The 57,671-nt window shown below is 40.6% G+C and carries 46 protein-coding genes (2 of these 46 only partly in view); 32 read left to right on the top strand and 14 right to left on the bottom strand.

The genetic code is table 11. The annotated features are described in order from the left end of the window. The 5 genes from PV783_RS24940 to PV783_RS24920 all read left to right on the top strand — a co-directional run. On the top strand, positions 1-309 hold the 3' portion of the coding sequence (locus PV783_RS24940; protein WP_420990003.1) for an RNA polymerase sigma factor. Its footprint begins 267 nt before the window's first position; the window shows 309 of its 576 coding nt (coding positions 268-576); the start codon falls outside the window, past its left edge; the stop codon is at positions 307-309. A gap of 202 nt (positions 310-511) precedes the next feature. Beyond that, positions 512-1,747 carry a FecR family protein gene (locus tag PV783_RS24935; protein WP_420990002.1) on the top strand — a complete coding sequence of 412 codons (1,236 nt, stop codon included), beginning with the start codon at positions 512-514 and terminating at the stop codon, positions 1,745-1,747. Positions 1,748-2,050: 303 nt separating this feature from the next. Next, positions 2,051-5,533 carry a SusC/RagA family TonB-linked outer membrane protein gene (locus PV783_RS24930; protein ID WP_420990001.1) on the top strand — a complete coding sequence of 1,161 codons (3,483 nt, stop codon included), beginning with the start codon at positions 2,051-2,053 and terminating at the stop codon, positions 5,531-5,533. Positions 5,534-5,547: 14 nt separating this feature from the next. Continuing rightward, on the top strand, positions 5,548-6,957 hold the full coding sequence (locus PV783_RS24925) for a RagB/SusD family nutrient uptake outer membrane protein (RefSeq protein WP_420990000.1): 1,410 nt from the start codon (positions 5,548-5,550) through the stop codon (positions 6,955-6,957). 23 nt (positions 6,958-6,980) lie between these two features. Then, positions 6,981-8,453, top strand: coding sequence for a peroxiredoxin family protein (locus PV783_RS24920; protein ID WP_420989999.1), 1,473 nt, complete (start codon positions 6,981-6,983; stop codon positions 8,451-8,453). A gap of 47 nt (positions 8,454-8,500) precedes the next feature. On the opposite strand, the gene PV783_RS24915 is transcribed toward PV783_RS24920, so the two are convergent. The 4 genes from PV783_RS24915 to PV783_RS24900 all read right to left on the bottom strand — a co-directional run bounded on the left by PV783_RS24915 (position 8,501) and on the right by PV783_RS24900 (position 11,491). Further along, positions 8,501-8,785 carry a hypothetical protein gene (locus PV783_RS24915; protein WP_420989998.1) on the bottom strand — a complete coding sequence of 95 codons (285 nt, stop codon included), beginning with the start codon at positions 8,783-8,785 and terminating at the stop codon, positions 8,501-8,503. A gap of 116 nt (positions 8,786-8,901) precedes the next feature. Beyond that, positions 8,902-9,183 carry a hypothetical protein gene (locus PV783_RS24910; protein WP_420989997.1) on the bottom strand — a complete coding sequence of 94 codons (282 nt, stop codon included), beginning with the start codon at positions 9,181-9,183 and terminating at the stop codon, positions 8,902-8,904. A gap of 432 nt (positions 9,184-9,615) precedes the next feature. Further along, on the bottom strand, positions 9,616-10,089 hold the full coding sequence (locus PV783_RS24905; RefSeq protein ID WP_420989996.1) for a MauE/DoxX family redox-associated membrane protein: 474 nt from the start codon (positions 10,087-10,089) through the stop codon (positions 9,616-9,618). Next, positions 10,079-11,491, bottom strand: a complete 1,413-nt coding sequence (locus PV783_RS24900; RefSeq protein ID WP_420989995.1) for a protein kinase domain-containing protein — start codon at positions 11,489-11,491, stop codon at positions 10,079-10,081. The genes PV783_RS24905 and PV783_RS24900 overlap by 11 nt, the downstream gene beginning before the upstream one ends. A gap of 1,207 nt (positions 11,492-12,698) precedes the next feature. Here PV783_RS24900 and PV783_RS24895 point away from each other — a divergent pair. Next, the gene (locus PV783_RS24895) at positions 12,699-13,637 is read left to right on the top strand and encodes a hypothetical protein (RefSeq protein WP_420989994.1); all 939 of its coding nucleotides are present in this window, start codon (positions 12,699-12,701) and stop codon (positions 13,635-13,637) included. A 125-nt stretch (positions 13,638-13,762) separates the two neighbouring features. Next, the gene (locus tag PV783_RS24890) at positions 13,763-14,623 is read left to right on the top strand and encodes a hypothetical protein (RefSeq protein ID WP_420989993.1); all 861 of its coding nucleotides are present in this window, start codon (positions 13,763-13,765) and stop codon (positions 14,621-14,623) included. Positions 14,624-14,726: 103 nt separating this feature from the next. Here PV783_RS24890 and PV783_RS24885 read toward each other — a convergent pair whose 3' ends face one another. The 4 genes from PV783_RS24885 to PV783_RS24870 form a co-directional block, all read right to left on the bottom strand. Continuing rightward, complete coding sequence (locus PV783_RS24885) at positions 14,727-16,637, bottom strand: SIR2 family protein (protein ID WP_420989992.1); 1,911 nt, start codon at positions 16,635-16,637, stop codon at positions 14,727-14,729. A 155-nt stretch (positions 16,638-16,792) separates the two neighbouring features. Beyond that, positions 16,793-17,908 carry a metallophosphoesterase gene (locus tag PV783_RS24880; RefSeq protein WP_420989991.1) on the bottom strand — a complete coding sequence of 372 codons (1,116 nt, stop codon included), beginning with the start codon at positions 17,906-17,908 and terminating at the stop codon, positions 16,793-16,795. Continuing rightward, the gene (locus PV783_RS24875; protein WP_420989990.1) at positions 17,905-18,954 is read right to left on the bottom strand and encodes a cellulase family glycosylhydrolase; all 1,050 of its coding nucleotides are present in this window, start codon (positions 18,952-18,954) and stop codon (positions 17,905-17,907) included. Before PV783_RS24875 ends, PV783_RS24880 begins: the two co-directional genes overlap by 4 nt. A 110-nt stretch (positions 18,955-19,064) precedes the next feature. Next, on the bottom strand, positions 19,065-20,525 hold the full coding sequence (locus PV783_RS24870) for a hypothetical protein (RefSeq protein ID WP_420989989.1): 1,461 nt from the start codon (positions 20,523-20,525) through the stop codon (positions 19,065-19,067). 314 nt (positions 20,526-20,839) lie between these two features. Here PV783_RS24870 and PV783_RS24865 point away from each other — a divergent pair, with 314 nt between their 5' ends. The 15 genes from PV783_RS24865 to PV783_RS24795 all read left to right on the top strand — a co-directional run bounded on the left by PV783_RS24865 (position 20,840) and on the right by PV783_RS24795 (position 44,892). Then, on the top strand, positions 20,840-21,478 hold the full coding sequence (locus PV783_RS24865; RefSeq protein WP_420989988.1) for a hypothetical protein: 639 nt from the start codon (positions 20,840-20,842) through the stop codon (positions 21,476-21,478). Between the two features lie 169 nt (positions 21,479-21,647). Then, entirely contained in the window at positions 21,648-23,630 is a 1,983-nt protein-coding gene (locus tag PV783_RS24860) for an AAA family ATPase (RefSeq protein ID WP_420989987.1), read from the top strand. Positions 23,631-23,922: 292 nt separating this feature from the next. After that, entirely contained in the window at positions 23,923-24,189 is a 267-nt protein-coding gene (locus PV783_RS24855; RefSeq protein ID WP_420989986.1) for a hypothetical protein, read from the top strand. A gap of 774 nt (positions 24,190-24,963) precedes the next feature. Continuing rightward, positions 24,964-25,836 carry a hypothetical protein gene (locus PV783_RS24850; RefSeq protein ID WP_420989985.1) on the top strand — a complete coding sequence of 291 codons (873 nt, stop codon included), beginning with the start codon at positions 24,964-24,966 and terminating at the stop codon, positions 25,834-25,836. Positions 25,837-26,179: 343 nt separating this feature from the next. Then, positions 26,180-26,521, top strand: coding sequence for a hypothetical protein (locus tag PV783_RS24845; protein WP_420989984.1), 342 nt, complete (start codon positions 26,180-26,182; stop codon positions 26,519-26,521). Between the two features lie 987 nt (positions 26,522-27,508). After that, complete coding sequence (locus PV783_RS24840) at positions 27,509-28,729, top strand: hypothetical protein (protein WP_420989983.1); 1,221 nt, start codon at positions 27,509-27,511, stop codon at positions 28,727-28,729. Positions 28,730-28,774: 45 nt separating this feature from the next. Next, positions 28,775-32,857, top strand: coding sequence for a DUF5977 domain-containing protein (locus PV783_RS24835; RefSeq protein ID WP_420989982.1), 4,083 nt, complete (start codon positions 28,775-28,777; stop codon positions 32,855-32,857). A 52-nt stretch (positions 32,858-32,909) separates the two neighbouring features. Then, positions 32,910-37,274, top strand: a complete 4,365-nt coding sequence (locus PV783_RS24830; protein ID WP_420989981.1) for a DUF6443 domain-containing protein — start codon at positions 32,910-32,912, stop codon at positions 37,272-37,274. Further along, a complete protein-coding gene (locus PV783_RS24825) occupies positions 37,213-37,542 on the top strand; it encodes a hypothetical protein (RefSeq protein ID WP_420989980.1) in 330 nt (109 codons plus the stop codon). The genes PV783_RS24830 and PV783_RS24825 overlap by 62 nt, the downstream gene beginning before the upstream one ends. Before the next feature lie 1,207 nt (positions 37,543-38,749). Continuing rightward, entirely contained in the window at positions 38,750-39,352 is a 603-nt protein-coding gene (locus PV783_RS24820) for a DUF4304 domain-containing protein (RefSeq protein ID WP_420989979.1), read from the top strand. 1 nt (position 39,353) lies between these two features. Then, positions 39,354-40,172 (top strand): competence protein CoiA, encoded by an 819-nt coding sequence (locus tag PV783_RS24815; protein WP_420989978.1) that lies wholly within the window; start codon positions 39,354-39,356, stop codon positions 40,170-40,172. 270 nt (positions 40,173-40,442) lie between these two features. Then, positions 40,443-40,769 carry a hypothetical protein gene (locus tag PV783_RS24810; protein WP_420989977.1) on the top strand — a complete coding sequence of 109 codons (327 nt, stop codon included), beginning with the start codon at positions 40,443-40,445 and terminating at the stop codon, positions 40,767-40,769. A 148-nt stretch (positions 40,770-40,917) separates the two neighbouring features. Beyond that, complete coding sequence (locus PV783_RS24805) at positions 40,918-41,121, top strand: DUF2683 family protein (protein WP_420989976.1); 204 nt, start codon at positions 40,918-40,920, stop codon at positions 41,119-41,121. A 724-nt stretch (positions 41,122-41,845) separates the two neighbouring features. After that, a complete protein-coding gene (locus tag PV783_RS24800) occupies positions 41,846-44,485 on the top strand; it encodes an outer membrane beta-barrel protein (RefSeq protein ID WP_420989975.1) in 2,640 nt (879 codons plus the stop codon). Between the two features lie 164 nt (positions 44,486-44,649). Next, positions 44,650-44,892, top strand: a complete 243-nt coding sequence (locus PV783_RS24795; protein WP_420989974.1) for a hypothetical protein — start codon at positions 44,650-44,652, stop codon at positions 44,890-44,892. Between the two features lie 48 nt (positions 44,893-44,940). On the opposite strand, the gene PV783_RS24790 is transcribed toward PV783_RS24795, so the two are convergent. Beyond that, complete coding sequence (locus PV783_RS24790) at positions 44,941-45,291, bottom strand: hypothetical protein (RefSeq protein ID WP_420989973.1); 351 nt, start codon at positions 45,289-45,291, stop codon at positions 44,941-44,943. 263 nt (positions 45,292-45,554) lie between these two features. Between PV783_RS24790 and PV783_RS24785 the strand changes: the two genes are divergently transcribed. Then, the gene (locus tag PV783_RS24785) at positions 45,555-45,782 is read left to right on the top strand and encodes a helix-turn-helix domain-containing protein (RefSeq protein WP_420989972.1); all 228 of its coding nucleotides are present in this window, start codon (positions 45,555-45,557) and stop codon (positions 45,780-45,782) included. 110 nt (positions 45,783-45,892) lie between these two features. Beyond that, a complete protein-coding gene (locus PV783_RS24780; RefSeq protein WP_420989971.1) occupies positions 45,893-46,567 on the top strand; it encodes a hypothetical protein in 675 nt (224 codons plus the stop codon). Between the two features lie 102 nt (positions 46,568-46,669). Here the strand turns inward: PV783_RS24780 and PV783_RS24775 are convergent, their stop codons facing one another. From PV783_RS24775 to PV783_RS24760, 4 genes are all read right to left on the bottom strand, one after another. Beyond that, a complete protein-coding gene (locus PV783_RS24775; protein ID WP_420989970.1) occupies positions 46,670-47,545 on the bottom strand; it encodes a hypothetical protein in 876 nt (291 codons plus the stop codon). A gap of 172 nt (positions 47,546-47,717) precedes the next feature. Continuing rightward, positions 47,718-48,866 (bottom strand): hypothetical protein, encoded by a 1,149-nt coding sequence (locus tag PV783_RS24770; RefSeq protein ID WP_420989969.1) that lies wholly within the window; start codon positions 48,864-48,866, stop codon positions 47,718-47,720. Positions 48,867-49,381: 515 nt separating this feature from the next. Then, on the bottom strand, positions 49,382-49,660 hold the full coding sequence (locus PV783_RS24765; RefSeq protein ID WP_420989968.1) for a hypothetical protein: 279 nt from the start codon (positions 49,658-49,660) through the stop codon (positions 49,382-49,384). Positions 49,661-49,725: 65 nt separating this feature from the next. Then, on the bottom strand, positions 49,726-50,157 hold the full coding sequence (locus PV783_RS24760) for a hypothetical protein (RefSeq protein ID WP_420989967.1): 432 nt from the start codon (positions 50,155-50,157) through the stop codon (positions 49,726-49,728). A 647-nt stretch (positions 50,158-50,804) separates the two neighbouring features. On the opposite strand from PV783_RS24760, the gene PV783_RS24755 reads away from it, so the two are divergent. The 5 genes from PV783_RS24755 to PV783_RS24735 all read left to right on the top strand — a co-directional run bounded on the left by PV783_RS24755 (position 50,805) and on the right by PV783_RS24735 (position 54,335). Beyond that, complete coding sequence (locus PV783_RS24755) at positions 50,805-51,257, top strand: hypothetical protein (protein ID WP_420989966.1); 453 nt, start codon at positions 50,805-50,807, stop codon at positions 51,255-51,257. 70 nt (positions 51,258-51,327) lie between these two features. Beyond that, positions 51,328-51,861, top strand: coding sequence for an antirestriction protein ArdA (locus PV783_RS24750; RefSeq protein ID WP_420989965.1), 534 nt, complete (start codon positions 51,328-51,330; stop codon positions 51,859-51,861). A gap of 105 nt (positions 51,862-51,966) precedes the next feature. After that, the gene (locus tag PV783_RS24745; RefSeq protein WP_420989964.1) at positions 51,967-53,814 is read left to right on the top strand and encodes a ParB/RepB/Spo0J family partition protein; all 1,848 of its coding nucleotides are present in this window, start codon (positions 51,967-51,969) and stop codon (positions 53,812-53,814) included. A gap of 75 nt (positions 53,815-53,889) precedes the next feature. Beyond that, the gene (locus PV783_RS24740) at positions 53,890-54,087 is read left to right on the top strand and encodes a hypothetical protein (RefSeq protein WP_420989963.1); all 198 of its coding nucleotides are present in this window, start codon (positions 53,890-53,892) and stop codon (positions 54,085-54,087) included. Continuing rightward, complete coding sequence (locus PV783_RS24735; RefSeq protein WP_420989962.1) at positions 54,084-54,335, top strand: hypothetical protein; 252 nt, start codon at positions 54,084-54,086, stop codon at positions 54,333-54,335. Before PV783_RS24740 ends, PV783_RS24735 begins: the two co-directional genes overlap by 4 nt. 266 nt (positions 54,336-54,601) lie before the next feature. Here PV783_RS24735 and PV783_RS24730 read toward each other — a convergent pair whose 3' ends face one another. Further along, positions 54,602-55,027, bottom strand: coding sequence for a hypothetical protein (locus tag PV783_RS24730; RefSeq protein ID WP_420989961.1), 426 nt, complete (start codon positions 55,025-55,027; stop codon positions 54,602-54,604). 116 nt (positions 55,028-55,143) lie between these two features. Between PV783_RS24730 and PV783_RS24725 the strand changes: the two genes are divergently transcribed. From PV783_RS24725 to PV783_RS24715, 3 genes are all read left to right on the top strand, one after another. Continuing rightward, positions 55,144-55,707, top strand: a complete 564-nt coding sequence (locus PV783_RS24725) for a hypothetical protein (RefSeq protein WP_420989960.1) — start codon at positions 55,144-55,146, stop codon at positions 55,705-55,707. 22 nt (positions 55,708-55,729) lie between these two features. Beyond that, entirely contained in the window at positions 55,730-56,341 is a 612-nt protein-coding gene (locus PV783_RS24720; protein WP_420989959.1) for an Imm25 family immunity protein, read from the top strand. Between the two features lie 888 nt (positions 56,342-57,229). Next, positions 57,230-57,671 carry the 5' portion of a PIN domain-containing protein gene (locus PV783_RS24715; RefSeq protein ID WP_420989958.1) on the top strand. It continues 428 nt past the right edge of the window, so 442 of the gene's 870 nt are visible here — the first part of the coding sequence; it begins with the start codon at positions 57,230-57,232; its stop codon lies beyond the right edge, outside the window.

The following is a 57,671-nucleotide window of genomic DNA, read 5'->3' as shown; positions in this document are numbered from 1 at the left end:
CACACGAAGATTAAACAGGAACACATAGACTCACTGCAAACCGCGATGAATAGTCCCGGTTTTTCCGGTACCGATTACAGAATCCGGGAAAAAGATATGGAAAGAATAATCACCTTGGAAATCGAGGCACTGCCCCAGCGGATGAGAGAGGTGTTGACCCTTCGGAGAGATCAAAATCTATCTAACAAAGAAATCGGGATACAACTAGGGATAACAGAACAGACCGTGGAAACCCATGCAAAAAGAGCCTTAAGGGTATTGAGGCGCCGTTTGGTAATCAGGGTACTGCTACTGCTGGTCCACGTTTAATGACCGTGACAATCAGGTCTTGTGATGTTAGCGAAGGCCGATAACTCCGAAACAGATAGGATAGGTGTCATGTCACCCTGGTAACTCGGTTCGGAATTTTGATGAATTTTTATTTTCCCTTTCGTTACCCACACGGGAATTTACAAACGTCTTGTATATAATGATGAGGTAAAATAATACCAATGTCTTATACTATGCGATGATGAATGCAAAAGAATTACTTGAAAAATATCGGAACGATCTGTGTTCTGAGCAGGAGAAACGACGCATTGAAAAATGGTTTTTATTCCACAATGCGGCTGCCCCTTCGGGCTTGTCTGATGATGATTTATCAGACTTACAGCGTAAGGATTTTACCAAACTGGAAAGTAAGATTGTGCAAAAAAAGAAATCACCGTATTTAGCACCGGTGAAATGGAGCATAGCCGCCATTCTTTTTTTCTGTCTGGTATCAGGAGCGTTATACATTTCCCGTCATCCTGGTCATATTTCAGATTCCAGGGATGTTCTCCCAGGAACAAACATGGCATTCTTGACCTTATCCAATGGTCAGCGCATTAATCTCTCGCAGATAGCAAACGGAACAATTGCAGAACAGGCCAATATACAGATCAGCAAAACCGGGCAGGGGCAAGTGAGCTACCTGGAAATTGCCGGGAATGGTGTTCAGAAAAGCAATGCTACCAACACTATAGAAACACCCAAAGCAGGCCAGTATCAAATTAACCTACCTGACGGTACAAAAGTCTGGCTGAACGCCGATTCTAAACTTACCTATCCTGTAGCCTTAACCGAAAATGGGACACGTGAGGTGACTTTAAGTGGTGAAGCCTACTTCCAGGTGGCTAAAGCCTACACGTCATTGCGAGGAAGCAAGACGAAGCAATCTATACCATTCATAGTACACACCAGAAGTCAGGAAGTAAGAGTGTTGGGAACTCATTTTAACATCAATAGCTACAATGAAGAGCCCGAAACAATAACGACCCTGGAAGAAGGAAGCGTGGAGGTCGTAATGAAATCATCATTAGCTCAAAGCATAGAGTACCCGCCATTGCGAGGAAGCTCCCCTCAGTCATTGCGAGGAAGTATGACGAAGCAACCTAAAACAGTGATTCTGAAACCCGGAGAACAGGCGGCTACTGGGAGGGGCCAGGAAATACAAGTAAGCCCTGCAGACCTGCAAACAGCAATGGCTTGGAAAGAAGGGCGAATGTATTTTAAGCAGGCAGATATTAAAGCCATTATGAGGCAGGTGTCGCGCTGGTACGACGTTGATATTCTTTATGCCGGTGAAGTTCCGGAACGACAGATCACCGGTGGATTTGACAGGAACGCTAAACTTTCTGCAGTGGTGAAAACACTGGAGCAGAATGGGATTGTAATTAAAACCGACTATCGGCGGAACGGCACAATTGCATTGATCGTTCAGCCTTAAACATATAATGAATGGAATATTTGATTTAAACAACTTGCCTATCGAAAAAAACAAAATTAGATTAATACAAAGAATTCCGTAAAAAGCCGATAAGCGTTCGCCAACGCCACCGGCCAAATTGGGAGTCTTTCAACGTAAAGTACCAACTCAACATTGTTTTAACTAACCCCCCGTAAAAGTATGATTTTTTTTAAATGCTGTTCTCATATCCAGAAAATCAGATGGAGACAGCGAAGTAAACGGTTAGCCATGTGCCCTGGAGGGTATGACGATAACCATTACGTTAATCAGTTTAGAAAACGTATGCTCCTGCTAGTCCTGCTGATATGCTTTATTTGCCTTAAATTAAGTGCAGTTGCCTTAGCTCAGGGAATTACCATTGCAGTAAGGAATGCCCCGATTGCAACCGTTTTCTCACTTATTGAAAAGCAAACTGACTACATTTTTTGGTATGACAAGGACCAGGTCAGATTTGCCAGGCCGGTAACGCTTAACCTGAAGAACAGTGCATTGCCCAGGGTACTGGAAGCCTGCTTTAAAGGCCAGCCTTTTACCTACCTTATAGGAGAGAAGTCCATAACTGTAAAAGCAAAGCAGCAGGGAATTCTGAAGCAAAGCCCGAAAATGTCAAAGGATACATTAATTAGAGGTAAGGTACAAGATGAACAGGGGAATCCATTGTCGGGCGTAAGCGTAAAAGTAAAAGGAACAGCTACATCAGCGATGACCAACACGAAAGGGAATTTTTCTATTTTGTTAAGAACAGATCATTTCTCCGATTGGGTTTTGGTTTTTTCTTTTATTGGTTATAAAACTGAGGAAGTAAAACTGACAGGGAAAAATGAGATTTTAGTTGCTTTAAAAGAGGGTAAAAGAGAGCTTCAGGAGGTAAATGTAACTGTCAATACGGGCTATCAGACACTTCCAAAAGAACGGGCCACAGGCTCCTTCTCCTATGTAGATAATAAGCTTTTTAACCGCAGTGTTGGTACAAATATTATAAACCGACTGGATGGGGTTACGAGCGGATTAACTTTTAATAAACTAAGTAATAAGACGGGTGGCCTTTCCTCGAACGGTGGGGATCCGGGAATTAGCATAAGAGGAAGAAGTACCTTGTTTGCAAATACGGAGCCCCTGATAGTTTTGGATAACTTCCCTTATGAAGGAGATCTGGCAAACATCAATCCAAATGATATTGAATCGGTTACCGTATTAAAAGATGCAGCAGCAGCATCGATCTGGGGTGTTCGGGCTGGTAATGGGGTTATTGTTTTGACATCAAAAAAAGGGAAAGCTAATCAGGTTCCAAAAGTATCATTTAACACGAATATAACTGTTACTGGTAAACCAGATTTGTACAGTGTACCACAAATGACATCCAAAGAGTATATTGAACTCGAGAAATATTGGTTTTATAAAGGAAAGTACAATCCTTATTTAAATATACCCATTCCGGTATTTACGTCGTACCCAATTTCTCCTGTAATTGAGATATTGGGAAAAGAAAGAAAAGGATCATTATCCCATACAGAAGCAGAAGCTCAGCTGGATTATTATCGTAGTATTGATTCTCGGGATGATTATACGAAATACTTCCTAAGAAATGCTGTCAATCAACAATATGCTTTGAATATAACGGGGGGATTGGGCCACCATCAGTATTATCTTTCAGGCGGCTATGATAGAAATCTGGATAACATCGTATCAAACAGTTATAATAGAATCAACCTTACCGCAAATAACTCATTTATTTTTCTGAAGGATAGATTAAAGTTGGATGCAAATATCTTCTTTACTAAAAGTAAAACAAGAAGTAATCCTGATACTTATAATATTGACGCTCCTTATTTACAGGTTGTAGGTAGCGAAGGGAACGCGATTTCAGTTACTAGAGATTATAGACCAGCTGCGAAAGATAATTTGGTTAACCAGGGCTTATTAGACTGGAATTATTATCCCTACAATGAGCGGCTAAATAATAACAACGAATCAGATTTAACAGATTACAGGTTAAGCTTGCAATTGAATTATAAAATATTGCCAAAATACGTGAATGTAAATGTTAGTTATCTTTATCAACAGGGGAATAGCGCACAAAATGTGATAAGACGGTTGGATTCTTATTCTACGAGAAATCTCATTAATCAGGTAACTCAAATTTCTTCTACCGGGGAACTAATTCATCCAATTCCGCTCGGAGCAATTGCAGATTTCTCTGATAGTAATTATCAAAGCAATTCAGGAAGGGCATCTATCAATTACAACCAGATTTTTGGAACAAAACATGAGATTAACGCGATAGCAGGCGCTGAAATAAAGGATTATACTTCATTTAATAAATTTTCCAGGTTGTATGGTTACTATGAAGCAACGGCAACCGCTGTTACTGTTGATTATTTTAGGGATTTTCCAATTATAATTAGTAACGGGAATTTTAGAATTCCTAACCCTGATAGCCAGGGTGGAATTTCGGATCGTTTCTTATCTTATTTTACTAATGCAAGTTATACTTATGATAAAAAATATACCTTATCCGCAAGCGCCAGAAAAGATGAATCAAACTTATTCGGCGTTGATGCAAATAAAAAAGGTGTGCCTTTGTATTCACTGGGTTTAAGCTGGGTGATAAGTCAGGAAGATTTTTTCAAAACTAGTTTATTGGCTTATTTACGATTCAGATTTACTGACGGATATAACGGAAATTTAAGTAAGGCTTTATCATCCTATACGACTTCAAAGGTTCTCGCCAATGTTAATCCTGATTTTTATGTGCCGCAACAAGTCATTGTGAATCCTCCAAATCCTGCACTTAGATGGGAGAGAGTTCACGTAATGAATGCAGGAATAGACTTTTCATCAAAAAACGATATAATCTCCGGAAGTATTGATTTCTATATGAAGAAAGGCGAAGACCTGATAGGAGATAGCCCCATAGCACCTCAGTCAGGGTTAATTTCATTTAGAGGAAATACAGCCAGTATTCTAACAAAAGGCCTTGATTTCACTTTGAACAGTACAAATCTTAAGGAAAATTTTGGCTGGACAAGTAATTTTTTATTCAATTATGTTAAAGACAAGGTTACAGAGTATAAAATGCAGGCAGGGGCTAACAGTAACTATGTAGGGCAAAATTATAGCAACCCTTTTGTTGGAAAGCCATATTCTTCTTTATTTGCTTATCAATGGGCAGGATTAGATGGAAATGGCAATCCTCAGGGTTATCTGAATGGCAATCTTAGCAAAGATTATAGTGCCATGTTGAATTCCACTGATCCAGGAAATCTGAAATATATAGGCACAGGTTTGCCAACTTTTTTTGGGAGTTTAAGAAATAACTTTCAGTACAAAGGATTCGAGTTGTCTTTTAATCTGACCTTTAAGTTTGGGTATTCTTTCAGAAGAGGTTCATTTACGTCTTCATCAGGTTTCAGGTCTGCGGATTACGCCAACAGATGGCAAAAATCTGGAGATGAAAAGAAAACTGATGTTCCATCATTAAGTTATCCAGCCGATGCTCAAAGGGATGCTTTTTATCTAGGTTCAGAAACTTTAATCGAAAGAGGTGATCATTTACGGTTGCAAGATATTCGACTAAGTTATACCATTTCAAACAATCATCATACTCTGCCATTTCAAACACTTCGTTTGTACGGCTATGCAAGTGGTCTCGGCTTAATTTGGAAAGCGAATAGTAAAGATTTAGATCCGGACTATACAGGAAACGGCTTTTACAGACCAGTCGATCCTAGAGCCTTTGCGATCGGATTAACAGCTAATTTTTAAAAAAGGAGGGGAAAATGAACTTTCATAAATTGCATTTTTTTGCTATAGTTATTATATTCTTTTTTACTTCTGCATGTAAGAAAGAATTCTTAGATAAAAAGCCCAATACTAATATTGTAGTTCCTCAATCCCTTGAGGACATGGTAAATCTGTTAGATAATAGAGAAGTCATGACGCTTGTCACTCCCGCTCTAGGAATACTTTCAGGTGACGAATACTACTATCCCTCTATTGAAGAGTATAACAATTCAGGGATAAAAACAGAACGAAATAGTTATATATGGGCTAAAGATATTTACCAGGGTGACAATCAGGTTCCAGATTGGAATCTGCCTTATAAGGCTATTTTCACGAGTAATGTAGTACTGGATCAATGGGATAGGCTCAATGATTCCGATAAGCAGAGTGCAAAAGGGAAATTTGTAAAAGCTTGGGCCTTATTTTCAAGAAGCTATTCGTTATATAATCTGGTCCAGATTTTTGCTCCGGTGTATAATAAAACTTCAGCTGTAAGCGATTTGGGAATTCCATTGAAGCTATCTCCAAACGTAAATAACATTGAACCCCGTGCTACGGTAAAAGAAACATATGATCAAATCCTTTCAGATTTAGAATCGTCAATTGATCTATACTCGGATTCATTCCCTACAAATAACCGTAATAGGCCATCAAGAGCCGCTTTATATGCGCTCCTAAGTAGGATATACTTAAGCATGCAAGAATATGACAAGGCACTTACATCAGCTAATAATTCCCTAAATACATATGACATGTTGATTGACTATAATTCACTAGACACTTCATCAGTGTACCCATTTTTGGTTTCTAATGATGAGGTAATCTTTCAAAGTACAATTCATTTTTATTATTCTGTACCAATAGTAGGGCCTGGCGCTACGACCGTTATTAATCCTGACTTGATTAAATTGTATGATGAGAATGATTTAAGGAAAGATACTTTTTTTACTTCTGAAAATGGTGTTTTTTACTCTGGAAAAGGAGGTTATGCGGGTCAATCAGGCGCACCTTTTTCAGGGCTTGCTGTTGATGAAATATATTTGATAAAGGCAGAGTGTTTGGCACGGAATGGAGATTACAACTCTGCAATGGATGTGCTAAATAAATTATTGATTAAAAGGTGGAAGGTTGGTACCAACACTGGTATGACGACTTATGTTAATCAATCGGCTTCATCTTCTTCTGAAGCGTTAAGTATAATTCTCCTGGAAAGGCGAAAAGAGTTGTTTTTTAGAGGATTACGCTGGACTGATTTAAAGCGTATGAATATAGAGGGCGCGAATATTACCCTAACCAGGGTATTAAATGAAAAGACATTTTCCTTACCTCCTAATGATTCTAAATATGTTATGCCTATTCCAGATGATGAAATAGCATTAAGCAATATTCAACAAAATATTCGATAATCAAATAACTAAAATAAAATAATATGCAAGCTCGAATGCTTTTAGTTCTAATTTTTTCTGCTCTTTTGTGTAAGGCTAGTTTAGGTTTACCAGGCGAGATTAATTTGACCATACACAATTATGATTCAATAGCTGTAGGACAAATTTTAAAGGTGGAATATTTTAAGGAGTATTCTTTATATGGAAATTGGCCAGTCTCGAAATATTATGAGTGTGAAATGACTTTTAATACCTCTGTTTGTCACTTTAAATATCTAGGAGAGAGTGGATATTATAGAATTAGCTTCACCGATTCTTATGGGGGGGTGATTAATGGCAGACCATTTTTTGTGGAGGCTGGTGATAATGTTACAATGGTATTAAAAGGGAAAAAAGTTACTTTCACCGGCCCGGGATCTGAAAAGTATACCTGCCAGTTAGCAATATTTAATGTTGGTATCAATACACGTAATTATGGTTATAAAGGTAGAATTGACTCAACTTATCTGGCGAAGTATATGGTAGACCTTGATCAATTTACCACTGATAGGATGAAGATTCTTAATCAATATAAGTCAAAAATTAATAACAAGGTTTATAAGGTAATTCGAAATAACATTGAGTATGGTACGGAATTAGCTAGGATTTCAAATCTCAGGACTTTCTTTCTAAATGATTTGAGCCAGCAGGAAAAGGAAGCAATATTTCTTTTTTTATCCAAGTACGCCGGAGATAAATTTATCACCTCTTCTGATGATGCGAAGTATAATTCTAATTCCTATTTTGATTACCTTTTAATGAAAGAAGCTGTAAATGTAGATTTGGCAATTTATCGCAAGAAAATTGGAAGTAAGTTTGCATTTCTCTTTCATAATATTATGAATAGTTATTACGGTGCTACTCGGGATCGACTCCTGATGAGTTCTATTTTAGGTGATATTTCTTATCGCGATAGTACAGACTATTATAGAAGCGTAGCGTTAAAATTGGTGAAGGATAATTTTAGCAAATCTACTTTGAAAAATAGTATGAAATTATTCGGTGTCGGTACGCCTGCGTTTAATTTTAAATTGCAAGATTCAACTGGTAAGTATGTTCGACTTACCGATTTTCGTGGAAAAATCGTTATTTTAGACTTCTACTTTAATGGATGTCATGGATGTGCTAATTTAGCCAAAGGGATGGAAGAGGTTATACCTTATTTTAAAAACAATCCCAATGTTGTTTTCGTTTCCATAAGCATAGACAAGAAAATTGATATATTTAAAAATGCCATTAAAAGTGGAAAATATACAAATGAATCAAGTGTTAATTTATATACTAATGGGCTTGGTGAAAACCATGAAATCATTAGGCATTACCAAATTCAAGGCTATCCATTTTTAATGATTATTGATTCCGTAGGTAATATTTTAGAGAGCAATCCACCTTATCCTAATTTTGGTGAAGGGTTTACAACTAAATTCATCGCAATTATTAATGCTGAATTAAAGAAGATTTATAACAAACCAAGTTAAATAGGAAATAGACCTAGTGAGCGAATTGCCCACTAGGTCTGATCAAATTAAAGACCAGTATAAATTCTGTTGAGAGCAGAAATTTGATGTGCTCCAGCAGCTGTCAGGGTGGCAATAGTTGTAGTAGCACCCAGGTCGACGCCAACTGTGTAAGCGCACTTGTTGGTCAAAGGTCCGATACATTTAGTCGCGTCAAAAGGCTGAGTTAATTTAAAATACTCACCGTTTGGTTTTTGACCATAGGTAAACACTACACGGCTAGTTGAAGCAATAGCAGAGGACAAACCAACAAAGGCTGCAGCAGCCACGAGAACTAATTTTACACTTTTCATTTTTGTGTTTTTAAGTGGTTAAGAATAATTGGATTTATGTACTTGCAAGTATTATTGAATAGAGAAAGTTTTCACCATTTTTCTCTTATTTATTAAATATGATGAGTAAGTAAACGTTATAAACCAACATAGTACCTATTAAGTCCATAAGGAACAGCTCCAGCAGCTGTAAGTGTGGCCTTAGTTGTTGTAGACCCTAGATCAACTCCAACGGTATATATGCAACGGTTTGGTGCTGCACCAATACATTTGGAGGGGTCATATGGCTGAGTAAGTTTGATGTAATTGCCATTAGCCATTTGACCATAAGTAAATACAACACGTCTAGTAGATGCAATTGCACTGGATAGACCAATAAAGGCTGCTGTAGCCACAAAAACGAATTTTATAGTTTTCATTATTTTGTGTTTAAGTATTTAAGAATAATTGTTATTATGGCATTGGTAAGAATCATCTAACAAGATTAATTCCTTAGTTGTATCATTTCAAAGTCGTGATATGTTTATTTATATAGCATCTAGGAGTTTAATTTAGATACCTTCTGTTATAATCATGACCTGTAAACAAACCTGCTGACAATAATTCTTGAAATAAGCTATCGGACATGGTATGAACTCCGAAATCTGTTGTCGTCCAATAACTGCAATAAGAATTAGGGAGTGGGACGCAATTGGAAATATCGTAGAAATTGACCTCTTTAGCACTATCCAAGGTACGTACCCAAATATGATTGGTCCGTTCACTGATCTGGTTTTCTCTGGATGACGCAATCCCTATTAAAGCAGCCGCGACAAGGAAAATAAACCGTTGCATGTGTAATGTTTTTATTTTTAATGCAAAGATATTCGACCCTCTGAGTAACTCGTATTAGTTCTGCCACTTTGGTGTTTTGATGTCCGATTTTCAAGCCAGATTGCTGCAATAGCTATAATAATGAAAAAGGAATTGAATGCTAGATGTTGTTGCCAGGTAAATGATCTGATTACCCCTCCGCAGCTACATGGTATTCTTCCGTAGTAGTTTAGATTTACCAGAACTACATATCCAGTAAAACAAAATAAAAGTCCCGCGGTAAAAAATAATCCGATTCTCCTGAATCTTGGGATTGCCAGGAGTATAATTGCGACTATCTCCGAAATTGGCACACCATATATTAAAAACCTTTGGAGCCAGGGTACTAGCGGTTGGGCTTTCATTGCCATTACATTCTCTTCAAATTTCAGGAGTTTTATTGATGCTGTGTACGCGAAAAGAATGACAAGAATTGCGATAAAGATTTCCAGTAAGATTTTTTTAATTTTCATATGGATGCACTTTAATATGTTCTGATTTTATTTTCCCTATTTGAAGGTCCTCAATGTATTTGTTTATTTCATGCTCCAGTGCTAACATATTTGGACGTACTGTTGGGTCTGGATTTAGAAGATTGTTGATTAATCCAGTTAACTGATTGGAATCTGAATATTTGTTTATTTTTTCATAAACTTCTTCGTACTCCTTTGAGATCATGGTGGAAGGGTGCTCACCTACTATGAGAAAGGCAAGCAAAGCCCCTAAACTATACATGTCAACCTGCTCTGTTGGTCGCTCCAGATTGATTTGCTCTGGTGCTACATAGCCCAGCGTTCCCAGTAGAAAGGGTTCTTCCGGTTCACCGGATTTTGTATTGTAGCTCAACTCGAAATCTATAATGCTGAGATTATCATTTTTATCCACAATGAAATTATGGTCTTGGATATCCCGGTGCACATAACCTAATTCATGAAGCTTTGCCACAATGCCCAATATCTGCTTATAGAAGTTTAGTATTTTTTTCTTAATTGCGGGTGATAAATTTACCCATGATTCTCCGCTTTTCAATTCTTCAACCTTTTTCGGTAAGAGCTGACCTTTTAGATTTTCAATTACTAGATAATAATTCCCGTTTTCTTCGAAATAGTCTACGTACTTTGCTGTAGGTATATAGTTTCCTACTTCAACAAGTACTTTTTTTTGCCAAGAAAACCGATCCTTTATATCCCGTCCATTGAAATCTTCAAATACACAGTGCCTGCCTTCTTTTATCACAACCTCCTTGAACTGTAAGCTTTTTAAACTGTAAGCGAGGAAGACTTCTCCCTTAGGTCCAGGTCTTAATATTTTATCTTTCAAATAGAACCATCCATACCATTTTTTGGAGCCTTTATGTCTATATTTTCTACTTATTGAAAAAGGAATTTTTGACGCGTTTGGAACCTCGAGGGATAATACTTCCTTTACTTCGGCATCCTGTACTCCTCTTAAGGTAGCCCAATGTGCATAGATATTCTTTCCAACTCGTAAGGAATACGGAACCTCCGCGCCCAGATAATCCTGGGTTAAGGATTCAATTGTCTTCACAACTTCTTTGGCAACGTCCTCTGTGCTGCAATAGACTGTTAGAAACTTGCCGACATCATGAAAATCAAATTGACCTGTGTTCAATTCGTATGCCTGTTCATCATCCTTGATTAGGCGGAATGAAACGTTAAGATTTTTGATTTCAGGCATGATCCGCTTTAGAATTTCTGCTACTTGAGCGATTTTTACCGAGATGTACAAAACCCAATTATTGTTAAGCATTGGTGTTCCGTGAATCAACCAGGGACCTTCTTCCACATAGTCGAGGCCCAGTCGGTCAAGCAAAGTTGAGTATACGCGATAAACGATTTCTTTATTCGCCTCCATGAGGTTTTATTGTTGACTATTTTTTAAATTCTTTATTTACAGGTAATACGAGCGACCTTTTTGTGAACTGGCTTTCCCCTCTGCTTCCAATAGCATTTCTTCACTTACAATTAGACCAACATTCTTAGGGCATTCATAGTAAAGGGGCTGATTACCACCTAAGACTGATTTTCCACTGTAGTGCTCATTAATCAGGAGATAGGCGTTAATTGTGCTGTCATAAGTATATTGAAAACACAGACTAGATTTGGATTGCTCCTTTGTTTCTGGTTCTGAAAAACAGAATAGCAAGATCAGTAGATAATTCATACTGGTATTATTTCTAGGTTGTTTAAATAACTAGACCGGCGAAGTCATTGAGGAACATAGCAGCCCTTTCTTGAGCTTGGTATTGCTCCTGCTGCGGTTAAACTGGCCTCATAGGTGTATGTTCCCAGATCAACCGGGCTTTCGTAAAAGCATGGTCTAATAAAGGCAATCGCACAGTTTGCCGGGTTATAATTTGAAACCCTGGTATATTGATGGAACACGTCATCACAGATGTTGACATAATAGATAACGACTCTGTTGGATTCAGCATATGCTGATAGCATTCCAATAACAGCGGAAATTAGTATTGCTAGAGTTTTTAGGAATTTCATGATGCGTTTTTGTTAATGGATGACATTACTTAATATAGCACCTTAATAATAGACTCGGTATTCCGCCTGCTGCATCTATATAACCTTTGTTGCTGCCAGTCCCTGATCTCTGGATACTTCATGCCAACTTGGATGAGGACTGGGAGGTATGCTTTTAGATGGATCAAGCAGCCCAGTGATTTTAATATACGGGCTACATTTTTTTTAATATATGAAAGGGACTCTGTGCCTCTGAATAGACCTTGAAGAATCCCAATAAGATGCTGCAAGTAAGCAGGACACTTTTACACCATTTCATAAATGGAATATTTTAGGGTGTGATGTTTTCTTTGTGCCTATTTCACGGGTTTTCTGAATTTTTTCCTTCCGGTTATTTTGAGTTTTCTGTTGGCATTTCCAATGATGTAAAACTAGCGCGGACCACTGCAATTTCTTTTCAGTTGAAAAGAAATTATGAAATATTTTTTCTGCTGTCCTGTTGCAGTTGAATTTTGTAGTTTGAATTTATGCAGTGTTTCAACAGTGCATGTTAATTAACGATTTGGTTATATTTTCAACTTTAATTGATGGAAATAGTTTCTGAAAAAGATGTTTTACCCATCTTCAATTTCTCGTTGGATGATTTGCCTGGCGAGCGCTGGTTACCTGTCTATGGTTGTGAGAAGTTCGCTTTGATCTCACAGTTTGGCCGTGTGAAAAGGATTGCGCGTGAATTTCAGACAAACACCGGGGCAATTCGTTATTATAAGGAACGAATTTATAAATCGAACGTCAAGACGACCATAGTATTCAAAGATGGTGGGTATCATTATCAGTTGATTTGCATTGTATGTGCGGAGAGAGTACACTATATCTTCAACGTCATGAGGCTGGTGTATTATTTATTCAATAAGGAGTTTCCCTTTCATAATGCTGATTTTTCCGTTGTAGCTAAGAACAGAAATGATTTGGATATCCGTCCGGAGAACTTAGAACTCATATACCGACCTGATTCAAAAGCCGTCTTCCTGAGTACTCGTCAGAAATTTACTCCGGAAAGGAAAATGCGCCTTTTTAAGAACGCTACTTATGCTAAAGAGGTTATATATCGTAGGGCGCAAATTTCCTGCTATGCCCAGAATGGTTCCAGGATCTGCACCTTTGAAAACATCTATAGGGCTCACCTGCAGACCAAGCTCTCCGTTACCGACATTGAACACGCAATAGCGAACCCCTTTACTTTATTGAGAGATTTTTATTGGAGAAGCGGTAAGAGTGAGTCTATCGATACCTCCTTAATGCAGATGCAGCAGCAACAGATTCAAAACGAGCAGCGAGGTGTCCAAATCACACAATTTGACTTGAACGGAAATCCGATTAACTATTATTACTCGGTTGCTGAAGCAGCCAGGGATAATGAACTAAATGAAACGGATCTGTTGGATTGTATACACGGGAAAGAGCAGGTGGCCGGATACTTCTTATGGAGAAAGGGTTACTGGGATACGCCCATACCTGGGTTATGAGAATTCCATCATTGCGAGGAAGGAACGACGAAGCAATCTATAAGCCAGGCAGAGGCAATCTTTTCAACTGCTGTTTAGAGTCGGTAGCTTATTGGAATTTTATTGCTGAATGATCCCCCTTTGTTATGGACAATAACCCGATAATAGACGACTTATTTTCTTATACCTTTATGGTTCTCCATCGCAGCAGGAATTTTAAGTACTTGCTTTCTCCTGAATTAAAACAGAGGTGGAGGGAAGAACTACTCCATGTCCCTGATTGCTACAATTATCATCTTACTCATGATGCAGACTATAATCTGTTTAAAATTATTTTGCTGGCCGGTCATTTCAGAGCCGGACTAAGGCAGCCAAGAATCGTTATGGGTTACAATATGTTCAAGCGACTGGAAGGCTATATGACCGCCTTTCCCCATCTAATGGAGGGTAATATTTTTTGGGATCAACTGACCTCCTTAGATGGGGGTAAGTTTAACCTGCTGTTTTCCAAGTTAACGATGGCTGCTTACTTCAAACATTACCGATTGGACGTACAATTTCGATGTGACGGGACTTCTTGCTTTACAGATGCCCCACTGAACGTTTACGATAACCGCGGTAACGCCGCACAATTCCAGGTACTTAAATCTAACCCCGGTCTTTTTACACAGCAACCTTTGCCCGAATACGATAGACTAAAAATTGGATTCATTACATTGAAACAACTGATGGATAATTGCCACATCGATGAGCTGAAAGACCAGACCATTATGATTGTTAAGTCACCCATTTTCAATTTATCCAGAGGATCAACTCCTGGCAGGCAGTTCAACCCGGCCGCCTATTTGAGATTGCTGATAGGACAGCAGGTGTTAAAGGATGGGGCTGGAGTTATTTTTTTTCAGGATATTTTCACCGATGCAGATGTTCCCTCTGCGATGAACCGTTTGTCAGTTTACCTGTTTTACGATAAAACCAGAATTCCCATTTCAAAAGAAAGGAGCTAAAAAGGGTCTCAATCGCAGCATTGCGAGAAACAACAACCGGTCATTGCGAGGAAACATGACGAAGCAATGTATTTTCGATAAAATACTTATTTACCCAATAATATTACTGTTTGATATTTACTCTTTCTTTTATCGCTTTCGCCTCCGATAAAAGATTAATTATATTTTGATCTTCAGGGGCAAATTTCAGTCCTTTTTGAAATAGATCTATGGCTTGATTACAAGTATCAATAGAATTTGTAAATATTGTAAGACGTTTTAAAGCTAAACCATAGTTTACAATTATCATTAAGTTTTCTGGATTCGCATTGTATGCTATTTTATATAAATCAATAGCCTGAATAACGAGGTCTATATCTTTTTTTTCGTAACCTAAATTGGCTTTCGCCAGAGCTGCCTTAGTTACAGTTTCAATATGACCTTTTCCCCCTCTGATCAGCGCTTCATTGAAATTAAATACGGCCTTTTCAAGAGCCTTTAGCTCAAAATTATTTCGTTTGGCGCGTTCAAGCCATATTTTTCCCAGCAATCCATAGATTTGGAAGATATCAGGATTTAGCATTTTGGCTCGTTCTAGATTTTTAATTGCTTCATCTATGAATTCTTCTTTTACATTCTTGAATCTCGGCGCCCTTGAAAGCATATTTGCGAGATTAAAATGGACGCTCCAATTATCATATGCAAGTTCGTTTGCCTTACGAAGCATTTGTATTGATTCCTCAAAGATTTTTTCACTTTTCACTAGGATTGCAAACTCCCCCAGTGCTGAGCCTAAATTAGAATAAGCCTCAAAGAGGTCAGGTTTGAATTCAATGGACTTTCTAAACTTTTCAATAGCAGATTGTATAACTGGAAGGTTATTATTTAGCCTGCCGTCCATGAACAAGGTTGTTCCCCAATCGTCATAAATAAAAGCAAGATACATTTGTGCATCAGCGTTTCCGGATCGTTGAATATCGTTCTCTATCTCAGTTACTTTATCATAATTTCTATTAGATAAGATTTCTTTTGCCTTCTCTATCAGTATTCCGACTTGAATATTCTGATCATTGAACTGTGGCATATTGGTAAAGCCACGTCCTTCTTCAAAGCCTTCAATCGCGGCATTTACCCATTCCAAAACATTTTTTGTCCAGAGAATTTTTGTTTTGCCTTGTAGTTCAAAGTCACCTATTATCTCCAGAGATTCTTTGACATGGCTAAATGGCTTGCTCAGTATATTAGGTTCTGCGACCTTTAATTCCTTTTTGAGGCCGTCCATAAAGGTGTCTGCATTGTAGCCTTCGATTAAATAACATTCCTTATTGGCGGTCTCTAGAAATGTTTGAACGTTCTGATTTGGGGCGTCATATTGATAGCCGATCCAATATAACCCAAATTCAAATTTCTCTATTTGAGATAAAATCTCAAAAACCGGGTCGGCGCCGCTATAGCCCAATACAATTATTGCCTTATTAGCCAGTTGACTCGTAAAAAAGGTATTGACATTCTTAGCGCCATATTCCATTTCAGATTTGGTATTGAATTGCCAGAATCCATAAGATTGCCCGTGCAGGTAGGCAACTGATGGCGTTTCAATTCCGCCCAGAATAAAGCCTTTACTTGCAGCTAAATCATAAACATTTGGATAGATATTAACCAATGATAGGGCCTTGACCATCAATTGATCAAAATTTACGGTAGCTATTGTATCTATGTATCCTTGTTTCACTAGCGCCGCAGCGTATAAATGCGCTTGATTTATTCTGGCAGTTTCCGTGTACTCTTTTAAGAATTGCTTCCTGTATCCTGCTGGTAGTTTGGTCATACAGGAAACATAACCCTTGTCCGACAAATCAGTCATGAAAGAGCCATATTTCCTATGATTGATTAATATGTCAGCTAATTCTCCGGCTAATGGTACGCCGGCGGACCTGGACGCCCCAGCACCCAAAAATAAAATGGCACTTTTATTATCTTCTTTTAAAGTTCGGAGTAGTTTCGCTAATTCTTGGATGGATGCTTTTCGGATCATTGATTTGGGGATTTTAATACTTCCTTCGTTCAGAACGATCTAAGCTTTAAAAATAATGCAGTTTTTCGAAATAATTAATGACACAAATGTTCCATTTTCCTGTGTACAGAAATGATTTTTATGGTGCAAAGTAGATGAGATGGCATTATGCTTATTTACAATATATCTTCCTCTTTTATCTCATCATTTTTGCGTTTGTAATGCAACCTTTTTCGTTTACCCGTAGCATCTATGGCAAACCATTTCGCGTTGGTAAATAAGGCGCCTGCACCTTTGCCTGCATGTTGATCTGTATCTACATCTAATACCTTTCCCCCATAATAAAATGCAACATTTCTTTTCAGGATGGTGTGCCCCACAATGATCAGCGTACAGTTATAGAAACGGAGTATCTTTTCCAGCTCAGCGGTGGTCGTTCTGGGTGGCAGGAAGTATCCCCTGTACCAGAAAGGCGAGTCCTTCCCGAAGAATACTTTCATGGAATCCGGCAAATCCTTTTTGGAAGAGGCGTAATAGGGCCTGCATTTGGAATTGATGGTTTCCACGGAGAGTTTGTGCTTGTAGACTTCCGGAGACATGCCTGCATGGAGGAACAGTTTCCCACCTATGCGCTCGATGATGTTTTTTGTCCTCAGCCACCTGCCCAGTTCTGTATTATGATCATACAACCGCATATAGCTTATACCCAATAATTTCGCACTTTCTAAATATTTAGGTTCCACATAGCGTAGATCTCCGCTCAGGTTCATAATTTCATGATTGCCGAGCAGGGTATGTACATAGCCACCCTGTTTTTTCGCCTCCTGTTCCAGTTTGTACAATAGCCACAAAGTTTCAGGCACATTGTTGCCGCGGTCGAACAGATCGCCGTCAATTACCAGCCGGCCTTTGCCGAATGTCCAGTTGTATTTTTCGTCAATAACTTTATTGGCAATTAAGATCTTTCTGAATGTCTCAAACTCGCCTTCAATATCTGACAGAATGAACAGTTTTTCGATATTGAGCTTGAAGTCTGCCGGTTCATTCTCCAGCCTGGATTGAATGGGAACAGTAAAGTTCCAGTCAGCGTGATCTTTAAAGCTGACCTGCACTTCCTTTGGATTTTCTAACCTGGTTATCTGGTTGTCGATGATGGCCTTAACAACAGGTTTCCCGTTTTCATAAAACAGGTACGGGCCATCATTTAGTAGCGCGGTATCCTGAGCATTTACGGCAGGGATGAACAGAAAGGAAGAGCGCAGTGCCAGGTAAACTTTTTTGAAGCCATTCATGGTTTTAGCGTTAAATGACGGATAATCTGAATCTCCTGCTGGCTGAACGGGGTACCATCTTTTTTAAAGATGTCATGGTACCAGATTTGTGGTTCAGGCTCGCCTCCCTTGTTTCCCTGCGGGTAGTTCGTTTGTGTTTTGCCTGCTACCAGGCCCCAGTTGATGGCCGCTACATTTTCTTTTTTCAGCATGGGTGTAACACTCATAAAAGTACTCTGGTTCACCCTTTTCATATACTCCGTGCAGAACAGTGGTCTGCCATATCCTTTAAGCGTATCAATGGCCGCTCGCATTGAGCTGCTATCCCGGTAATTGTGATAGCTGATCACATCTGAGTTTTCCAGCTGAAAGGCATTGAAGGCTTTGAAGTCTTTGTTCCAGATCCCGATGGTAACCGGTTGCCGTAGCGGGATTGACCTCGACCAGGCTACCACATTCTTCAGTAAAGGCCAGCTTTTATCCCCATGCCCGAAATGCCCCGGCTCATTGTACAGGTCCCAGGCGATAACGCGTTTGTCCTTTCTGAAGGTTTGCAGTACATCCTTGACGTAGTTTTCCAAAGTATCCATTAATGCGGGATTGGTATCGATCAGGCCCCCCGGATCTTTAAGCCATCCGCTATTGTGGACACTCGGAGTTGGAGCCGGTTGAGGGCCGGCATGGTACTGGTCTTTCCAGCAGTCATCGAAAAACACAAACATGGTTTTAATATGATGGCCATGAGCGATTTTTAAATAGGCCTTGATCCGGCCTTTAAAGCCTTCAGGATCCTGTACCCAGGCGACATGGTGGAGATATACCCGCATGACGTTAAACCCTATGGATTCCGCATAACCCAGTTCCCGGTTAATGGTGGTAGGATCAAAACTTTCTCCTTGCCACATTTCCAGCTGGTTGACTGCCGTGGAGGGAATAAAATTAGCACCGGCCAGCCAGCCCTGCTTTTTATACCAGGCCGCTGCTTTTGCTTTTGACCAGCTTTGGGCCTGTATGGTGTAAATCGGAGATAGAAAAACAATCAGTAATAGTCGGTGAAACAGCTTCATAGTTTTGGTGGTAATTAGATGAAATGATATTATGCCCGCATTTATCCGCCCCCGCTTTTAACGGGGCAAATATCATCTTTCTACGCCAAATACTGGTAGCTCATTTCGAATTATTTATCACTGAGATCCAGTTTTTCTATTACCACACCAGATAAGATAATTAACAGGACCATGGGGAATACCAGGTACCGGAACACGATGGGAGAGGCAAGGATACCAAAGGCTGCATTGACCAGCAGCAAACAGGTGAACAGCAATAGGACAGTTTTAAATTTTGGTGCCTGGGATTTGAATTTCCCTCCCCTTAGCAAGCTGAAAAAAGCCCAAAGGAAGATAAAGTTGAGCGCGCCAAAAAGCGCAGGAAAGAACATCAGGATAGCCTTTTGGCCATTTAAGGAAACCGCAGTGACTTCATCCTTTGGGTAATCAAACCAGTATTGCGCGATGGGGTAGACCCGGAAGCTACCTAAATTGTACACATTAAGTTTCTCTATCGGCGGCAACCAGTAGTTTAAAGTATTCGGAAGTATGAAATACCTGACGAAGGCCACCGGATAATTTTTTGTTAGGAACTTACCGTAACTGGCATAGATCGGTGATACCGATCCCCAGGACTGGATGCCGCCGCTGCTATCTTCTTTTTCGCTCATTTTTTGTGCTAAGTAGACCTTCAGCGGAGCGTTTTGATCCCGCAGGTAGAAGGCGCCGTCCGAAGGACGCAGGTCCTTCATCTGTGGCCCCGCCTTTTGGAAAAAACGAAGTACAGTCTGGTGAAATTCCGCACATGCTGCCGGTGGCGTTTCCTTCATTTCAATATGGGGGAACATATACAGGGCATTGTTGGCCAGTTGCCAGCCCCCGAATACGGAAAACTCCTTTGTTCCGGTGTATTTTTTTGTTTCATTACTGGTATAGTTCATAAATAATCCCATCAGCAATACCGGAAGGAGGATTCCCGTTGTTTTATAGATTACTTTTCTGCCGGACATCAGGTAGGCAATAGCGCTGATAATTGGGTAATAAATGGCATTGTACCGCACCGTAAAAGCTATCGCAATCAGCACGGAATGAACTACAAGCAGCAAAACCGTGGGTCTATGCAGCAGGGTAATGAGCTGCGCAGCCCAGCATAGGCTGAGTGCGAGGAACAAACCATCGCTGGAGATATAATTGCTGAGATAGGGAATGACTGGATTCAGCATCAGCACGTAAAACAGGATATTGCTGACCAGTTTACCGGGCCGGTAATAATAGAAGATTTTCAGCAGCAGGTAAAGAGTGGACAACTGGATACAGAAGTATTGAAATACCACCAGTGCAGTATCCGAATGGCTGATCTGGTGAAACAGCAGGATAAATTTAGTGTAACCGATGGGCCAGAGGTTAACATTTAGACCGGCTATTGCCGCATAGATATAACTGTAAGAATCGGAGAAAAAATCGGCGTAGGGGTATAGGAGTTTAAACAATGTGATTTGTAAAGTCATCAGCAGGAGTCCTGTGGCGAGGTACCGCCGATAGGCCTTTTCCCTGAATAACTCAGGAACAATACTTTGAGGGAAAGTTGGCATAGATTAAGGGTTTCTATCATAATAATAGGAAATTATGCCAACCTTAATTTGTCCATTTTAGCTATCCGAAACCTCGTACCTGGACTGAGCAATCCCATTCTCCAATTGCGGAAACTCATAATTAACAATAGGCTTGTTTTCAAATAGGCCGCACACTGGTGCGTATAGCTTTGGTGAGAGTATTTAATAACATGTTGATTGTCAATGATGTAAATTGATAGGCAAACTCAATCTTTTATGTGAATTTGGGATTTGTTAACATCCGGTTTACACATTAAAACACAGACAGCCCTAATTTTAGCAAAATTAAGGGCATGAAAGAGAAATACATTCAGTCGCTGGTATTTGATGTACCCCATGAAGACCAGGTGCTTAAAGTCTACTTTGAATTGAAGTACGGTGCGAATACCGCGATAATCAAACCTTATTTCAAATCCGACCTGGGCCATTTTCCGCTTTCTTTAGCCATCGGGTACGAAAGCGATGATGCTCCTTTTGATTCCGAAGCTGATTTATTGGAAGATATCACACAGGAAAAGCTTAATGATCACCACAAGGGGTGGAGCATATTGGAGAATGCCTGGAGCATTTTCAGCCAGCAGATAAGAGAGGATAAAAGATTCACAATGACTAGGCTTAAATCAGCACAGGAAACATGGATTTTTACAGTATTGCTTACTCATTTGAAACAGGACGCCATCACCTTTGTCAGGTTACTCCGATTAAATGGAGTAGACTTCATCATGCCGGTTTTCCATTCAACGGGGCTGTTACCGGCGCGTCACCTCGTGGATTTTGAATGCAGAGCTATCAATGTGACGAATCCTAGAATCCATGCTGAAGTATTAGCCCACTGCATGTCCCATAAAACATTTCATGAAGAATGCTGGCAGGCACTTTCACTAACATCCTTCCTACAGTTGAATGCCGATTACGATCACATGTTACTTTAACGACAGTCGTTATGTTTGGTCTACTAATAATTGGTTGATGTACCAATAACTAGATATTTAGTTTGGTTGTAGGGGCGCCAAAAATAAATCGGCTTAGTCTCCATAACCCCTTAGAAAATGGCGAAGAGTTCAATTTAAGAACTAATTGGGTGATTTCCAAAATGCACACATGAAAATTTCACGACTCTATATTACAAATATTAAAAGTTTCAAACACGATGTTTTTGAGTTTGATCAAAGCTTTAATATCATAGTTGGTCCCAATGCCAGCGGGAAAAGTAATCTTCTGGATATAATTTCAATGACTTTACGAAAGTACTTTTTGGTTAGGCATACATTTGAAAAGTTGCCGACGTCTAATAAGTATCAAACATCTACACCACACTTTAGTGGTATACTCGATAGGTTTAATAATACGACAGAAGACAGCGAAATAGAAATATTTTTCGTTATAAAACAACAGGACATAGAGAATATTGCGATGTTGCAATCAATTACCCCTGCCTTTGTAGATTTTTATAAAGCTAATTTTCAGAATGGTTTGACGCCAGCAACATTTTCAAATATTAACTGGGACTTCTCAACCTTGGTACCCGATGAGGTGATTTCATTTAAAATCAAGAATGACAAATTAGATACCTCTCTAACTTATTCTTTCAAGGCACCTGTTTCTGGTCAAGATCAACAGGAAGTATTATTGATTGATTTTAAAAAGCAGTTGTTTCTGGCATACCTAAATCTTTATGACTATTATAGCTTTTACCTGACAAAAACTGGAGAGGCTCTACTAAGACCGCCATATTTGTTTATGGGACCTTACAGAACTACCACTGGACCAGATGAAAATCAAAGTGTCCTGTCAACAATAAACTATAATCAACAAATTTTGACGCTTTCGAACGCAGATTCTAAAACTCCTTCCTCATTATTAGGATTAGCAACCACATATTTTTCACGTAAGTATCTGTCCATGGTCCAGATGGCTAAAGAAGTGGGATATCTCACAATATGGGACAATGATCCGGAGGTAAAGTTGGTTTCACGTTATTTATCCATCTTAGGTTATAGATGGGAAATGGATTGGATTAACAAGGATACAAATGCTTTTGAAATTTTGTTGATTAAAGATGGTGATAAGTTACGACTGAACGATGCTAGTTCGGGAGAGAAGGAAATCATCAATTACATTTTTGGGATTTTCGCTTTTAGAATTGCAAATGGTATCATTGCAATTGATGAGCCGGAACTTCATTTGCATACAAGGTGGCAGTATTTATTGCTTCAACTTTTTAAAGACTTGGCTGAGATTACTGGTAACCAGTTCTTCATTACCACCCATTCACCTGTTTTTATCCAAAAGGAAACTCTTCCTAACCTAATTCGGATTTATAAAGCAGGTAAGGAAAGTCGGCATGTATCCCTGAATCACCGAATTACAGCCAACATAAAAGAACATTTACACATCATCAACACAACCAATAACGAAAAGATATTTTTTGCTGATATGGTAATTCTTGTGGAAGGAATTACCGACAGACTTGTATTTCAGAAGATAGTAAATGTAGTGCTAAAAAAACACGATAAGCTATTTGTTGCTGAAGTAGTAGACATTGGAGGAAAGCATAACATAGACAAATACCGCAGCTTCTTGGATTTATTTAGAATTCCGAATGCTTTTATCGCTGATCTTGATTTTGTTAGTCAGATCAAAAACAACGGCCTGGATGACCTGTTTGTTACCAATAGGAAGAAATTGGAAAGATTTGTATTTACGAATGGCTCCAGTACGGACAATATGGCTCTGATAGATATTTTAGATGAGGCAATTACCCAAAATGATCTTAAAGCATTATCCAAATTTAGAGACTATCTAAAGAGCACCAAACAAAAATTAAAGCCCGGAATTAACGCTATAGAACTAAAGCGTATTGAGGATTTTACGATTGCCCAGCGTGCAAATAGAAATTACATCCTAAGTAAAGGTGATATTGAAGATTATCTGCCTGAGACTCTATCAGCTAAGGATCTAAATAATATTATAGAATTATTGAAGGACGATGAATTTACAAAGTGGCAGGCAGAGGCAGGTTATCAATTACTTGAGCATTTAATTGAAGAGATTCTGAGAAACAATGGATTTATAAAAGAATAGTAACAATTTAACCTGAGTAATTAAATAAATCCGGACTCGATTGTAGTTTCTGCTCTGATCTGCTTTTATTTAAAATATTTTACTATATTTAAGCCCTCAAAAGTTTTAACCTACCCTATTGAAGCCTGCACAAATCCAAGGCTATTATGGAGAAAATCTTGTTAGTACAACCGTACAGCGGAAATTTTATTGAAGTAACTTTTGGCAATCCCTCCAAAAAACAAGATCCTTTTTTTGTACTTGGACTTTAGTAATCCCTGTTACTTTTTACATATTATAAAAAAACGATAAAATGCCCATAGTAAAAATTTTAGTATCTCTTTTTTTGCTCTTCCCTTTTGTTTCCCGCTCCCAGACAAAGGATACCTATTGTGAGCTAATTGCACAAGGAAAATTGTTCTCTCGAAAAGTTAGTCTTGCTGATGACTTTGCACAAAAGTCATCATTCTGGAAGGGTTTGGACGTTATTAAAGATGAAATGTCTGGCAAGGCAAAGAAATTTAACTCGGTTGTCGGATACCCTAAATTATATGGGCTCGGAAGGGTGGAAATTGTTTAATGCTTTTCCAATAACCACTGGAGGACAGAATGTATATCATTTTGTTTTTAAGAAGAGGCCCCGGCCAGCGAAATTCAAAAGGCAGAACCACAAGACTATGATCCCGACAAAGGAAGTCGACGTCTAAGATTAATTCGCGTATATGACAGAGCATGAACTAAAGGATGCAATTTTAAGCTGCTTGAACGATGCCCCTACTCACCTCGTTCCAACGTCTGGATTAACTGAGCTATTCGGTGTTTCTGAAGATCAGATGTTAGACGCGATTGAATTAAAACAGCTTTCATTTCCAAATAATTTCAATTGCATATGCCAAGGTTTATTCCTATTAAAGAAAATGAATCTCATATTGAGCAGTTTTCGGTTTTTCTGACAAGATGCAGAGTATGGCAAATAATCGAATCGTGATTCGCCTGACAGAAATATTGAACGAACAATATGGACAAGTTAAGTGCGACACTCATCCATCAAGTTAATCGATCAAAGAAATGGGTGGAAGATAGCCGCTTAAGGAAACTGAATGATGAGCTGCAGAAATTTGTCTTATTTTATTCATCGGCCTCATTTCAATCGCTCCATCGATCTGTTTAAAGAGTAATATTTTATTATAATATGATAAATGTAGAATAAGAAATCAGTGCTTTAATATCAAATATTGAAGTAGTCTCAAAGAATAGTAATTACTGGTTAATCAGAACACAATCAGGGAAGTACTATGAAGCATTTAAGCAACACGGATTTATAGCCATCGAGCATGAGGATATATCTCTTGGTTTGTTGCATGACTTAAAACGTGCGAGTGCTGGTAATGCAATTGCGTTTTTTGAATCCTTAAAAGCAAAAGTAATAGAGTTTTACCCCGACGACAAAACTCCAGGTTTGACAACAAACCAGATCATTAGGTTTATGTATGAGTTAAAAAGAGGAGACCTAATCATTATTCCTTCCGAAAATTCGCGTATGCTGACATTTGGTGTTGTATCTTCTGATTTGATTCCAGAATTATCAGAACATGCGCTTTCAATTTCAGGTTGTCCTTACAGAAAAAGAAAGAACGTTAATTGGGTTAAAACTGTCCGTCGGGCTGATATGGACCCTTATTTATTTAAAATGCTGCAAGCTCACCAAGCCATCAGTAATATAAGTAATTATGCCGAGCTAATAGAGAGAACACTGAGAGACTTTTATATATTAAATGATGAGGTTAATTTAGTCCTGGATGTCACTAGTCAGAATGATATTGGAGCAATTGAACTTTTTGGATTTGGATATAATCTGATGTTGTTAGTAGAGGAGTACGCAAAAGAAAATAATATAACCGTTGACGTTGGCTCCGTTCAGGTGAAGACGTATTTAAATTCACCAGGCAAAGTTAACTTTAAGTCTATCTGTAAGAATTCGTTAGTTATTGCTGCAGGGTTATTATTTTTATGTGGTGGTGGATATGAGAACGGGAAAGTCAAGTTAAAGACTGATGGTTTACCTGCCTTAATAAAAAGTATATCTGATTTTTTGGATTCTCGTCATGATAGACAGGTGCAGGATAAGTTGATTCAGGCATCGATTGATAGCCTTGGCATTCACGACTCTGATAATTTCAACAAAGTAATGAAGCAGGCTGCAAGAAATAAAGATTTGCCTAAATAAGGATAATTTCTTAAATTATATTATGAAAGATTTGCTTAATTCAATCTCAGTATTATCAACATTTGCCTTGTCGGTGCTGATTTGTTTTTATGCATTAAATTTTACACTAGGAAGAATTAAATTTTTTCATAAAAATTATAGGCATTATAAAGCAATTGATACTGACTTCATTTTCATTGCTATTTCAGTGATTATCATTTTGGTACTTGTGTTTACCAATGTATTGAATTTTTATAAACCGTGGTAAAAAAGCTCCAAAACCGGCTTTTTTGCCTTGTTATAGCATAATGATGTGTTTTTTTGCCAAAACTGATTATACTCTTTTTTGAAAAAATATAACCCCATGAATAGTTTCTCAAAGTATAAGCCTGGAAATATCGTCATGACAACAAATGGCGAGATCATTGTTTATAGATCAGAGGACTTTGTTGGAATTGAAGAAATCCAGTTCCCCCACTATCACGAAATTGATATTTTGCCGGTTCCCCTAACCAAAGAGCGAATGAATGAAATGGGATATGAGTATAAAGAAGGTAATTGGATTCACGAAGGGGGCGAATCGATAATTTCCGGTAAGTATGTTATCGTAACAAGTGACCCTGAACGCGCCACCTTCTTTTCAGTGCACGAAATTCAGAACTATCACCATTCTGTAACTTATAAATACTTGGCACTGAGGAGGTAGATATAAAGCAAGCTATTGACCCTAAAGAACGCGGTGAGTACCTTGTAATTATATATATTTCGGCCTCAATGTTTTTTTTCGGTGCTCTAGGCTTTTATCGTAGTAATAAGTAATGCTCTTCTTTACCTTACGCAAATCCATTGCGTGGTCTCCCCTCATCTTTGTATGGTATTGCTAGTATCATTGTTTGCATACCGATCAATACGTATTTCTACTCATGTCAACCGTAGAACTACGCATTTTTATAAAGACAGTAAAACTTATGGATTTGTATTTTAATTTGCATGCTGTATGTGATTGTTTGTTGCATTTATAGGACCTTCAGGGTGTTATTCCATGCCTGATTGATTGTGATTGATGCTCTATGTCTGTGAAATGTTTGTCGCCTATATAATGTGATTTCTATGAATTGTCCTGCTGTTAGCAATAAGGTTTAAAGAAGCATTTTTTGTTTAACCGATTTATGTTTACCCAGATGATTGTATCATTTTTTCTTTCGCCGGCCAAAGCCGGATGCACATAAGTATTCAACTGAAGGATTGCAGAATCAGGCTATGATGCTGTACTAGAAGTAGTTTATTTGGTTTTTATAACCTTTGAATTTTCTCGTAGAGGATTTTTGCTGCGCTTAACTGTGGTAGATATTTGCTGCCTGAAGGGGAGAAGTATGCCCATACCTGAAGGAATATACAGGATTTTATTGGAATACCTACTGTATCTATGTTTCATAACCACCTTTACTATGATCGCAAGCAAAATAACGTTGTACTATACCTTTCAAAATATTGTATGAAAACACTTTGCCTCTTGATGGTATTGCTTACCTGTTCGGTCTTTGGATTTTCCCAGCATGCTGGCATTAAGGACTCTACTGACATACACGGGGCATTCTTTTCCCAGGTCACACGAAAATCGGACCGCTTGGAGCGCCTGGTCAGCCAGAAATCGGAGAAGACATTAACACGACTGCAAAAAGAGGAGATCCGCATGAAAAGAAAACTCGCAGGTATTGATTCCCTGAAAGCTGATAACCTTTTTACGCATTCCATAGATTCCCTCGCTAAACTGAAATCCCGCCTGAGCGGTAAATTAGGCAAGTACTCCGGCGTCATAACCGGATCTGGCGACGCCTATCTGGATAGCCTGGACAACACCCTTTCTTTTTTGAAAGGTTCTACAGGTTTGCTCCAGCAGGCAAAGGGCATGACCAGTAAGTTAAACGGCTCATTGACCTCTGTCGATAACTTGAAGAAGAAACTTCTGCAGGCCGAACAGATCAAGGCTTACATCCGGCAGCGTAAACAGTTGCTGAAAGAACAGTTAAGTCAGTATACCAGCTTTACCAAAGACCTGCAAAAATTAAACAAGGAAGCTTATTACTATGCCGAGCAGCTGAAAGCGTATAAAGAAGTTTTTAAAGATCGGAAGAAGGCAGAGCAAAAAGCGATGGAAGTAATGAAGAAGATCCCTGCTTTCAATGACTTCATGCAGACACATTCCCAGATCGCCGGCCTGTTTAATATACAGGGAGGTGCCGCCAGTGTGCAAAGTCTCGAAGGATTGCAAACACGCAACCAGGTGGAACAGCTGATCCAGCAGCGTATCGGTAGTGGCCCCAATGCCGGCGCCGCCATTAGTCAGCACATGGCTGAAGCCCGCAGCAGGTTCGACCAGCTGAAAAGCAAATTCCCCGATCTGGATAATGCCGAGGAAATACCGGACTTCAAACCAAAGGAAATGAAAACCAAAAGCTTCATGCAACGATTGGAGTTTGGCAGCAATATCCAGTTCCAGCGCAGCAACCGGTTCTTCCCAACCACCAGTGACCTTGCCGGGCAAGCCGCCTATAAGTTTCATAAAAACGGAAGCGCCGGTATCGGACTTTCTTACAAACTCGGCATGGGCACCGGATTTGACAACATCCGTTTCTCTGGTCAGGGCATGGGCATCCGCTCTTTTGTCGACTGGAAGCTGAAAGGCACCTTCTTTTTGAATGGCGGCTATGAACAGAATTATCAGCCGGATTACGCCGGTGTGCCGGAAGGAGTAGGGCAGAAGTGGACCCAAAGCGGGTTGATTGGTATCAGTAAAAAGTACAAGATCAATACTAAGCTGAAAGGCAATATGATGGTCCTTTTTGACTTTTTGTATAACCAGCATATTCCCAGAACAGACCCTGTTAAAGTAAGGTTGGGGTATAATTTTTAGAAAAATTGAAATTTGATTACCTAATTATACCAAATCATAATTACCATGAATTACAGATGTTATCCCATTCTCCTGTTTTTAAGTTTGTTTGTTTCATTAGGTGCTACCGCCCAGATAGACTTGCCAACTGGAAGGGCCAGCTATTCCCTGCCATTGTTCAACTATAGTGATGGCAATCGCCTCAACTTTAACATTGCACTCAATTATACCGGAGGGGGCGGAATAAAGGTTAACCAAATACCCACCAAAGTAGGATTGGGCTGGGACCTGATGGCCGGAGGAACGATTGTGCGGCGCACAATCGGAGAGCCTGATGATCAGGTTTCCGGAACCTATGATGGTATCAGATATGGAGAAGGTACACTGACTCCCGATCCGGGCTGGTTAGACCCGATTTCTAAAAGGGCAGGGTTTATTCCACTGGTGTCCAGAACTGAAAATGAAAATATTTATCAGCCCGATTTTGAAGTGCTGAGGGATTTTCAGCAGGATATTTTTGAATTTGAGTTTGGGGGCAGGACTGGTAGGTTCATGATTTCAGACAATGGTGCTGTACTTCCTATGGACAATTCAAAACTGAAGATTGAGAAAATTGAATCCAGAGGACCAGGGGAAGATAAGGTCATTACCACGATTGGAGGTTTCATTATCACCGATGAAACCGGCGTGCAATATGTCTTTTATGAAGCAGAACTTAGTAACCTGCTCATCAGCAAGAGAGCAACAACCTTATCAACTAGTAATAATATAAATAAGGTCACCATTCCCAATTATCAGGTGAGTGATTATTCCGTAAAAAACGTCTGGTACCTAACCCAAATCAAAGATCCGTTTAATGGAAAATCTATTAGCCTGACCTATTCAGCTTACCAATTAGATTATCTGATTGGCTATGAAGGCGTTTTTACATCGAGTCTTGCAGATGGCACAACCACTACAGCAGCACAGAGTATTATGCCCCGTTTTTCAGGAACCAGGAAAAGACTGACGGAGATATCATTCCCTGATAATCAGATCAAAGTGAGCTTTTTGTATAATGATAATGATATGTTGGATCTGCCGGGTGAGAAAGCCCTGAAGCAAATTGTAGTAAAAAAGGATACGGAAATCATTTCCGGATATCAGTTTGGTTATGAATATTTTTTTAAGGATACTACAAGGCCATTTAATTATACGTTTGCGCCTGCCGACCTGAAGTACGCAAGACTTTGTTTGAAGGATGTACGGAAAACTGGAAAATTCAATATACCTGATGCTCCTTATGTTTTCTCCTATTACAATAAAGTAGGTTTCAAAAGCATGCCCGGAAGAAATCTGCAATGCCCGGATCACTGGGGCTTTGCTAACGCAAATGCAATAGAACAGGACTATTCAACAGCTGATCAGGCAAGTGCCAGTATTAAGCTGCTTGCTAACTATCAGCTACCTCATAGAGCAGTAGATGTTGACGGGAAAGGTATGCTTGGCGCCTTGAAAACAATTCAGTTTCCGACCGGCGGAAAATTGCAGTATGAATATGAGAATAACACTGCTTTTTACAATAATGCCTCTGTTTTATCTGGTGGGATCAGGGTGAGCAGGACCACTATGTATGATATGGTGGATACCACCAAAAAGATAGTGAAAGAGTATAAGTACTTAAATGCGGAAGGTACTTCTTCCGGATGGGGATATGAGGTGCCGATATATACAGAAGTGTCAAATGCCCAAATGGTTATCCCGCCATCCCAATATGGCTATAAATCAGCCAACATGGTTTATAGCTCTGCCCAATCAGCCGTATTTTCGGCAATCCCATTTATAGGTGATGCCCTGGTAGGTGGTGGTATTGCAGGTTTAGGCAGCATGGTCATTCAGCAATTTGCTATGAACTTAGTAATTGCTATTGTCTTTGATATTTTTACACCAGCTCCTAGCACAAAGATAATTCTGGCCACAAATACCCAGCAGATCAGCACACATAATTCTAAATTCAATCAACTTCCTCACCTTTATAAACGGGTGGAGGTATTGGAAGGTACTTCAGCAAGTAATATTGGAAAAATGGTATATGAATTTACATCCCCCGATGACTTTCCACTTGCTGTACCTACGCTAAGTCAGCCTTATTCCCAAAAATCCAGATGCCTCCCCTGGGTATATGGTCTTGTGAAAAAGGAACAGGAAATATCAAAATCCAATAAAGTCATTTCAGAAAAGGTTTATACTTATGCCCCGCCAACCACAGTAGCAGGGAACAGCAATATCGCCTGGAAGACAAAAAAAACGCTGTTGTGCCCGGAATCTGTTTACAACGGATACACTTCAGCAATAGAATTTTACAGCGAAACTTATCAACCCTTGTATGGTCGTACAGAGTTGCTGTCCATTACAGATAAATCCTATGACAGTATTGGCAATTTCTCACAGACCCTGACCAGTTTTATTTATAATCCTACTAATTTATTACCCGCAAAGGTCAGTATGGTAAATAGTATTGGGGATACCATACAAACCCGGACCTACTATCCCCAGGATTACACGGGCACTGCTTTTCCGGTGCTTAAAGCCCTTAAAGATGCGAATAGTATATCACTTCCTGTTGCCTCTGAAACGTGGCAGCTGAATACAGGCAGTCAGAAATTGCTGAATTCCAGTATCTCTGAATATAAATTCAACCAGTCTTCTGATATCAAGGTGGAACAAATTCACACCCTGGAGTCAGACGCGCCTGTAAGTGCTGCTACGGCTGGAGCCTTTAATCCTGCAATACTTAACCGAACTCCTGTCCTTATTAAAAAACAACAGGTCATGAGTTATGATGATCTCGGACATATTGTCCATACATCAGGTGCTGGCAATACGGAGTTCGGGTTTCAGTGGGGATATGGAGATGCCTTTGGTAATGGACAACAAAAAATCACTGCTGAATTAACCAATGCTCATGCCGCGCACAAAGAGAAAACCGGAGCAGGGGGAGCTGTTGTTAATACCCAATTGGTGCTTACCGATAACAATCCCAAAACGGCAACATTTACCCTCTCACAGCCTGGCAGTGTATACCTTCAACTTGATCCTTCAAGCTTTGAGACTTCGCTGTTATTGAATTATACGCTTACAGGAGGCAGTCCGACAGTTTCTTATAATGGCTCATTGTGCAACGTGGTCCGATCCGGCAGAATAGATGATCTGTTCAATACCATTAAAACCTACACCCCGAAAAATGTATTCTTCGCCTCGTTACCAGCCGGAACATATACCCTTACCGGCACCAGATCTGCCAGTGTATTAGAGAATTGCAATTTTACCTACACTTATTTTACCGACCCTGTGATTTCTGTGGGTTCCGAATTTGCTTATGAGGGTTTTGAAACCGGTAGTTATACTGGAGCCATCGCGCCATATGCAGGACGTGGTTGCAAGGAGGGGGATTATACAGTTTCCTTTACGATGCCCAATTCCCGCGGTTACAGGGTAGATTATCGGTATTATTCTGCCGGAAAATGGATTTACAATGCTAAACCTTATACCAACGGTATAGTGCTTTCTGATGGGGACGCGATTGATGAAGTAAGGGTATATCCTGTAGATGCAGGAATTTCTACTTATACCTATGACCCGTTGGTTGGGTTGACCTCTCAGACCGATGCCAACGGAAATACGGTTTTCAATGAATATGACTACCTGGGGAGGTTGAGTATCGTGCGCGATCAGTACAACAATATCCTGAAACGCATCTGTTATAATTACTACGGGCAGCCAGAGACATGCGGTGGAAAGACCTATTCCAATACCGCCCTTTCCCAGACTTTTACTAAACAGGGATGTGGTTCAGGATTTACGCCAGGAACGGGAACATATACTGTTGCTGCTGGAAAATATACTGCGGATGATTCTTTAACTGTAAATGTTATGGCGCAGGAAGATATGCGGGTGAACGGACAAAACTACATCAATCAAACTGTGCAATGCCTTTGCACAGGTGTAGATAAGAAAGTTATCAATGGTGCCTGCGTGACGGGAGTAATGGAAAGTTTTAGTGAACCCATCCCCGGAAATCCTTTCAAATGCAAAGTTGGCTACCGGTACAAATTTCCTGACGGAACTTATGGGCCAAAGACTTACACGGGGGAAGAACCCTGTGATTAGTCATTGCATTTTTACTGATACCCGAATTTAAACTCAGTTAATTTCCAATTATATGAAATTTTCAAGACTTAGGATTATCATCTCTCTTTTATACATCTGTTGCAACATCTCCTTTGACCTTGCAGCACAAGTTCCGGTGATACCATCAGGAACCACTCCGCCTACGGCTACTCCGCTACCAGTTCTTGCAGCATACCAAAATCCTGTGATCAACTATGTCAGGACCTGGGAGCCGAATATGCCGACCACTGATGTTGTTAATGTGACCGGGACAGCCCGGACTGTTCAGGAAATAAGGCAAACGACTACTTATACAGATGGTATAAACCGTAGCTTTCAAACGGTATTAAAAGGAAGTAGTACATCCGGAAAGGATTTGGTTAGCCCTCAGATCTTTGATGCCTATGGCCGGCAGCCGTTGACATACCTGCCGTATGTCCAGACCACAGGCAATACCAGTGACGGTAAATTTAAAAGCACTCCTTTTACCAGTCAGCGGACTTTTTTACAAGATCCTGCTTTAAATCCCTCTGGGGCCGGAGAGAATATTTTTTATGGCCAACAGATCTATAATGAAACTCCTTCCTCCCCAGTGATCAAAAGTTTTAGTCCCGGCAATAGTTGGGCGAATGAAGGAGGGAAGAAGGCCAGCCAGCAGTATCCTTTTGTGAATACAGTCTCTGACTCTGTTCGGGTTTGGGACCTGGTGCCTGGCGTGCCCAGAACACTAAAAGCTTATGATGCGGGGCAATTGGGCAAATCAGTGTCTATTGATGAAAACGGTGTTCAATACGTCGAATATTACGACAAGGAAGGAAAGCTTATCCTCAGAAAATCACAGGTGGGCATAGGTACTGCAACTGCACATGCCGGATGGCTATGTACCTACTTTGTATATGATGAGCTAAAAAAATTGAGGTATGTTATTCCGCCGCTTGCAGTCGATAAGATCATCCCAAGCTGGGCGATTACTAATGTACTTTCCAGCTTATGCACCGTTTACAGATACGATGCAAGAGGCAGGTTAATTGTAACCAAACTCCCAGGTGTTGATTCCACGGAAGTTGTTTATGACACCCGCGACAGGCCGGTACTGATACGTGACGGGGGCCTAAAGAGTAAAGGACAATGGCTTGTTAATTTTTATGATAATCTGGATAGATCTGTCAGAACGGCTGCATACGCAGCTTCTACAACAAGAGAAGCTCTTCAAACTTCGGTAAATGGCACCACGCCCGGTACTTTCCCTTTTATCCCTGCCGCCAGCCTCATAGATCTGACTTTTCAGTACTACGACGATAATTATTCTTTCCCCGGTGTACAGCAGGCTTTAACTACTGATTTTACGGCTCCGCAAAAAGGGACGAACGTTTATGATGATCCCAATACTGGTATCAGTCATCGCGTGATGGGGAAGCTAACTGGTTTACGAACACGGATATTGGGTACAGCTCAATGGCTCACTACCACCATTTATTATAATGATAAAGGAAGGCCTTTTCAAACAATTGCAGATAACATCTACGGCGGAAAACAAACCACTACCAATTTATATGACTTTAACGGGAAGATACTGAGTACTTACACACGACAGATCAATCCCCATAGTACGGTAACACCAGAGACGCGGGTCCTCACAAATGCCACTTATGATGCGGGTGGACGGATGATAGAAGTAAGTACACAGCTAAACGATCTTCCCGTTACCAAGAGAGCCGTCGGCAGCTACACCTATGATGAAATTGGCAACCTCAGAACAAGGAAATTAGGTGTGGTCAATAATGTACCCAAAGAGACACTTACCTATGATTACACGGTTAACGGAAGCTTAAAAGGTATCAATAAAACTTTTGTCAATACGCCCAATAGTTCCGCCAGCTGGTTTGGGGAAGAGCTGGCCTATGATTACGGATTTAGCACCAGCCAGTTTAACGGCGCTATCGCCGGGACTAAATGGAAAAGCAGGGGTGATGGTATCGCTAGGGCCAGTGGTTACAGTTATGATAAATCTGGCCGCCTCTTAGCAGCCGACTTCTCCCAACAAAATCAGGGAAGTACAAACTGGACTTTTGATAAAGTCGATTTCAGCCTGAAGAACCTCAGTTATGATGCCAACGGCAACATTGGTGGCATGCTTCAAAAAGGGATGAAAGGACTGAGCATAACTGTGGTTGACAGCCTTAAATACGCTTATCTGCCCAATAGTAACCAACTGTATTTTGTTACCGACCGGCAAAATGATCCACAGAGTAAACTGGGCGATTTTAAGGAGATCAATAACAATGAAACGCAGGACTATGTTTACGACGCAGCTGGTAACCTCACAACGGATATGAATCGGTTATTGTCCATCAAACCTAATCTCTATCTCAATATACCAGATAGCCTGACAGTCCTGGGTAAAGGTTATATCGCATATACTTATGATGCTTCCGGAAATAAACTACGGAAGAAAGTAACTGATTTTACCGGAACTGGTTCTGTTACCACTACAGATTACATCGATGGGTTTGTTTATCAGAACGATAGTCTGGTATCGTTTGACCATGATGAGGGTCGGATAAGAATTTTATACGCAATCGGACAACCTCCTGCGTATGTGTATGATTATTTTATTACCGACCACATTGGAAACACCCGCATGGTGCTTACTGAACAATCAGGCAAGGCCACTTATGCAGCAACTATGGAAACAGCCCTCTCTGCAAAGGAGAACGCATTATTTGCCAATATTAATATTTGCAGAACTGCCAAACCTGTAGGTTACCCTGTTGATGCGACTACTAACCCGAACGACTATGTAGCCAAATTGAACGCCTCTGCCGGTTCTCAGAAAATAGGGCCTTCACTGGTACTGCGTGTCATGTCAGGTGACACCATCCAACTCGGTAGCAAGGCATTTTATAAATCGGCGGCCGCAAGTACCTCCAGTACTACGGTAGCCAACATGCTGGCCGCATTGTTACAGGCTTTTGCCACCGGTAGTGGACCTACCGATGGTACTCACGGTAACGGCACGGGTTCTGGTTCTCCTATCGTTTCAAACTTCACCTCCGCCAACTACCAGGCTGTTCGGGATAAAGACCCTTCACAAAATGTGGCTACTCTGCCGAAGGCTTACCTGGCATACGTCCTATTCGATGACCAAATGAACATGGTCGATGAAAACAGCGGTGTCAGGCAGGTACAAGGAAGTCCAGATCAGTTGCAGACACTCGCAACAAGCCTGATGGTAATGAAAAAGACTGGCTTTCTCTATGTCTATACTACTAACGAAAGCATTCAAGATGTGTACTTTGACAACATCGTGGTTAATCACAATCCGGGACCCTTGTTAGAGGAAACGCACTATTATCCTTTTGGTCTGACTATGGCGGGAATCAGTTCCAAAGCTCTGAAAAATCCATATCTAAAGAATAACTTCAACTATAATGGAATAGAGCAAACAGATGAAATTGGCCTAAACCAATATGATGCTTACTTCCGTACATTGGACCCACAAATTGGCAGGTGGAACCAGATGGACCCGGTTGCGCAGAAGTACCCTGGTATTAGCCCTTATAATAGCAATTTCAATAACCCGGTCAGTTTTGCCGATCCGTTCGGAGATATCCCCGGCGATCCTGTTGTGGGCAATTTTGGAGGAAGCATTGGCTATGGATACAACACCATATTTACAATCGTTGGGCAGTCGGTTAAAAGAGGTGCAACACAGGCAACAGAGGGGGGAATAAGAAATTTCACTACAAATGGATTCAATCAAATTGGTGCTTATGCGGCAAGACAACAACAGTTACGACAAGCGTATGAGCTGCAAAAGCTTCAGTCTTTGCAAAGATCATATGATATCCAGGCCCAAATAGATTTACAACAAAGCCAACAAATCGAGGTAAAGAATGGCTTTGCAGTGCGGCATTATGAGGACCCGAGTACTACTGGGGCTGCTTGGCGCAGAGGAATGGACCAAGCGCATAATTCACTTATATTTGTTACTGATTACGTGGAACCTGTTGTAATAACAGTTGCAACTATGGGGTTGGAAGGACTGGCGTCATCTGCTATTGCTGGAGTGACCTTAAATGGAGCTGAGGGCGGATTTAATGCAATAAGGGGTTTTAAAAATGCCATTTCACCGTTTAAGGGCGGGAGGTTTACTAATGCAGGTCGTGCAGTAACTAAACATCCTGAATACTTTGGGTTTGAATCCACAGAAGCACTGATGAAGGTATATAGGACCCCCGAAGCCATAAACAACCTGGCTTCGTCCACCATAAAAAATATCTTGCGTAATGGTGCAAAAACTACTGGGGCGGGAGGCCGATATCCTAATGGTTGGGTTACCTTTACTTTTCGTAATGGAAACGCAGCAAGTTGGGGGTTGGATGGAACTTTTATTGGATTTAGAGGACTTAGATAATAAATATATGAAAAACATTCGCATTGAGAAAGTGGGAGATATTAATTCAGAATATCCTTACTTAGAAATCTTTAAAAAAAATGATGACATTCCATTTCTGGAAGTATCAATTTCAGAAAAAAAAGAATTGTCCTTTAAATTTTATGCCTCACAAATAGATATTTTATTGGATATTTATGAATGGGAGTATATTCTTGAAACCGCAAAGGAATTCTTACCTCAAGCTTTAAAAGATGAAGATGATTACGAGAAGTTTCTAAACAAATAGAAAGAAAAGGGCTATTTTATTAGATTGAGTTTGGATGGTAACATCTTTCATATCTTTCTTGTCTATCAGTGTATAGGTAGTATTTATGCTGGGATAGCCTGAAGTGGTTGATATGAATATTGTGAATAAATAGAAAAGCTAGAATTTAATTCGAGATGTTGAATGTCAGAAATAATATTTATTAATATTCAATAGCGAAGCACTTAACAATAGATACGGAATATAACTAAGGCCCGAAAGAATCTGGGGATTTAGTTATGTTCCGGACAAGGGGATTTGACTACATTTTTTATGATTAACTTATAAAATGCTCCACGACCCCTACGAAATAATTGAAATTGACGGGTAGATGGAACATGCTTTGAATGCTAATTAAATTGCCCAACTCTGATAAATACCGGCCTCATTTTGTGATTTATGGACTTTGGCCAAATCGGTTGGGTGATGATCTAAAGGTGGATATTTCGGTAAATCTGGCCAGTAATTCCGCGTTTATCGTGACAGCGCATTTCGCTTTATGCTGATCACCCTGTTTCGGAGCAAAGTGGCCGTTTGACCCTTCAAATCAACTTTTTCCTTCAACTTATAGATATGCTATTTTCAATTTGACTTGAAATAAAGCCTTCAGAAAAGAAGATTTGCTACCAGTCGAACTCCAATGGCTATGATAGCATTTGAGCCCTTTAAAACGCATTATTTAAAGCCGTTGTATGTAGATCGCCATTTGAAGCAGCAAGAGAGATCTGTTCTCTTTGAAAACGGCCCTAATGCGGAATAGGTCAGGATTTAGGATTTTTTAACGGGCAACCAGATGGGTTGATCGGATTTTGGTATTTTGTTCAATGGGAAGGGGCATTATTTACCACAGCCGAAAGCCAATCTGGTGGCCACTTTTTCCCGAAATAAGGGGGACGCTTTCGGGTTCTTCCCCAATTTTGGTGGTGGAATAAAACGTCAACTTCATCTGGCTCTAAAATATGCTTTTTCGAACTTAATAAAGATCTTTCTCGAAGGAAGGGGAAATAGAAAAATCGACTGACCACCAAAATTGGGGAAGAACCGCTTTCGCCGAAATGCCCAGGTAAGGTACAGGAATGCAGAAATGTTGATATTAAGAAAATAGATGAGGTACTATTTAGCTCGGTAAAATCCCCCTATTATTGGAATATCCTGTAGCTATTTATTTTTTTACAATCACCGGTATACAATGGATAACTATAAAACAGTAATTACAGCAGCTAATTCTTTATTGAAAGGCTATGGCTATAACAAGAAAGGTACTGTCTTCTATTTATCGCAAGGCAAAAATTGGGGTTTAATAGGCTTTCAGAAAAGTCGGAGTTCCACTAAAGAATATGTCAGGTTTACGATTAATGTTGGCGTAAGTTCTGGGGCCTTAAGGCGCTGTATTGATGAGGATGATTCAGCACAAAATCCAGATATGGAATCTTCGCATTGGCAATGTCGCATTGGCTCTTTAATGCCAGGCCATACGGATCATTGGTGGGAGTTAAATCAGAATGATACAGATGAAGATGTCATTTTTGATGTGATAAGGAAACTGAAGGACCTTGCGATTCCTGCAATTCAAATGCGTATTTCCGATAGTGGATTGATTGATATGTGGAAGAGTAGTGATTATGGGGGTACTACCTTATTTAAGAAGTATGTTTATCTGACTACGCTGCTAAAACTCGGTAAAAGTGAAGAATTGCCAGCTTACATTGAAGAATTCATCAACAGTTCAAAAGGAACACCATTTGAAGTGGACACTAAACTCCACATAAATGTGCTGGAGAAAATACATTGATATGCGCTTTGCTTTAATTGATAATTTACGAGTTGAGGCGGAACCTGGATTAAAAGGAATATGTCCCGGATGCATGCAGCCTGTCATCGCAAAATGTGGGGCACAAAGAATTCATCATTGGGCGCATAGCAGGAGTATAGCATGTGACAAATGGTGGGAAGCCGAGACAGAATGGCACCGTGCCTGGAAAAATAATTTCCCCCTGGGCTGGCAGGAAGTTTTTTTACCGGATGCGCAAACCGGCCAAAAGCACATCGCTGATGTTCAAACCGAACATGGTCTGGTGATCGAATTTCAGCACTCGCACCTTAACCCTCAGGAGCGTATAGCACGTGAGACCTTTTATAAAAATATGGTTTGGGTTGTTGACGGTACACGCCTCAAGTATGATTATCGGCGTTTTGTTAAAGGTCATGATTACTTTCAATATACCGAGCAAAAGGGAATATTCCATGTGAAATCTCCAGAGGACTGTTTTCCCCAAGCATGGCTCAACAGTCAGGTTCCCGTTATTTTTGATTTTAAAGGCCAGGAACCATTAGAAGACCTGTTAGGTTTGAGAGAACCTCTGTACTGCTTGTTTCCTGCTTCGATTGGAAAATCTGCTGTAGTTGCAAAGATATCACGTAAGGCCTTCATAAAGCATACAACTAATGGAGAATGGCCTGTTCGGGTGAGTAACCTTATGAGTAATTTAATTAATGCTCTGCAAGCATCGCAACGACAAGAGGAATTACTACGACTCGCATTGCAGCATCAGGATTTGGAAATGAAAAGATTTGGAATGCGTCCGGGTTATGGGAAAAGCAGACCGTTCTGATCGTTGCTGCCTTTGGAAATGGTACTTTTTTTAGCCCAACGAAAGTAATAGTATTCGCCTTCCAGAAGCTTGACCTGGCTATCCTGATAGGCCTATTGGACAGGACGCCCCACTTTTTAAAAAGCTTGACCCGCGGATGCCAGACCGTTTGATCTGGCATCGGGATTTATCTTTTCTAGTCTATAGCGCAGCCGTGTGCCTGCCGGATTGGTACTTTTCTTCCTTAGATGTGTATTTCTACTGGAAAATATCGTACGCAACGCTGAGCATATGTTACATTTTAGAATTAGCGGGGTTTGGAAGAACCACAACAACGAGGTCACGCACTATGCCCTTCATGAGCTTACCAATACGGGAATAGATAGAGCCGTCAGAATAACTAAAGATGAAGCCATCCGGCTTTTAGAAAAAGGGCATACCATAGAAACATGGCTCTGGAATTATGGATTGTCCGATTGGGAAGTCGGACAAGAAGTCCGGGTCGTTGATACGCCTGAAGGGAAGTACCTTCAATCAGATCCCTATAATCCTTTAACACACGACCTTGCCCATCTGATCGACTATGATTGGATCATTCTTAAATTCAATTTCCATTAATAATTTTTATTTCCGGGCATATCCCTCGCACTAGGTAATTCATCCATTGTGACTTAGCATCATGCCTTGCAGCATTTTTTTATTTCTTTCTTTTTACCAATCGGCATACAGATTGTTTATATTTGTAATGCGTAAATGAGATAGTAATATGGTAACCATTGTAGTACACCCGGCAAAAGAGCAGCTAAAAACCTTGAAAACGATTCTGAAAGCGCTAAATATGCCTTTTGAAGAAAAAAAAGACGAGGAACTTCCTAAGCACGTAATTGATGGTATTCGGATTTCTAACCAGCAGATCGCAGAAGGGCGTGTTAAGAAATTCACTACCATTGAAGATTTGCTGGGTATATAGTGGCCTTTGAGATTGTTTTTTCTGAGTACGCCGAAGATACTGCGAGGTTGGTTTACCATTTTATCGAAGAAAATTTTGGTAAAAAGGCTGCTCAGACTTTTAGAATAAAGCTACTAAGAACCTTGCGTACGATTAGCGAATTCCCCAATTCTTATAAGGCAGTAGAACGTAGAACTTGATGAATCTATTAGGACTGGCCTAATCACCAGGCATACATCGGTAGTATACGAAATCAGAGGGGATAGGATTTACCTAAAGTATTTTTGGGACAACAGGCAGGAGCCGATGATAGTCTAGAATATTCTATCTATTGAAAACTTCCCCCATCTGGAGGCTGAAACGGATACGCTCTGGTATGAAGGATGCCCCACTCAACTCTATAACGCAGCACGGCATTCATGTGTCCCAGAAAATAAACAACCCTCGTAAACCACCTGATTCCCTGCTGCAAATCCATAGATTGCCTGATTTCTTTTTCACCCGCATTACCCGAAAGCTCCCCTTATCTGTTTTAAGAATGATCGCAAGATCATTTTGCTGTACTAAAAAATAAAACTATGGTTCCTTTTTTGAAATGGCGCAGCCTTGCGGTTGTAGCCTGGTTACATATGCCGCCCATCTATCCAAAGTCCAATTCGTTGATCTCTATCACTTGATCCTGTTTAAGGTTGTCGCTTCGCTATGCCCGTAGCGGAGTTGTACCGTTTACGCAACACCTTCGTTAATGCGATTTGTATTTTCATCAGCACTGCTGCTGGGCTTCGTATGTCCGGCCCTGTCCCAGATTTCTGGTACCGTAACCCACAAGGTTACCCGTCTGCCCCTGAACCAGGCCGGACTGCTGCTCTCTGGTCAGGCTGGTTCTATTGTCTTTAAAACTGCCACTGATGCCAGTGGCAACTTTCTCTTTACCATGCCCCCGGCTGGTGAATATCGCTTGACAGTATCCTTTTTAGGCTTTGATCCTAAAACAATAGCCCTTAAAATATCCCAAGGTACGGCCAGCCTGCAGCTGGATTCTATTACACTGGCGCCGGCTCCGCTGGATCTTTCCCAGGTGGAGGTAAAAGCTGCTCCACCGATGGTCCGGATGCGCGGAGATACCTTGGAATTTAATGCCTCGTATTTTCACGCAGCAGAAAAAGCATCCCTTTTAAACCTGTTTCAAAAGGTGCCCGGCCTGACCATCGATGTAGATGGAAACTTTTATTTTCAGGGTATCCCCATCTCTGAGTTGTATATTGACGGGCGCCCTGCCTTCCAGAACGCTCCGGACGGCAATGCCGATCCAAAGACGATCTCCCGCTTACTGCTGGCCGGTATCGTGGATAAGATCCAGGTCATCAGTAAAAAGCAAACGAGCGGTATTCATGGCCCCTCTGCTCAAAAGATGATCAACATCACCATAAAGAAGGAAAGCAAACGAGGGGCCACTGGCGAGATCGGCGCGGGGTATGGCAGCCACGACAGTTATAAGGCATCAGCTACTGCTGCCCGGTTCCGTGAGCACAGCCAGCTGATTGGCGTGGCCACATTCGCCAATGTCAGCAGCATGACCCCGGTTTCTTCCAGTGATGAAAGTATGGACATGAACATGCGTTTTCCCGGCGCAACGCGCGATGGAAAGATTGCCCTCAGCGCTGGCTTTGATGCTGGGAAAAAGTCCAAATTCAATTTCACTCTTAACCATATGGATCGGGATGGGAACCTGCAACAGGAGCAGCAGCGGGAGAACTTCCTGAACGGCAGCAGCTATGATTACAACCGCATCAGCCTAAAGAAAAATCAGCTGCAGGCGAATATGCTGGGCGCAAATTTTTCCTGCGACTTCAACGATAAAAATAAATTCACACTTCGGAGCGATCTCTTTTTAACCCGGTCAAATACTGCAGAGAATAATACTTATATCACCAGAGCACGAAACCATCTGGATACGATCTCCTACGGAAATTTTTCCAATAGCGATTATCAGCAGGATAACCGGATTTTCCTTTTCAGCGAGTATACCCACCAGTTTACATCAACAGGAATGCTGCGACTGGCCATCAATTATGATTTTGACCACCATCATTCAGACCAGTACAATTATTCCCTCAACCTGGCGCCGGTTGAGCAGGTAGGAGATACCATCAACCAGCGCATCCGGCCCCAAGTCAGAAACCATAACCTAATGCTCAGTAGCCAGCTCTTTAAACCATTAGGCAAGCGTTTTGAATTCCAGCTCGTATATAATCTTACCACTGGGCAGATCCGCAATGAGCAGCTTGCCCAGAACTATAATGACCCGGTAAAACGTTATGAGCTGACGGATACGCTGCTCAGCTACCTATTTGAAAATACTTCCCTGGCCCATCTGCTACATGCAGCAGTGGGTTATCATATCGGCAAGCTCAATGTCTCACTTGGAGCCACCCTGGGCATGAATGATTTCAAAAGTTCCGGCGACGCTGCAGATTTCAACATCAGTCAGCAATACAATTACCTGTCGCCGGTGCTGGGTATCAGCTGGAAAATCAGTCCATATTCTGCGCTGCGTGCAGACCTGTCTGCCTCGCCACTGTTGCCCGTTACTGAGCAGCTAACCCCGGTGATTTCTGTGCAGAACCCTTTGCAGGTACAGTTGGGAAACCCCGACCTGAAACCGGGATATAGCCGCAGGATCTCCCTGGACTACAATTACAGCAGCACCACCGGCACTTCCTTCTCCATCGGGGGCTTTGCCACCCTGGAGTACAACGGTATTTCTACATCAGTGTTCAGCGATTCCTCCGGCAAGCAGATCTCCAGGCCAATCAACGTAAATGGTACCCGGGCTTTTTCCCCAACACTTAACTTCGGAAAAAGGCTCCAGAAAGCAGGCATCACCATCGGTTATCGCGCTTTCGGAGATTTCAGGCGCAGCATTTCCCTGATTGACGGATTACAAAATATGAACCATAGCGTCTTTCTAAACCAGGACATTTCTTTTTCATGGAACTACAAAAGTTTATTTGAACTCGGCGCCAATGCTCAAATCAACTACCGTGGTAACAAATATGCTGCGCAGACCAATAGGTATACGCATTTCACAGATCAACGGATATTTCTCAAAGCCGTGTTTTTCTTACCCGCGGGAATTCAGATTGGATCTGCCGGCATGTACACAAAAAATACAGGTGTTCCGGGGAACGCAACCTTGATCAACGGCTGGATCAGTAAGCTGCTGTCCAAAGAGAGAAATTGGCTCCTTAAATGTTATGGCTTTGATCTGCTGAATGAAAGTAAAGCACAGACGGCCATCATCAGCCCCGTGTTTATTGAAAGAACGCTGAGCAATTCCCAGCCTCAGTATTTCATGTGCAGCCTGACCCGGTATTTTAAATAGAAGATTTGCAGTGGCAGCCAGGTTTAAGTTTTTTGAGATAGTGTATCATCACGGTTGAAAATGGTCGCCCGGTCTTTCTAGGCAGGGCAGTTTTAAAACTATTTATTTTTGCTGCTAAAGGATCGGGTATCCCGCTGATCCGATGCAGCCCCAAACTTTGAAAAATGAGTAAACAGCTAAGTGATCAACATTTAGAGATTTTGGTTGGTAACGTTATCCAGCACTGGGCTGCCGGAAATAGTGAGCAGATCAGCCTCCCGGAGATACATGCTGCAGTAAAAGAAAAACTGCTAAAGCTGGGCGCCTATGATCATCAGAGCGATGAGCGCATCGCGGAAATCTTTCACCAGCTGCACACCATTAATGGCCACCGCATTATTTCTACCTCAACAAACCAGCATTGCTAAATGCAGTCAGGATAAGGGTATTACAATTACTCAAACGAGGTGAGCTTTTTAAAATATTGCTTTGAGGAATTTGAACCACCTGATACCAGACAAGAAGTTTAACCTGATCTTTCTTAAATATTTTCCCTGCCTTTTCATTTCCGGTAATGGAAGTGCTACCATTTCGTCCTCCCTTCCTGCAGAACGCTCTTTCCCCTCTGCTATCTTTTTTTTGTTGCCTGCCATAAGCAGTAAATGCTGAACGTCGTGCAGCCATAGTAGACTCTGGTCTAAATGATCTGTTGGAAAACGTTTGGCCTTTATCTTTTGACGTAAATCAAATAGATGCTTTGCAGCAGTTTGGGTATGACCAAAAAAAGCTGCGATGTCTTCATGACTATAGAGGTCTGTATCGAGCATAGACCATGGGTTTTGATTCTCCTGCATGGGTTAAATTTTATGTTGGCTAGGTATTTACTTATATACACATTGCCGGACTGATGGTACTACGTTGATCCATTCTGTATATTTTTCCGCTTGAAGATACTGAAATAATACATATAGTGTATGTTTTAATACATATTATGTATGTTTCACTACATATACTGCGTTGATTTTGAATAATTTGTTATTTTGGTCCGAAGGAACAGCAAAACTTCCGGATAAAAATTTCGTTATTCTCAATGACCAGAGCCAGGGTTTATAAATTAAATCGCATTAAAGCTGTATTGGCGGAACAGGACGTTTCGCAAAAGGAGCTTGCTGCCAAGCTGGGCATTTCTGTGAATAGCATTACCCGTTACTGCAACCATTCAGTCCAGCCACCCTTGATCATGCTTTTCCTCATAGCCCAAGCCCTGGACGTTGATATGCGTGAATTGATCATATCAACAAAATCAGGTTCAAAGTAGAGACCTGTTCCAGCCCGTCAGTCTGACATCCATCGATTCCCAAGTATTGAATTTTGGTATAAATTTACACTTGATCGATAGGCACCCAATCGGATCTATAAACTAACATTATGAAAAATGTGCTTTCTAAATTAAAAGACCACACAAAGGAGATCAACGCTATTATGCTTCGTGCCCAATCCTCATTTAGAATAATGGATTACCTGTACAGAACAAGCGAAGGGCTGGAAATCGAGATCATTAGAAATCACCAATTTCTCAAATACACCGCTGAATTGAATTGGCGCATTTATGTTATTGAACTCTCAAAGCTGCTCAAACCCAATCCGAATAAAGATGATTACTACAACCTTACTACTTTTATAAGCAAATTTAAACAGGGGCAGGAGTATGAAATGATTCCTGGAATTGACAATGAAACTATAACCAAGTGGGAGGACAGTCTAAAAGATCTAAAAGAGCAAATCCAGAATCTGCTTGAGCAACGTGATAAACTCTACAGTCATACGGATAAAAAACATTTCTTGTATAAGAATAAACTTAGTTTTGCAGATGCAAATGAACTGATTTTGGTTATTCAGCGTGTTATAAATGAGATCTACATCAAAGTTTTTGGGCACTCCGCGTCCTTCGATCCACTAGGGGAACCAGTGGATAATTTAAAACAGATCGTTGGAATACTCGTTGAGCAAAAAAAAAGTCAGATCAAGGCACTGGTTGATCATGGACGGTCCTTTGGCATTGATCCAAAAGAATTTGATGTACCACCAGAATATCTGAAATGAGAACCTCGTTATTGTTCTCCATTAAGGCCGTCAAAGCAGCTAATTTGACTGATTACTGTTCCGCTTCGACAAAACCCCATCCAACATTCCCATCAGATCCCTTCACTTTGATTCACCATAATTCAATATACCCGGATTGGTTTTTCTCAATATGTGAATTTCCGCAACATCCCAATACCCTACATCCCTGTTATCCTCACTCGGCATAGGCTCCTTCTTACGCTCGCCGAAAACAAAAAAACCTAACTCTTCCAAATCTTTCAAATATCCACTGAAAGTAATTCCCAATTCCATCTTTCTTGAAAAGCTGAATTCTCCCATACCCATTAGATCTCCGTAATCCTCCAGATTCTCAAAAAATACTCCCAATAAATTTCCTTCGTCTTCAGTTGCGATGTCGTCATGGTCAAACCGGTAAGCATCAACTGAACTTATAATTTCGACGAGTTGCTTTCCTGAAGTGATTCTGAGCATAAACGAAGGTTCCAATTCAGTCTTCTTGTCGTGCTCCGTAACTGTTGCAAAGTACTTCTTTAAGATTGATGGTTGTCCTTCGGCATATCGGGATAGTGTATCCCATCCCCAATAATAGATCTCATATGACAGCTCCCTTTCAGCCTTTACAATGTTCACAAATTCCTGCAAATGAGCATCGTCGCGAAATGTAGACGCAAATATGAATCGTTTAACGGTCACATGTAACATGCTGGCAAGGGATAAGTCGTTGACGATATCGTTCTTTAGTGTCTGGCGGATATCCTCTTCTCTTCCTCTAATGTCCTTCACCTTACATTGGATAGCCGTATATGTCTTTCCTGAATAGATATCTATCCCTTTTTGTTTTTGTCCCTTAACACCAAACGTCTGATAGTCGGTACGAACAAAAGATTCTGTCTTTTCGACGGCATTGAAAAGATCGCAGACAAATTCTTCAAATCGTTTCTCTTCTTTAAGCGGAGGTAACTGATAGTGAGCCATAACATTTTCTTTATCAAATAATTCTATTATACTAACATAGTTAAGACCGAATTTAGTAATCAGGTCACCCGAAGGGCTTCTCCAAAATTAGGTTCAGCTGACTTCTGCCCTTTATATACTTTCAATTTGCCATTAATATTATACAGCGGAAGAAGATGAAATGAACTACTAATTATTTGTCGTCAGCATCGCGGTCTTCATTATTGTTATATGGATGAAATGACAATAACCTTCCACTGGCTTCAATCTCAACCCGGTAATAGTGGCCCTGATAATAAACACTCCTTCTACCCATCCGAATAAATGGCTTTTCAGGGTTGGTACGAAAATGATCCTGGATTGCTTCGGACTCAGACTCTACCACCGCAGTGATAATTCTGATGATGTCATCATACTTATACTGAAAAACAGTCTTTCCATCAAAGGCTTCACCTACCTGTGTTTCAGCTACATGCCTTGCATATATGTGTAGAAATCGTTCCAGATCCAGATAAACAAGCTTTTGGCCGAACAGGATTATCTGTTCCTCAAATCTGTGGGCCGCCGTTTTTAGGTTTCTGAGTTCATCACCATACTTTTCAGCAACAGCTTTAAGTTTAGTACCTGATCGTTCTATTTCCGCTTTAATCAATTCCTCCTTTTTCCAATAACGATCAGCTATTAAGCCTCCAAACTCCTTGATTTCGTCGCCTTCTAAAGTAAGATCCCTGTATTTCGCCTGGAGTTCATAATAACGTATCGCGCTTTCATTATCACATAATGATTTCAAAGGATCAACCGCTATATCCTCCCCAAAAAACCTGGCCAATCCAAGAAACTGGTATTTTTGTTCTGGTGATAGCGGAGAATCCCTTTTAAACTGGGATGAAAGAAAACCGTACGAAAGCTTGTTAAGTTCGAAGGGATTCGAGTTTATGTTAACTGTGAAGGTATTCTGAATTTCTTTTTTCTCTTTGGCTATAAAATTATTATTTCTTGGTTGATTATAAGACCAGATTTCGTAGATATCACTGCATTGAAATCCATATCTTTCCGCCTGTTCAAACTGCGCCTTTGTTATTTTTACGACAGGTGAAGGCATCAAACGAATTTTCCTATCACTACGTGGCACCGGTTGTTCTTTCAATAATTTTTCCAGTTCTTTACGTTCTTCTTCAGTATAGATGATATCGCCCATCAATGTGCCGCCAAAAATTTTGTATGCTTCCGAATTGTAATGAAAAGTAATGGTGATTAAAGTATCGTATTGACCATACATAAAGTATAGTTCTTCATAAGAGAAGTTCATGATTTCGTTTCTAGTAAATATAACTTTTTTCATTACAAAATTGTTGCGTAAATGGACTATCGCCCCCAGAAATATTTAAATAATACAAACATAGAAGCGGGAGGTAAACTATATTTATAAAAAAATATGCACATTGCCTTAATTAATGATGAACTTTTAACGGCCCAGCGGGGGCTGAAAGGGTTCTGCCGGGGATGCGGGCACCCTCTCATTGCAAATGTGGGATCGTAGGCGTACACGATTAGGCACATGAAAAGACCAGGATGTGTGATAGTTGGTGGGAATCGGAAGTGGAATGGCGCCGCTCGTGGGAATACAAATTTCCCCTCCAATGGCAAGAATTCCCTATGCTGGATCTACGAACAGGTGAGAAGTATGTAGCTGATGTACGCATGAATTACAGCCCAGCTTCAGGGTTTAGAAAGCTAGAAATCCTGTAAAGCTCGGGATACTAAAAAACAGACGTTTTTAATCAAATCAATGTTTTTCGGTTATAGCCCTTGAGCTATGAATACCCTACTGTAACTTTTGCCTAACCATTTGCTGGTTCAATAATCATCATAATCCTCATAATCATCATGACCAAGCTTAACGATCGCCCTGCATTTTGGGAAGTATTGCCAGATCAGTAGGCAAACCTTCTCATACAGGTAGGGATTCAGTACTGCTCCCTCCAGGTATTCTACCTCATTGGTTTCATCAGAGATACCATACTCACTTATTTCCTTATTGATGATCACTAGAAATCGCCGTTGACGGGGTTTTTTACGCAAACTGACTTTTGTAGGCAGCCCATCCAAATTAAACGTAGCTGAAATATTACGCATAGAAAACCGGCTTTGTATCCATACAGATGAAATTAAGAACGGTGAAATCAAAGAGATACTTCTGTTTAATTTTTGCTAAAGGGACCAGATGGCTGGAGCTTGATCATTAGCAGGGGATGAATCCCAATTCTCCTCACAAAATGTAATCCTTTATATAGATTTTGACCTGGCGGAACTGTTTTGCGTTCCAACGGTGAACCAATCAAACTGCAGCTGTCCTCACTAAAGGCCATCCACTTTTGCCGCTTCCATTTGGAAAAAAGACTGTCTGCTTTAAAGTGGTCAAAGCCGATACTAAGCAACGGCCAGGGGTAAGTATATTCTGCTGCAAGCCCTTTTTTGCGGTGTCTGGCGATCTGCTCCTTTAATTGCTGGTAGTACATCAAGAGGTTTTTATCCGCCGGTTCATCTGGCAAATCATAGAGGTCAGCATGTCGGGTGCAGACCAGGGCCACAAATTCAACATGATCAATCGTTGCTTTTAGTTGGTATAGCATTCTCTCTGCATTTTGTATTTAAAATTAAGCGCTCTATTGGTTTAACGGTGCTGCGTAGAACAATAAATTTTGCTCGATAAGTAAAGACTAAATAAGCTGATTTGGACAAGTTTTTTAGTAGGATTTGACAGGTTGGAAGAATCGCGTGAAATAGAACTTTTCCTGTCCTGATCATCAGTTACCATAGAACAGCTTCCACGGTTTTTTCTTTTTGCGCCGCTTTGTCTCATCTGAATGCTTACGATGTCCTGGCTGTATGGCCCCCCACATTTTTGATGAACACCCCAATTCATTTTTTAGGAATGATCTCCTCCAAAATTACCTGCTGATTCACTGTTTGTAGTGACTTAAAATCTTCTTTCCTCAAACATCTTCCTATAGCTGCCAGCAAGCTGGCAGGAGGTTTTACCCCACCTCTTATTTTTTGGCGTGGATAAAAGGACAAATGAAGGTACGGTAAGCGGGCAAAACGCCGCTTCTTAATGGCATTCAGCGAAGCGCTGAATGCCACCCTTCGGGACTTACCAGCGCCTTATTTGCCCACTTCCCTAACACCTTATTTGTCTTTTCCCACTAGCCAAAAAATAAGAGGCGGGGCAAAAAAGAAAGAAAGGCAAAAAATTAATCACAATTAAAATTTAAAAAGCATGAAAAAGTTACAACAGGCAGCAGCGGCTGCACCGGCAACAAGCGAACAAAACGCAAAATCCACTTTAACCGTAGTAACCGCCAGCGATGCCCAAAGGACCACCGGCGTAGAATCCCAAACCGAAACGCATAAAAGTGGTACAGTGATCCCCTTTGAAAAACGAAAGGAAGCCATTGAAACCCTGCACCAAAAGGTTCAAACCTTAGCCAACCTTAAAGCCAAGTATGAGGAATACTGCGAGTTTGAATTTGACCTGAAAGAGGGGGCAGACATTGACTCCGAAGTTTTTGCAACCTGTTCGATCACCATTGTAGACAGCAAAGGCCGTAAAATTACTGCCAAAAGTGGCCCCTATATTTTTGAATGTCACGAAAGCCTTAAAGCCAAGTACAAAGCCGCCATTGATAAACTCGAAAATGAAATCAACTGGCCGTATCCGCTTGCAGCCTAAACCTAATCCTTTGGCCCCCCTGAATGGGGGCTATTAACCCCTGAATTTATAACCTTTTAACCTTAGCATCATGGCAAATCAAATTGATATCTATCAAGCAGCTATATATGTCGGAACCTACGCGAAATATAATAATGGCTCCCTGTTCGGCAAGTGGCTGAATTTAAGCGACTACGCCAGCATAGAGGAATTTTATGAGGCCTGCGCCGAACTGCATAAAGATGAGCATGACCCTGAATATATGTTTCAGGATTATGAGCATATCCCCGAAAACCTAGTTAGTGAATGTGGTCTGAAAAAAGAATTTTTTGAAATCAGAGATGCCATCATTGAGTTAAGCGAGGATGACCAGACCGCATTTTATATCTGGCTGGATCATGAAAGCCGGGATTTTTCCAGCGGTGAAATCGCAGACCTGATCCAATCGTTTCAGGATGCTTACATAGGTAAATATGACAGTGAGGAAGACTATGCAAGAGAAATTATAGAAGATTGTTATAACCTGCCGGAATTCGCTTTGCAATATTTCGACTATGAAAAATATGCAAACGACCTCTTTTGTGATGGTTACTGGATACATGACGGATATGTATTCTATAGATAGCCTCCTGCTTAATTCCTCCTTCCTCATATTGAAATCTCAACGGGGACAATAATGATTTTTAAACCCAAAGCAGCCCGAAAGGGCTGCTACATAAAACAATATATCATGAAAACGACCATAAAAAAAACATCAGCAAATAAAAGTACTCGGCAACAGGCAGAACAGCAGCCGCAAGTTATTTCGCAAAACGAGTCGGCCGTGGCGGAACAGAAGAGTATTCCCCTGTCACAGGTGGATCTCAGCCCGGATAATTACCGCATCTATTTTTCTCCGGCAGCACTGGATGAACTGGCAGCAGATATAAGCCTGCATGGCATGATCTCACCGGTGACCGTTAGGCCCATGTCCAAAGGACGCTATGAACTGGTGGTAGGAGAGCGGCGTATCCGGGCTGCGCGCATCGCAGCTTTAGAAATGATCCCCGCGGTGATTACAAATTACACCGATGAACAGGCTGAAGAAATACGCATGGCGGAAAACTTACAGCGAGAGAACCCGCATCCAATGGATGAGGCCAACCGTATTGGAAAAATGCAGCGGGATGGAAAGACCATTGTGCAGATTGCAGAACGTTTATCCAAATCAAAAGCCTTTGTTTATTCCCGCATCAAACTATCGCAGCTGATCACCCAAATGCAGGAAATATTTTTTGCAGGGAAACTGACCCTTTCCGAAGCGATGGAAATTGCCGGTCTTGCGCCAAGTTCACAGGCAGAAATATTTGAGCGTCATTGTCAGGATTGGAACAACGAGAATTTTAGCATCGGTAGTTTCCGCTATGTCATTGGCCGTTACAAATATGACCTGAATGATGCCCCCTTTGATGTGCAGGATACACAATTACTCCCCTGCGCCGGTGCTTGTAGCAGCTGCCCCTTTAATTCTGCCACACTAAGCACTCTTTTTCCCGAAATGGCAGCAGAGGCCATCTGCACCAATAAAGCCTGTTATCACGATAAATGTTTGGCACAATCCCAAAAAGAAGTTTTGCAGGCGTTGGAAAACGTAGTTCCCGATGGGATTGTATTTAGCGGCAGCCTGTCAGAAGAAAATAAGATCATCATTGATTCCTTAGAACAAACCGCCGGTTTACCACAATACGCCTACTATGATGTGACAGTGATAACCCAACCTACAGCACCGGATAAGGAGGACTATACAGACGGAGACGAAGAAGGGGAGAACGAAACCTTTGACGAAGAAGGCTATGAACTTGCCCTGCAGGAATATGACGAAGATTTAGCCAGCTACAACGAAAGGATTAACGGTGAGGTGTTGAAAGGCTTATACTTTAGTTATCACGGCGTCAAAACTGTGTTTTTTAGCCCTGAAAAGCGAAGCCGGGAGAACAGCCCGAAGCAGGCTACCGCCAAACAGGTACAGGAAGCGATTAAACAGGGAACCGCTACTCCCGAACTGTTACAGGGGGAATTACTGCGATTGCAGCACCGGGAAGAAAGGTCCATACAGATCGACCGGGATAAAGTGCAGCAGGCCGTGCATCAAAAGTTAAGTGATACACTGGACGGTCCGGCCCTTACTGTAGTAGCCAATGCAGCCGATCTTACCGCGGCTAGGTTACTGGTCTACCAGTCTTTAAACTATGAATCTCGTTCAAGGGTCAATAATAGCCTGTTGGTCGATGAAAACCTGACCCATATCACTGACCCTGAAAGGATTTACCGAAAACTGGCCTCGCTAACCGAAAGCGAATACTGTTGGATGATTCGTTTGGCCCTCGCCGGAAATGGGGAAAGTAAAATTCCTACCAACGTAAACGGAATTGCACTGTACCACTTAGCCGATAAATCCGGGATCAGCGTACAGGAGATAGAAAAACAACAGGCCAAAATAGCGAAAACACGCCTGAAGAAACTTAAACCCCGCTTGAAGAACATAGAAGATCGGATCAAAACAATGGGAGCTGCCTCTGAGCGGAAAGAAGCGGCCTAATGCGGCTAGGTACAAAATTAAGGCACCCTATGGGTGCCGCTTTTTCTTCATTAAATAAGCTTTAAAATGCTGTTTATGCAAATCACAGACATCCATAACAATATCATTGAAATAAGCGATTTAGATCAGGCGATCCATCAGGCAGCGCTATATAAAGAATATCGGCACGATGATCCCGCTTTTTCTGATTCCGACCATCAGCGGCAGGAGTACTGGACTGACCTGTATCGTAAACTGCTGGATTTAAAGAACCTTCAAAACTTAACATCATGAATTCATACACACCAAGCGTTCACACCATTGCCATAACTTCTATCATTTTGGGTCTGATCCTGTTTTTCTTGTCCGGCAAAAGACATTATGACCGGATGGTAAATATCAAAGCCAAGCGCCCATTACCGTTTTGGCAATTCTTAATTGTCCGGGTGATAGAATGGTTTTGGACATGGCTCTATCGGCTGCTGATTGTACTGGGTTTATTCTTCCTGTTGATCGATTGGTACATCAGCCCATCGGGGTAGACGGGATTTTATGTAAAAAACCGCCATCCACAGCCCCTTACCTGGGGCTGCGGATGGCGCTTCCAAGCGGTGCTGCCTTGCAGGCAGCGACGCATTTTTTGAACCCTGCGGGTTCCGGATTTTCGCTTCAAAAGGTTTGTTCTTTCCTTTTTAATGAGATTTTTAGCCAGATACAGACCTTCTTTTCGATTTAGTGACATTAACTTCTCTGTTAAATTGATCCGGAGGCGGAAGGCATAAAATTGAAAACCCCTTTGAGAACGTTTTCAAACTTCCGGATCGAGACTCCAGTCAATTTCATTCTGTAGCCAGCCGATTTCATCACACCAGTTTTCAAAGTCTGTCCCAAAACCACTTTCTATTAATTCTGGAAATTTATACTTTTCGATGGCATCAACAACATGATCGTATAATGTATGACTAAGTTCATGCCTTTGCTCTATCTTTTGCAGGTTTTTATATTTTTCATAGCTGATGGCTATATCAATGGTTAAATACCGGTCTTTCTTATCGTAACGTTTAAAGCTCTTTCTTCCGATATTATCCGGCAAACACCTGATGGCTATGCCCATGACTGATGGCGCCTCAACAGTCCGGTAGTCTTCATTCACCTTTTCGCATACCGGCTCCAATTCATCCCTTAAACTCAATATTGAATTTAAATGGGTATCCACATTTATCGATATTCTCATGTTTCGCTTAGCATTTGTTATTTTGCTTTATTGTCTTTCACAAATTTACGATCCAATCTTACATTCTGCAATGGACTAATTTTTGTAGGGAATAATGTTTTAAATCTATTTTAAGTATGATGCCGAAGAACCTGATGAAATCTTTAAGTGTTGCCGTATTTGTTTGCATAACTCTAATGGCAGCTGCCCAGACTAAGAAATCCAAATCCTCACAACCGAAAATAAAGCCACCGACAGCTATTACCGAAACATTGTCGGGTCGGGGACCAATCATAACTATAATCGAAAGAGGAGATGAGGGAATACCCCTGGCGTTTTTGTGGCAGCTGAATGCCGATACCGTGTTAAAAAAAGGTGATGTATTCCGTGAAATGATTTCCTTTCCCGGAACTGCGGTTCTAAACCGGTTTATGGCAGATGATACAACTGCTCTGAAAAGAAGTACCGATAAGGAATATAAGGTGACCAGCCGATTTGTAAGTTTTTCCGGTGAAAATACATCCTTTAGTATGACTGAAGATAAAGGGATGTTGATCTTAGAGAGTCCGGAAACTCACTTGAAAAAGCAGTTTAAAGTGGTGCTGGATAAAGCCCGGAAAAATATTGTTAAGCTACAGGACGTAGAAACAGGCCACATTTACTTGCCTGCACCATTTGAGGGTGGAAGCGTGTCTGGTTGATCTCATAAAGTATGAATTTTGTATGTCTGAATTTTTTAGTGTAGTTCACGAATTCCAAAACCTGATTGAGCGTTTTGATTTTAAACAGCCGAAAAAGCTGTGGTATCCGCATCTGGTGGCATTTAGCAAACATATCGAGGATATCTATTTTTGTTATGTGATTGCAAGGGTATATAAAGATGATGGCTCTCTACAAACCACATTGTGGGTTGGGCCAGTTGAACGGCCTGATGATGGCTTGAATAACTTATCGGCAAATATTAAAATAGATGTCGGCTATACGCAAACCTTCGATGAAGATTTTTTCCGGAATTGTGAAAAGAAGATCATTCACCTGATTGAAGAAGGAGTTTTGACATCTTTATTAGCAGCATCAAAACGTGAAATGGATGATCCATCCCGTCGCAACAGAAGATACGAAGTTTATACTTTCTACTTCTTACCTTTCTTCAAAAAGATTTTGGTTGCCGCGGATAGTGACCAGAAAGTGCTGAAGAATAAAGCGAAATGTGAACCCCTTATTGAACAGGTGTTTTCAAACCTTGAAGGTGAAAGCAAAACGTTCTTTGACAGATTGGGCTTAAAAGCGACCAAAGACATGATCTGGGAGTTGTGCTACATTCATTCCTTATAATGGGTGTTTGTGGCAGGCATTATGTGATTATGTGATTTTGAGATGATGAAGCAGTTCTGTCCCATAAAACAGCTGCCATTCTGAGTTCATTGCAGAACCTTATTTTACCGGAAAACGGTAGTTGCTGTAACCTAAGGTTCCTTAATGTCTGATATTCCGCTAAGAGGATTGCCGGACACTTGCTATCTTCCAGGTGCGTTTTGATAAAATAATCCATGAAGCTAAAATACTAAAAATATTAGTATTTTAGCTTCATGGAACAGGATAATAAAAAGAAAATGATGGAGTTTCAGGTTGGCTACCGGCTAAAGGATTTTACCAACCATAACATCTACATATCCGAGGGCCTTGCAGGAAAAAGGCTGTTTCGATATCACTATGAAACAGCAACCATAGATGTGGATCTGGATTCGTTCAATGACAATTATAAAACTAGGTTTATAGTTCCTGACTTACACAAGTACTGTGTAGGTCTGCTTAATAAACTACAGTATGAGATCTTCAGCTTTATTCAGTTCAACAAAATTAAATCTTATACGATCACCTACAATTTTCACTATAATACAGTCAACCATACATTAAAGGTCAAATATGGTTTAACCCAGCAATTTGTGTAACTAGTATTGGTTTTTCCACGAACTGGCCAACATTGCTAGTCAAAATTTTGGTGATTTATTTACCTAAGGTATTGGTGGGAGATTATGATGTCGATGTAGACTTAAGTATAATGTCTATATTTTGACGTTTTAAGTAAGTAAACCTGTAATAGTTGTTAACCCTTGTCATTGACTGGTTAATGTTCTAATCATTATATTATTGTAAGTTTGAAGGAATGTGGAAGTATTAATAAATTCGGTTAACGTTATTCTTCACGGTAATAGATATTTTATGAAAAGTTCAGTTGATAAAATTGTAAATGACCTTGAAAAAATTAAAACCAAAATAAATAGTTTTTTAACGGACTACTCATCTATTTACCGTTCAAATGAAGCTGGTAGTATGTTCATTGATTTTGAGGGCGATTATAGTTTTCGCCCCTTGGTTGATGGCGGTCAATATGTGCAAGACAAACTTTTTAAACAGGCCAATAGGATTTTCGAAGGTATAGAAGTGCTACTGATGGAATCACCTGAACATCATAAGACTGAATTTCTTCGGGCAAAAAATTATGTAATGTCCGTTATCATTCAGCAGAGAAGCACTTGGAAGAAAGATATAGCCGAGGTAATTGAATTAACAAATGAACAATTAAGCCACATTTCTACAATGCTGACCAGCATATTCAAAACAACCAGCAATGTGATCCTGATACCAGATACCAACGCACTAT

Source organism: Chitinophaga sp. CC14, assembly GCF_048957795.1.
Classification (GTDB): Bacteria; Bacteroidota; Bacteroidia; order Chitinophagales; family Chitinophagaceae; genus Chitinophaga; species Chitinophaga ginsengisegetis.
This window is presented reverse-complemented; position numbering and strand designations above follow the sequence as displayed.

What these genes read in the sequence shown, in the direction of transcription:
- PV783_RS24935 (WP_420990002.1), top strand. Translation starts at nt 512, where the DNA reads ATGAATGCAAAAGAATTACTTGAAAAATATCGGAACGATCTGTGTTCT.
- PV783_RS24930 (WP_420990001.1), top strand. Translation starts at nt 2,051, where the DNA reads ATGCTCCTGCTAGTCCTGCTGATATGCTTTATTTGCCTTAAATTAAGT.
- PV783_RS24925 (WP_420990000.1), top strand. Translation starts at nt 5,548, where the DNA reads ATGAACTTTCATAAATTGCATTTTTTTGCTATAGTTATTATATTCTTT.
- PV783_RS24920 (WP_420989999.1), top strand. Translation starts at nt 6,981, where the DNA reads ATGCAAGCTCGAATGCTTTTAGTTCTAATTTTTTCTGCTCTTTTGTGT.
- PV783_RS24915 (WP_420989998.1), bottom strand. Translation starts at nt 8,785, where the DNA reads ATGAAAAGTGTAAAATTAGTTCTCGTGGCTGCTGCAGCCTTTGTTGGT.
- PV783_RS24910 (WP_420989997.1), bottom strand. Translation starts at nt 9,183, where the DNA reads ATGAAAACTATAAAATTCGTTTTTGTGGCTACAGCAGCCTTTATTGGT.
- PV783_RS24905 (WP_420989996.1), bottom strand. Translation starts at nt 10,089, where the DNA reads ATGAAAATTAAAAAAATCTTACTGGAAATCTTTATCGCAATTCTTGTC.
- PV783_RS24900 (WP_420989995.1), bottom strand. Translation starts at nt 11,491, where the DNA reads ATGGAGGCGAATAAAGAAATCGTTTATCGCGTATACTCAACTTTGCTT.
- PV783_RS24895 (WP_420989994.1), top strand. Translation starts at nt 12,699, where the DNA reads ATGGAAATAGTTTCTGAAAAAGATGTTTTACCCATCTTCAATTTCTCG.
- PV783_RS24890 (WP_420989993.1), top strand. Translation starts at nt 13,763, where the DNA reads ATGGACAATAACCCGATAATAGACGACTTATTTTCTTATACCTTTATG.
- PV783_RS24885 (WP_420989992.1), bottom strand. Translation starts at nt 16,637, where the DNA reads ATGATCCGAAAAGCATCCATCCAAGAATTAGCGAAACTACTCCGAACT.
- PV783_RS24880 (WP_420989991.1), bottom strand. Translation starts at nt 17,908, where the DNA reads ATGAATGGCTTCAAAAAAGTTTACCTGGCACTGCGCTCTTCCTTTCTG.
- PV783_RS24875 (WP_420989990.1), bottom strand. Translation starts at nt 18,954, where the DNA reads ATGAAGCTGTTTCACCGACTATTACTGATTGTTTTTCTATCTCCGATT.
- PV783_RS24870 (WP_420989989.1), bottom strand. Translation starts at nt 20,525, where the DNA reads ATGCCAACTTTCCCTCAAAGTATTGTTCCTGAGTTATTCAGGGAAAAG.
- PV783_RS24865 (WP_420989988.1), top strand. Translation starts at nt 20,840, where the DNA reads ATGAAAGAGAAATACATTCAGTCGCTGGTATTTGATGTACCCCATGAA.
- PV783_RS24860 (WP_420989987.1), top strand. Translation starts at nt 21,648, where the DNA reads ATGAAAATTTCACGACTCTATATTACAAATATTAAAAGTTTCAAACAC.
- PV783_RS24855 (WP_420989986.1), top strand. Translation starts at nt 23,923, where the DNA reads ATGCCCATAGTAAAAATTTTAGTATCTCTTTTTTTGCTCTTCCCTTTT.
- PV783_RS24845 (WP_420989984.1), top strand. Translation starts at nt 26,180, where the DNA reads ATGAATAGTTTCTCAAAGTATAAGCCTGGAAATATCGTCATGACAACA.
- PV783_RS24840 (WP_420989983.1), top strand. Translation starts at nt 27,509, where the DNA reads ATGAAAAGAAAACTCGCAGGTATTGATTCCCTGAAAGCTGATAACCTT.
- PV783_RS24835 (WP_420989982.1), top strand. Translation starts at nt 28,775, where the DNA reads ATGAATTACAGATGTTATCCCATTCTCCTGTTTTTAAGTTTGTTTGTT.
- PV783_RS24830 (WP_420989981.1), top strand. Translation starts at nt 32,910, where the DNA reads ATGAAATTTTCAAGACTTAGGATTATCATCTCTCTTTTATACATCTGT.
- PV783_RS24825 (WP_420989980.1), top strand. Translation starts at nt 37,213, where the DNA reads ATGGAAACGCAGCAAGTTGGGGGTTGGATGGAACTTTTATTGGATTTA.
- PV783_RS24820 (WP_420989979.1), top strand. Translation starts at nt 38,750, where the DNA reads ATGGATAACTATAAAACAGTAATTACAGCAGCTAATTCTTTATTGAAA.
- PV783_RS24815 (WP_420989978.1), top strand. Translation starts at nt 39,354, where the DNA reads ATGCGCTTTGCTTTAATTGATAATTTACGAGTTGAGGCGGAACCTGGA.
- PV783_RS24810 (WP_420989977.1), top strand. Translation starts at nt 40,443, where the DNA reads ATGTTACATTTTAGAATTAGCGGGGTTTGGAAGAACCACAACAACGAG.
- PV783_RS24805 (WP_420989976.1), top strand. Translation starts at nt 40,918, where the DNA reads ATGGTAACCATTGTAGTACACCCGGCAAAAGAGCAGCTAAAAACCTTG.
- PV783_RS24800 (WP_420989975.1), top strand. Translation starts at nt 41,846, where the DNA reads ATGCGATTTGTATTTTCATCAGCACTGCTGCTGGGCTTCGTATGTCCG.
- PV783_RS24795 (WP_420989974.1), top strand. Translation starts at nt 44,650, where the DNA reads ATGAGTAAACAGCTAAGTGATCAACATTTAGAGATTTTGGTTGGTAAC.
- PV783_RS24790 (WP_420989973.1), bottom strand. Translation starts at nt 45,291, where the DNA reads ATGCTCGATACAGACCTCTATAGTCATGAAGACATCGCAGCTTTTTTT.
- PV783_RS24785 (WP_420989972.1), top strand. Translation starts at nt 45,555, where the DNA reads ATGACCAGAGCCAGGGTTTATAAATTAAATCGCATTAAAGCTGTATTG.
- PV783_RS24780 (WP_420989971.1), top strand. Translation starts at nt 45,893, where the DNA reads ATGAAAAATGTGCTTTCTAAATTAAAAGACCACACAAAGGAGATCAAC.
- PV783_RS24775 (WP_420989970.1), bottom strand. Translation starts at nt 47,545, where the DNA reads ATGGCTCACTATCAGTTACCTCCGCTTAAAGAAGAGAAACGATTTGAA.
- PV783_RS24770 (WP_420989969.1), bottom strand. Translation starts at nt 48,866, where the DNA reads ATGAAAAAAGTTATATTTACTAGAAACGAAATCATGAACTTCTCTTAT.
- PV783_RS24765 (WP_420989968.1), bottom strand. Translation starts at nt 49,660, where the DNA reads ATGCGTAATATTTCAGCTACGTTTAATTTGGATGGGCTGCCTACAAAA.
- PV783_RS24760 (WP_420989967.1), bottom strand. Translation starts at nt 50,157, where the DNA reads ATGCTATACCAACTAAAAGCAACGATTGATCATGTTGAATTTGTGGCC.
- PV783_RS24755 (WP_420989966.1), top strand. Translation starts at nt 50,805, where the DNA reads ATGAAAAAGTTACAACAGGCAGCAGCGGCTGCACCGGCAACAAGCGAA.
- PV783_RS24750 (WP_420989965.1), top strand. Translation starts at nt 51,328, where the DNA reads ATGGCAAATCAAATTGATATCTATCAAGCAGCTATATATGTCGGAACC.
- PV783_RS24745 (WP_420989964.1), top strand. Translation starts at nt 51,967, where the DNA reads ATGAAAACGACCATAAAAAAAACATCAGCAAATAAAAGTACTCGGCAA.
- PV783_RS24740 (WP_420989963.1), top strand. Translation starts at nt 53,890, where the DNA reads ATGCAAATCACAGACATCCATAACAATATCATTGAAATAAGCGATTTA.
- PV783_RS24735 (WP_420989962.1), top strand. Translation starts at nt 54,084, where the DNA reads ATGAATTCATACACACCAAGCGTTCACACCATTGCCATAACTTCTATC.
- PV783_RS24730 (WP_420989961.1), bottom strand. Translation starts at nt 55,027, where the DNA reads ATGAGAATATCGATAAATGTGGATACCCATTTAAATTCAATATTGAGT.
- PV783_RS24725 (WP_420989960.1), top strand. Translation starts at nt 55,144, where the DNA reads ATGATGCCGAAGAACCTGATGAAATCTTTAAGTGTTGCCGTATTTGTT.
- PV783_RS24720 (WP_420989959.1), top strand. Translation starts at nt 55,730, where the DNA reads ATGTCTGAATTTTTTAGTGTAGTTCACGAATTCCAAAACCTGATTGAG.